Annotated in this window: 42 protein-coding genes and 13 pseudogenes; 29 read left to right on the top strand and 26 right to left on the bottom strand. The window is 67.8% G+C overall.

What is annotated here, in order from left to right; translation table 11 throughout:
• The first annotated feature begins 119 nt into the window (after positions 1 to 119).
• The 7 genes and pseudogenes from AMK22_RS34290 (at position 120) to AMK22_RS34320 (ending at position 5954) form a co-directional block, all read left to right on the top strand.
• Positions 120 to 632: a DinB family protein gene (locus tag AMK22_RS34290; RefSeq protein WP_107430706.1), complete on the top strand. Its 513-nt coding sequence runs from the start codon at positions 120 to 122 to the stop codon at positions 630 to 632.
• 85 nt (positions 633 to 717) lie between these two features.
• Positions 718 to 1308: pseudogene (locus AMK22_RS34295) on the top strand (helix-turn-helix domain-containing protein); the annotation flags it as partial.
• A 604-nt stretch (positions 1309 to 1912) separates the two neighbouring features.
• The gene (locus AMK22_RS34300) at positions 1913 to 2809 is read left to right on the top strand and encodes a reverse transcriptase domain-containing protein (protein WP_242434283.1); all 897 of its coding nucleotides are present in this window, start codon (positions 1913 to 1915) and stop codon (positions 2807 to 2809) included.
• 733 nt (positions 2810 to 3542) lie between these two features.
• Positions 3543 to 4019, top strand: a pseudogene (locus tag AMK22_RS34305) (reverse transcriptase domain-containing protein); the annotation flags it as partial.
• 58 nt (positions 4020 to 4077) lie between these two features.
• Complete coding sequence (locus AMK22_RS39785; protein ID WP_158072118.1) at positions 4078 to 4224, top strand: hypothetical protein; 147 nt, start codon at positions 4078 to 4080, stop codon at positions 4222 to 4224.
• A gap of 118 nt (positions 4225 to 4342) precedes the next feature.
• A pseudogene (locus AMK22_RS34310) lies at positions 4343 to 4705 on the top strand (transposase); the annotation flags it as partial.
• A 68-nt stretch (positions 4706 to 4773) separates the two neighbouring features.
• Positions 4774 to 5954, top strand: a protein-coding gene (locus AMK22_RS34320; protein WP_242434284.1) for an IS3 family transposase whose coding sequence is annotated in 2 segments (ribosomal slippage) — positions 4774 to 5058 and positions 5061 to 5954 — 1179 coding nt in all. Because the reading frame shifts where the segments join, the coding sequence is not laid out codon by codon here.
• 288 nt (positions 5955 to 6242) lie between these two features.
• Here AMK22_RS34320 and AMK22_RS34325 read toward each other — a convergent pair.
• Positions 6243 to 6776, bottom strand: coding sequence for a hypothetical protein (locus tag AMK22_RS34325; protein ID WP_143203639.1), 534 nt, complete (start codon positions 6774 to 6776; stop codon positions 6243 to 6245).
• 223 nt (positions 6777 to 6999) lie between these two features.
• Complete coding sequence (locus AMK22_RS34330) at positions 7000 to 7194, bottom strand: SDR family oxidoreductase (protein ID WP_073791388.1); 195 nt, start codon at positions 7192 to 7194, stop codon at positions 7000 to 7002.
• Positions 7195 to 7378: 184 nt separating this feature from the next.
• On the opposite strand from AMK22_RS34330, the gene AMK22_RS38910 reads away from it, so the two are divergent.
• Positions 7379 to 7534: a hypothetical protein gene (locus tag AMK22_RS38910; protein WP_242434285.1), complete on the top strand. Its 156-nt coding sequence runs from the start codon at positions 7379 to 7381 to the stop codon at positions 7532 to 7534.
• Between the two features lie 322 nt (positions 7535 to 7856).
• Here the strand turns inward: AMK22_RS38910 and AMK22_RS34335 are convergent, their stop codons facing one another.
• On the bottom strand, positions 7857 to 12239 hold the full coding sequence (locus AMK22_RS34335; RefSeq protein ID WP_143203640.1) for a DUF7927 domain-containing protein: 4383 nt from the start codon (positions 12237 to 12239) through the stop codon (positions 7857 to 7859).
• 495 nt (positions 12240 to 12734) lie between these two features.
• Complete coding sequence (locus AMK22_RS34345; protein ID WP_073791393.1) at positions 12735 to 13256, bottom strand: integrase catalytic domain-containing protein; 522 nt, start codon at positions 13254 to 13256, stop codon at positions 12735 to 12737.
• A 493-nt stretch (positions 13257 to 13749) separates the two neighbouring features.
• Between AMK22_RS34345 and AMK22_RS34350 the strand changes: the two are divergent.
• The 4 genes and pseudogenes from AMK22_RS34350 to AMK22_RS34375 all read left to right on the top strand — a co-directional run bounded on the left by AMK22_RS34350 (position 13750) and on the right by AMK22_RS34375 (position 16618).
• Positions 13750 to 14156 (top strand): annotated as a pseudogene (locus AMK22_RS34350) (RacP protein).
• Between the two features lie 68 nt (positions 14157 to 14224).
• Positions 14225 to 15071, top strand: a pseudogene (locus tag AMK22_RS38915) (IS5 family transposase).
• 76 nt (positions 15072 to 15147) lie between these two features.
• Positions 15148 to 15567, top strand: coding sequence for a transposase (locus AMK22_RS42535; protein ID WP_073791394.1), 420 nt, complete (start codon positions 15148 to 15150; stop codon positions 15565 to 15567).
• Positions 15568 to 15838: 271 nt separating this feature from the next.
• Entirely contained in the window at positions 15839 to 16618 is a 780-nt protein-coding gene (locus AMK22_RS34375) for a cytochrome P450 (protein ID WP_073791396.1), read from the top strand.
• On the opposite strand, the gene AMK22_RS34380 is transcribed toward AMK22_RS34375, so the two are convergent.
• The 3 genes and pseudogenes from AMK22_RS34380 to AMK22_RS34390 form a co-directional block, all read right to left on the bottom strand.
• Positions 16595 to 17731 (bottom strand): IS30 family transposase, encoded by a 1137-nt coding sequence (locus AMK22_RS34380; protein ID WP_079186565.1) that lies wholly within the window; start codon positions 17729 to 17731, stop codon positions 16595 to 16597. The genes AMK22_RS34375 and AMK22_RS34380 overlap by 24 nt on opposite strands.
• 86 nt (positions 17732 to 17817) lie before the next feature.
• Positions 17818 to 18096: pseudogene (locus AMK22_RS34385) on the bottom strand (transposase); the annotation flags it as partial.
• A 3-nt stretch (positions 18097 to 18099) separates the two neighbouring features.
• Positions 18100 to 19074 (bottom strand): transposase, encoded by a 975-nt coding sequence (locus tag AMK22_RS34390; RefSeq protein ID WP_158072119.1) that lies wholly within the window; start codon positions 19072 to 19074, stop codon positions 18100 to 18102.
• A 502-nt stretch (positions 19075 to 19576) separates the two neighbouring features.
• Between AMK22_RS34390 and AMK22_RS39290 the strand changes: the two genes are divergently transcribed.
• Positions 19577 to 19963, top strand: coding sequence for an AQJ64_40280 family protein (locus AMK22_RS39290; protein WP_073791438.1), 387 nt, complete (start codon positions 19577 to 19579; stop codon positions 19961 to 19963).
• On the opposite strand, the pseudogene AMK22_RS39295 reads toward AMK22_RS39290, so the two are convergent.
• Both AMK22_RS39295 and AMK22_RS34400 read right to left on the bottom strand, forming a co-directional pair.
• A pseudogene (locus tag AMK22_RS39295) lies at positions 19956 to 20125 on the bottom strand (Tn3 family transposase); the annotation flags it as partial. The gene AMK22_RS39290 and the pseudogene AMK22_RS39295 sit on opposite strands and share 8 nt — an antisense overlap.
• Positions 20104 to 20741 (bottom strand): annotated as a pseudogene (locus AMK22_RS34400) (helicase associated domain-containing protein); the annotation flags it as partial. The pseudogenes AMK22_RS34400 and AMK22_RS39295, both read right to left, overlap by 22 nt.
• Positions 20742 to 21192: 451 nt before the next feature.
• Between AMK22_RS34400 and AMK22_RS40310 the strand changes: the two are divergent.
• From AMK22_RS40310 to AMK22_RS34420, 5 genes and pseudogenes are all read left to right on the top strand, one after another.
• Positions 21193 to 21531 carry a hypothetical protein gene (locus AMK22_RS40310; RefSeq protein ID WP_199883400.1) on the top strand — a complete coding sequence of 113 codons (339 nt, stop codon included), beginning with the start codon at positions 21193 to 21195 and terminating at the stop codon, positions 21529 to 21531.
• Positions 21531 to 23723, top strand: a complete 2193-nt coding sequence (locus AMK22_RS34405; RefSeq protein ID WP_158072120.1) for an NACHT domain-containing protein — start codon at positions 21531 to 21533, stop codon at positions 23721 to 23723. The genes AMK22_RS40310 and AMK22_RS34405 overlap by 1 nt, the downstream gene beginning before the upstream one ends.
• Positions 23724 to 23916: 193 nt before the next feature.
• A complete protein-coding gene (locus AMK22_RS34410; protein ID WP_073791402.1) occupies positions 23917 to 25323 on the top strand; it encodes an IS1380 family transposase in 1407 nt (468 codons plus the stop codon).
• Between the two features lie 208 nt (positions 25324 to 25531).
• Positions 25532 to 26770 carry an IS630 family transposase gene (locus tag AMK22_RS41560; RefSeq protein WP_242434286.1) on the top strand — a complete coding sequence of 413 codons (1239 nt, stop codon included), beginning with the start codon at positions 25532 to 25534 and terminating at the stop codon, positions 26768 to 26770.
• Positions 26731 to 27129, top strand: a pseudogene (locus AMK22_RS34420) (transposase); the annotation flags it as partial. The gene AMK22_RS41560 and the pseudogene AMK22_RS34420, both read left to right, overlap by 40 nt.
• A gap of 36 nt (positions 27130 to 27165) precedes the next feature.
• Here the strand turns inward: AMK22_RS34420 and AMK22_RS34425 are convergent.
• A complete protein-coding gene (locus tag AMK22_RS34425; protein WP_073791440.1) occupies positions 27166 to 28392 on the bottom strand; it encodes a PP2C family protein-serine/threonine phosphatase in 1227 nt (408 codons plus the stop codon).
• A 315-nt stretch (positions 28393 to 28707) separates the two neighbouring features.
• On the opposite strand from AMK22_RS34425, the pseudogene AMK22_RS34430 reads away from it, so the two are divergent.
• Positions 28708 to 29343: pseudogene (locus AMK22_RS34430) on the top strand (IS30 family transposase); the annotation flags it as partial.
• 416 nt (positions 29344 to 29759) lie between these two features.
• Here AMK22_RS34430 and AMK22_RS34440 read toward each other — a convergent pair.
• A complete protein-coding gene (locus AMK22_RS34440; protein ID WP_073791407.1) occupies positions 29760 to 30638 on the bottom strand; it encodes an SDR family oxidoreductase in 879 nt (292 codons plus the stop codon).
• Between the two features lie 64 nt (positions 30639 to 30702).
• On the opposite strand from AMK22_RS34440, the pseudogene AMK22_RS34445 reads away from it, so the two are divergent.
• Positions 30703 to 31038, top strand: a pseudogene (locus tag AMK22_RS34445) (TetR/AcrR family transcriptional regulator); the annotation flags it as partial.
• A gap of 282 nt (positions 31039 to 31320) precedes the next feature.
• On the top strand, positions 31321 to 31851 hold the full coding sequence (locus tag AMK22_RS34455; protein WP_073791408.1) for a phosphoribosyltransferase family protein: 531 nt from the start codon (positions 31321 to 31323) through the stop codon (positions 31849 to 31851).
• A gap of 19 nt (positions 31852 to 31870) precedes the next feature.
• Here AMK22_RS34455 and AMK22_RS34460 read toward each other — a convergent pair whose 3' ends face one another.
• The 4 genes from AMK22_RS34460 to AMK22_RS34475 all read right to left on the bottom strand — a co-directional run bounded on the left by AMK22_RS34460 (position 31871) and on the right by AMK22_RS34475 (position 37017).
• Entirely contained in the window at positions 31871 to 34276 is a 2406-nt protein-coding gene (locus AMK22_RS34460) for a hypothetical protein (RefSeq protein WP_073791410.1), read from the bottom strand.
• A complete protein-coding gene (locus AMK22_RS34465; RefSeq protein ID WP_199883394.1) occupies positions 34273 to 34614 on the bottom strand; it encodes a helix-turn-helix domain-containing protein in 342 nt (113 codons plus the stop codon). The genes AMK22_RS34460 and AMK22_RS34465 overlap by 4 nt, the downstream gene beginning before the upstream one ends.
• Positions 34614 to 35735 (bottom strand): tyrosine-type recombinase/integrase, encoded by a 1122-nt coding sequence (locus tag AMK22_RS34470; RefSeq protein WP_073791413.1) that lies wholly within the window; start codon positions 35733 to 35735, stop codon positions 34614 to 34616. Before AMK22_RS34470 ends, AMK22_RS34465 begins: the two co-directional genes overlap by 1 nt.
• A gap of 436 nt (positions 35736 to 36171) precedes the next feature.
• A complete protein-coding gene (locus tag AMK22_RS34475; RefSeq protein WP_073791415.1) occupies positions 36172 to 37017 on the bottom strand; it encodes a DeoR/GlpR family DNA-binding transcription regulator in 846 nt (281 codons plus the stop codon).
• Between the two features lie 404 nt (positions 37018 to 37421).
• Here AMK22_RS34475 and AMK22_RS34480 point away from each other — a divergent pair, with 404 nt between their 5' ends.
• Together AMK22_RS34480 and AMK22_RS34485 are read left to right on the top strand one after the other, a co-directional pair.
• On the top strand, positions 37422 to 38900 hold the full coding sequence (locus AMK22_RS34480) for a sodium:solute symporter family protein (RefSeq protein ID WP_073791416.1): 1479 nt from the start codon (positions 37422 to 37424) through the stop codon (positions 38898 to 38900).
• Positions 38887 to 41160 carry a N,N-dimethylformamidase beta subunit family domain-containing protein gene (locus AMK22_RS34485; protein WP_073791418.1) on the top strand — a complete coding sequence of 758 codons (2274 nt, stop codon included), beginning with the start codon at positions 38887 to 38889 and terminating at the stop codon, positions 41158 to 41160. Before AMK22_RS34480 ends, AMK22_RS34485 begins: the two co-directional genes overlap by 14 nt.
• Before the next feature lie 48 nt (positions 41161 to 41208).
• On the opposite strand, the gene AMK22_RS39300 is transcribed toward AMK22_RS34485, so the two are convergent.
• Entirely contained in the window at positions 41209 to 41379 is a 171-nt protein-coding gene (locus AMK22_RS39300) for a hypothetical protein (RefSeq protein WP_199883395.1), read from the bottom strand.
• Between the two features lie 605 nt (positions 41380 to 41984).
• Here AMK22_RS39300 and AMK22_RS34495 point away from each other — a divergent pair.
• Positions 41985 to 42311 carry a hypothetical protein gene (locus AMK22_RS34495; protein ID WP_199883396.1) on the top strand — a complete coding sequence of 109 codons (327 nt, stop codon included), beginning with the start codon at positions 41985 to 41987 and terminating at the stop codon, positions 42309 to 42311.
• A 204-nt stretch (positions 42312 to 42515) separates the two neighbouring features.
• Here AMK22_RS34495 and AMK22_RS34500 read toward each other — a convergent pair whose 3' ends face one another.
• Complete coding sequence (locus AMK22_RS34500; protein ID WP_242434288.1) at positions 42516 to 42671, bottom strand: hypothetical protein; 156 nt, start codon at positions 42669 to 42671, stop codon at positions 42516 to 42518.
• Positions 42672 to 43258: 587 nt separating this feature from the next.
• On the opposite strand from AMK22_RS34500, the pseudogene AMK22_RS34505 reads away from it, so the two are divergent.
• Positions 43259 to 44790: pseudogene (locus tag AMK22_RS34505) on the top strand (ISL3 family transposase).
• Positions 44791 to 44803: 13 nt separating this feature from the next.
• Here the strand turns inward: AMK22_RS34505 and AMK22_RS39305 are convergent.
• From AMK22_RS39305 to AMK22_RS34530, 6 genes are all read right to left on the bottom strand, one after another.
• Positions 44804 to 44995, bottom strand: coding sequence for a hypothetical protein (locus AMK22_RS39305; protein ID WP_143203642.1), 192 nt, complete (start codon positions 44993 to 44995; stop codon positions 44804 to 44806).
• Between the two features lie 190 nt (positions 44996 to 45185).
• A complete protein-coding gene (locus AMK22_RS40320) occupies positions 45186 to 45338 on the bottom strand; it encodes a hypothetical protein (RefSeq protein WP_199883397.1) in 153 nt (50 codons plus the stop codon).
• A gap of 85 nt (positions 45339 to 45423) precedes the next feature.
• Positions 45424 to 46269: a helix-turn-helix domain-containing protein gene (locus AMK22_RS34515; RefSeq protein ID WP_073791421.1), complete on the bottom strand. Its 846-nt coding sequence runs from the start codon at positions 46267 to 46269 to the stop codon at positions 45424 to 45426.
• On the bottom strand, positions 46269 to 46796 hold the full coding sequence (locus AMK22_RS34520) for a DUF6879 family protein (RefSeq protein WP_073791422.1): 528 nt from the start codon (positions 46794 to 46796) through the stop codon (positions 46269 to 46271). Before AMK22_RS34520 ends, AMK22_RS34515 begins: the two co-directional genes overlap by 1 nt.
• The gene (locus tag AMK22_RS34525; RefSeq protein ID WP_073791424.1) at positions 46768 to 47010 is read right to left on the bottom strand and encodes a hypothetical protein; all 243 of its coding nucleotides are present in this window, start codon (positions 47008 to 47010) and stop codon (positions 46768 to 46770) included. Before AMK22_RS34525 ends, AMK22_RS34520 begins: the two co-directional genes overlap by 29 nt.
• A 604-nt stretch (positions 47011 to 47614) precedes the next feature.
• On the bottom strand, positions 47615 to 48232 hold the full coding sequence (locus tag AMK22_RS34530; protein ID WP_073791425.1) for a hypothetical protein: 618 nt from the start codon (positions 48230 to 48232) through the stop codon (positions 47615 to 47617).
• A gap of 634 nt (positions 48233 to 48866) precedes the next feature.
• Between AMK22_RS34530 and AMK22_RS34535 the strand changes: the two genes are divergently transcribed.
• The 4 genes from AMK22_RS34535 to AMK22_RS41925 all read left to right on the top strand — a co-directional run bounded on the left by AMK22_RS34535 (position 48867) and on the right by AMK22_RS41925 (position 51680).
• On the top strand, positions 48867 to 49481 hold the full coding sequence (locus tag AMK22_RS34535) for a DUF7691 family protein (RefSeq protein WP_073791427.1): 615 nt from the start codon (positions 48867 to 48869) through the stop codon (positions 49479 to 49481).
• Positions 49482 to 49706: 225 nt separating this feature from the next.
• Positions 49707 to 50312, top strand: a complete 606-nt coding sequence (locus AMK22_RS37940; protein WP_242434289.1) for an IS6 family transposase — start codon at positions 49707 to 49709, stop codon at positions 50310 to 50312.
• 67 nt (positions 50313 to 50379) lie between these two features.
• Entirely contained in the window at positions 50380 to 50862 is a 483-nt protein-coding gene (locus AMK22_RS34550; protein WP_073791428.1) for a transposase, read from the top strand.
• Positions 50863 to 51551: 689 nt separating this feature from the next.
• A complete protein-coding gene (locus tag AMK22_RS41925) occupies positions 51552 to 51680 on the top strand; it encodes a hypothetical protein (RefSeq protein WP_274535467.1) in 129 nt (42 codons plus the stop codon).
• 454 nt (positions 51681 to 52134) lie between these two features.
• Here the strand turns inward: AMK22_RS41925 and AMK22_RS34560 are convergent, their stop codons facing one another.
• The 3 genes and pseudogenes from AMK22_RS34560 to AMK22_RS41565 all read right to left on the bottom strand — a co-directional run.
• Positions 52135 to 52743, bottom strand: a complete 609-nt coding sequence (locus tag AMK22_RS34560) for a proteoglycan-4 (RefSeq protein ID WP_073791431.1) — start codon at positions 52741 to 52743, stop codon at positions 52135 to 52137.
• A 252-nt stretch (positions 52744 to 52995) separates the two neighbouring features.
• Positions 52996 to 53535 carry an adenylate kinase gene (locus AMK22_RS34565; protein WP_073791433.1) on the bottom strand — a complete coding sequence of 180 codons (540 nt, stop codon included), beginning with the start codon at positions 53533 to 53535 and terminating at the stop codon, positions 52996 to 52998.
• A gap of 97 nt (positions 53536 to 53632) precedes the next feature.
• Positions 53633 to 53785, bottom strand: a pseudogene (locus AMK22_RS41565) (HAD family phosphatase); the annotation flags it as partial.
• Between the last annotated feature and the right edge of the window lie 513 nt (positions 53786 to 54298).

The raw sequence follows: 54298 nt of genomic DNA on the forward strand, positions 1-54298 counted from the left end.
CCAAGCGAAACAGCGAGGCTAACGAAGTACTACTAGTGCCGCATCAGGCAACGTTCGCCCTTCGCTCTGTTGTGCAGCCCTGACTGTCGACGGCTTCGGCCGCTGGCGATAATCGACCGGTGAACGCCATCGAACGCCCTATGCCGCCCCTGAACGCCAACGAGCGCACCACGCTTGAGAGCTGGCTCGACTTTCACCGCACCACCCTCGCCATGAAGTGCGAGGGCCTGAACGATGAGCAGGCCGCCGCGGCGTCCGTGCCGCCGTCCGGCTTCACGCTGACCGGCCTCGTCCAGCACATGGCGGAGGTGGAGCGGAACTGGTTCCGCCGGGTGTTCGCCGGAGAACAGGCCCCGCCCATCTACGACCCGCAGGCCGACCCGAATGCTCCCGACGGCGGATTCGAACTGGCCGAGGGCGCCACCCTGCGCGACGCTCTCACCACCTGGCAAGCGGAGATCGCCCGCGCCCGCGAGCACTGCGCCGGCCGCGCTCTGACCGACACTGGCCGCTTCATGGAGCAGGACGTCAGCCTCCGCTGGATCTACGTCCACATGATCGAGGAGTACTCCCGTCATAACGGCCACGCCGACCTGGTCCGGGAGCGCATCGACGGCACCACTGGCGTATGACGCCAGATCAGGTCGCGCCCGCTCTACTGTGAGTGACGCGCCGCCGGGTTCCGTACCGGGCGGCGCGTCGTGCCAGGGTGCCCAGGTGGCTGAACGTGTGCGCGTGCGCGAGATCGATGACGACGAGGGACAGCGGCTGCTTCGGATCATCCGCCGGGGCACCGGGTCGGTGGTGACCTGGCGGCGGGCCCAGATGATCCTGCTGTCCGCGCAGGGCATGCCGGTCGCGAAGATCGCCGAAGTGACGTTCACCAGCGACGACCGGGTCCGCGATGTGCTGCGCAACTTCAACACCGACGGCTTCGACTCCCTGTATCCGAAGTACAAGGGCGGTCGGCCGAAGACCTTCACCCTGCCTGAGCGGCGCGAGATCAAGAAGATCGCGAAGTCCAAGCCCACCGAGCACGACCTGCCGTTCTCGGCCTGGAGTCTGACCAAGCTGGCGGACTTCCTGGTCGCCGAGGGGGTGGTCGACGACATCAGCCACGAGGGCCTGCGCATCCTGCTCCGCGAGGAAGGCGTCTCTTTTCAACGCCTGAAGACCTGGAAGACCTCCGGCGACCCCGACTACGCGGCCAAGAAGGCCCGCGTCGAACACCTCTACGCGATCGCCGACGGCGAGGTCATACCTGAGGAGGGTGAGCCCGAAGTCGTCTTCTGCATGGACGAGTTCGGGCGTGCGCCACGAGGCGCTGAGGAATCGTGCGGGAGGAGGAGCCCGCCGCTGGTCATCGCAGTGACCGGTTGAAGCTGGAGGCAGGCCGATCCCCAGGTCGGGGGTGGAGGCCGGAAGCAGCCTCGACAACGTAGGGGCGGACCGACACCACCAGGCGGTTCGTGCCCGCAAGCGAAGACGGAATGGGTGTAAGGAAACTGAACCAGTGGTTGAAGCCCCGTGAGTCGTCAGCGGCCTGCCGAATCTGGTGGATGGGTCGCTTTGCGGTACTGGAGAGTGCTCTGTCCGATGGCCTCTCCTCTTCGGTTGTTCGCAGGTTGGGCAGTCGGAGGCCCGGACCAAGACTGCGATGTGCGGTCTGTGGTGATGCCGCCGGGGTAGAGCTGGGCACCGACGCCGTCGAAGGATCCTCAGTGAACGTGGGAAGCGATCCAGTGTCGCCCTCCCCGCCCGGCAGCCAGCCGGGCGGCGGGCAGGTGCGACGCTCACTGATGGCCCCGGATCGTGGCGGAGTCGCCGTATTACTCCGAGGCCGGGAAAGCCGGCCGCATGGGGAAGGGCGACAGCGTGATAGCAGTGGTGTTGATGTCGGGGAGGAGCGTTGTTGAATAGCGACGCGCCGTCGACTACTTGGCCGAGCATTTTCGCGGCTGAGCGGCGGGTACTCGATCACCAGTTCAAACTGCACCGATGGGCAAGGGCCGATCCGGACCGCCGGTTCGGCGACGTGTTCAACTTGATCTGCGACCGGTCCACCTTGCTGGTGGCCTGGGAGCGGGTGTCAGGCAACCGGGGTGCCAGGACAGCGGGCGTGGATGCGGTGACGCGTCATCACGTCGAGGACCACGGAGTGATTCCGTTCCTGGAGGAACTGCGTTCTTCTCTCAAGGACGGGTCCTTCACCGCGCTGCCGGTCAAGCAGGCGGTGATCCCCAAGAAGGGCGGCAAGGTCCGTCATCTGGGGATCCCCACCCTGCGCGACTGTGTCGCGCAGATGGCCCTCAAGCTGGTCCTGGAGCCGATTTTCGAGGTCGACTTCTACCCGTCTTCGTACGGGTATCGGCCTGGGCGTCGGGCCCAGGATGCCATCGCCGAGATTCACCGGCTCACCAGCCTCTCCTACGAGTGGGTGGTGGAGGGGGATATCACCGCGTGCTTCGACAACGTCGACCACCACGTCCTGATGGACTTGGTGGGAGACCGCGTCAAGGACCGGAGGGTCCTGCGTCTGGTCCGCGCGTTTCTGCGGGCTGGGGTTATCGAACTGCACGGTGGCTTCGCGGACAGTCTGAACGGCACTCCGCAAGGCGGGGTCGCTTCCCCGCTGTTGGCCAACATCTATCTCTCCGTACTGGACCGGTACTTCGTCCGGATCTGGAACGAGGAGATGAGTCCGCGCTGGCGCAGGCAGCACCGGCGCAAGAAGGGGCTGTCGAACTTTCGGCTGGTGCGTTACGCCGACGACTGTGCGCCACGAACACAACAGGAGGTTTCAGTGTAGACGGAAGCTCTTGACGTGGTGCTGCACTGGTGATGGAGGTAGGCCCTCCGGGATCGCCCACGCAGGGGGAGGTCCCAAACCACCGCAGGTTGCTCCGGTGAATGAGCCGGGGTGATGAGCACTGTGGAAAAGGCGCACGAGATGCGTCAGGTGTGTGCCGAGAAGGCGAACGCGAGTGAACCACTGCTGAAGTGTCGTAAGCGTATGAGTGGTTGCCGAAACCGGGGTCCAGTTGTTGCCCCGGGACAAGTCTGACGGGGTCCTGTATTCCTGGTCAGGTGGCGGCCCGGCATGAAGGTGGCGCGAGCTCGGCGACAGGCACCAGTGCGGAACGTGGGAACCCCTCGCCGCGATGCTGCCAGCCGGTCCATGTTGAGGGCGGGCTGGTGTCAAGGGAGAACTCCAAGCAGCTGAAACTGCAAGGAACTGAGTACCGATGCGTGGCAGGGGGACGGACCGTCTCGTAGTAGTGATGAAGTCCTTGTAATGGGGGCGGAGCGAAGGGGGCGGGTCGTCCTGACTTGTTTGGTGGTCAACCGGTGTGTCCGGGAGGAACCAGGTGAACGGATCAAGGCCGCAGGCCGAGATCAAGTCGTTCTACATTTCCAAGTCGATGGTGTGGGAGGCGTATCTGAGGGTTAAAGCCAATCGGGGTGCACCCGGGGTGGACGGTGTGTCGATCGAGCAGTTCGAGCAGAACCTCAAGGGGAATCTGTACAAGCTGTGGAATCGCATGTCGTCCGGTTCGTACTTCCCTCCGGCGGTGAAGGCCGTGGAGATCCCCAAGGCGGGTGGGAAAGGTGTCCGTGTGCTTGGGGTGCCCACTGTGGCTGACCGGATCGCACAGACGGTGGCCGCGATGTATCTGGAGAGGCGGGTGGAGCCTGTGTTCCATCCGGACTCCTACGGCTACCGGCCGAGGCGGTCGGCGCTGGACGCGGTGGAGACGTGCCGGCGGCGTTGTTGGCGGAACGACTGGGTGGTCGATCTCGACATCCGGGCGTTCTTCGACAGCGTGGACCATGAGCTGATGCTCAAGGCCGTCGAGCGGCATGTCGACGCGGACGGGAAGTGGGTCCTGCTCTACGTCAAGCGGTGGCTTGTTGCACCGCTGGCGAAGGCGGACGGGTCGGTGCAGCAACGGGATCGCGGGACTCCCCAGGGGTCGGCGATTTCGCCCGTGCTGGCGAATCTGTATCTGCACTACGCCTTCGACGCGTGGCTGGGGCGGGAGTTCCCGCACCTCACGTTCGAGCGGTATTGCGACGATGCGGGTCGAGCGTTACCGCTACCGCGGAGCGCAGATCAGCACGCCATGGAACATGGACGAGGTCGATCCCGACGGAGCACGTTTCCGCCGGACCGACCACGACGACATGGCATTCGTCGGCCAGGTCAGCGAACACCTCACTTGACCCTCTCTCGGATCACGTGGAGAGCCGGATGCCCGGCCAACGGGCACGTCCGGTTCGGCGGGCGGGGACGGGAAGACCGACACCTGCAAGGGTGCACGGCGTCTCGTCCCCGACCCAACCGCTCAACCTCCAGCCCCACCCCGGCCGGCAATGGGCCGAACGCGGCGGCAGACACAAAGACGCCGAGCGGGAGCCCCGGCCCCGCCGGCGGGCGACCTACACCCGCCCGCACGGGGTACGGCATCTGTTCGCCGCCTACGACCTCGGCAAGGACAGGCTCTACGGCCACATCAAGCCGAGGAAGAACCGGACCAGGTTCCTGGAGTTCTGCCGCTACCTGCGCAGCCTCCACCCGCCCACGGTCCGTATCGCGATCGTGCTTGACAACTTCTCCCCGCATCTGACCACGAAGAAGGACTCCCGGGTCGGTGACTGGGCCGCAGCCAACAACGTCGAATTCGCTTACACGCCGACCAACAGCTGGGACTGCTGCAGGGTTGGGTGACACCTGACCTGGCTTGCTGAGAGGCGGCCTGGAAGGATGTCGCAGTGCCCAAGCCTTATCCGAAGGAGTTCCGCGAGGACGTCGTGCGGGTCGCGCGCAACCGCGAGCCCGGCGTCACGCTGGAACAGATCGCCGCCGACTTCGGCGTCCACCCGATCACGTTGTCGAAGTGGCTGCGCCGTGCCGAAACCGATGAGGGTTCCAGGCCCGCGCCGGCGTCGGGTGAGCCGGCCGAGCTGCGCGAGGCTCGCAAGCGCATCCGGTTGCTGGAGCAGGAGAACGAGGTGCTGCGGAGGGCTGCGGCGTATCTGTCGCAGGCGAACCTGCCGTCAAAATGATGTACCCGCTCGTCCGCGGGCTGGCCGCCGCCGCTGCCCCTCACAGGGTGCCGGTGGCGGTGACGTGCCGGGTGCTCAAGCTGGCCCGCCAGCCCTACTGCCGGTGGCTGGACCGGCCGGTCACCGAGGCCGAACTCGCCGAGGCCTACCGGGCTAACGCCCTGTTCCACGCTCACCGCGACGATCCCGAGTTCGGCCACCGGTTCCTCCTCGACGAGGCCCATGCGGCCGGTGAGCCGATGGCCGAGCGGACCGCGTGGCGGATCTGCCGGGACAACCGCTGGTGGAGCGCGTTCGGCAAGCGCAGAGGCCGGGGCAAGAACGCCAAGGTCGGCCCTCCGGTCCACGACGACCGGGTAAGGCGCGACTTCACCGCTGACGGTCCGAACCGGCTGTGGCTGACCGACATCACCGAGCACGCCACCGGCGAGGGCAAGCTGTATCTGTGCGCTGTCAAGGACGTGTACTCCGGCCGCATCGTGGGCTATTCCATCGACGCCCGGATGAAGTCCGGCCTCGCGGTGAGGGCTCTTGAATCCGCGGTGGCCCGTCGCGGCCAGGTCGCCGGATGCATCGTTCATTCCGATCGCGGGTCGCAGTTCCGCTCACGGAAGTTCGTCGCAGTCCTCGCACGTCACAGCCTGATCGGATCGATGGGCAGGGTCGGTGCCGCAGGCGACAACGCCGCCATGGAGAGCTTCTTCGCGCTGCTGCAGAAGAACGTCCTCGACCGCCGCACCTGGGGCACTCGCCAGGAACTGCGGATCGCGATCGTGACCTGGATCGAGCGCACCTACCACCGCCGTCGGCATCAGAGACGCCTGGCCAGATTGACCCCTGTCGAGCACGAAGCCATCATGACCCCACCAGCAGCTCTGGCTGCATAAACCCCGCTGTCACCCGAACATGCAGCAGTCCCTCGGGCTGTCGGCGGCCATGCCTAACTCCTCGTATCAGGGTCGCCGCACGATGGGCGAACTATGAGGCTATGCGGCCCAGTACTCGCGCAGCCCTTGATTTAGACGGTTCTCGTGCTGGCCAGCCACGCCCCGGCCAGATCCCGCCAGCTCGGTCGCGGTTCCGGCAGAGTTAACGCCGATGTCGTCGGTTCGGCGGGCTCGGACGAACCCGGCCCCGCTGCGGTACCGTTCCGGACGCACCACCCGCGGGTTCGGCTACGAGCCCCCTTCTGAAAACTCGAACCCACGGCCTTTAGTGCGGACGGCCGCGTACAGGTCGCCGCCGATCATGGCCTCCGACTGTGCCGCCAGGTACATGGACGCCACCCGCAGGGGGCCGATCCGCCGAGGCAGCGGACGTAGCACTGCCCGCTGTGTGGCCTCCGCTACCTTCCGCACCAGCGCCAGCTCACGGGCGTGCCGCTCGCACAGATGGCAGAAGACCGTCACGATGGCCGAGACCACCATCAGGGCGATGAACTGTGAATCGAAGTCCCGCGTGACGAGCAGGTTGGATGTCAGGCCGATGACGAGCATGCCCACCACCGTGACGGCGGCGGTCGCCGCGGTCATCAGGGTGGAGGCGAAGGAAGCGGCGAGCGTGGGAGCCACGATCAGCAGCGACGGACCCAGCGGCAGTCCCTCGGCCAGCACGTCGAGCAGCACAATGGCCGCGATCAGACCGAGCGGGAGCGCCAACAGGGCATGACGTGGTGGAAGGCGTTGCGTGAACCGATGCCACAGTCGCATACCTCCTGCCTACACCCGACCCGGCAGCCCCGCAGGTGGACGCACAACCACCCGCCCCCGGGAGCGGAGGCACGGGCCGCCGTCGGCGTGCGATGCCGAGGACGAGCCCCTGACCGGCGTCGATGCGGAGCGCCGTGAACGCCTCGTCCGACCGGCGGAAGGGCGGCGGGGCCGTGCCGGCGGCGGACCTCCGCCGCCCGCAGGGTCTGAGACCGGCACGGCCTCAGACCATCTCCATGCCGCCGTCGACCATGACGACCTGCCCGGTGATGTAGTCGGAATCGGGGGAGGCGAGGAAAACCGCGGTGGGCGCGACGTCCGCGGGCCCGGCGACCCGGCCCACCGGGATGCGCGCCGCGTACTGGTCGAACAACTCGGCCCGCCGGGCCGTTGAGCCCCCGGTCGCCTCGATCTGCATGCCCCCACCAACGGCCCGACCGCGCCTGCGGTTCGCCGACGGGAAAGGCATCAGCCGTACGAGGGAGCCCGGTCACCGACCCGACCAGTACCGCTCGCACGACCCGCCCCCGGCCCATAGACATGAAGGGCAGTCGCGCCCGCCGACAGGACCGGGCCGGCTGCACCACTGCCACCGGGACTGGGTGCGGCGCACCGCAGACTGCTGGGACGAGGTCCGCCGGGTGCTCCTGACCCGCGAGCAGACCATCGAGTACGAGCTGCCCTCGGCCGAGGGCAAGCACGCGCCCGTCAGATCACCCGCGAAGAAGAACAACGCCGCGCCCTGGCCGCCTTCCTGAACAGCTGGGACGCGGCGGGCGGGGGAGGACCGTCGTAGCGCTGTACGGGGGGGCCGCAGGCTCAGGCGGATGTCGGCGCCGGGCGCGGCGACGCGAGCCGGGAGCGCTGGTCTTTCTCCACCGCGCGCAGTTGCCTCCGGTCGACCTCGGGGTGGGCGGGGATGGCCGCGTCGCTTGGCAATGCTGGTCAAGGCGCGCGTACGAGCTGTGTGCAAGGTGGGCCGGGCTCTGGGTGTACCGGGCCGTGCTACGTAGCGTGGGGAAACCTTGAAGGGGCGTCCGTGACTGGCTGTCACGAACACCCCTCTCAGGTCCGGTTACCTCAGTTGTTGTGGCGTTGGCGCCTCCTGATGGCGACGGCGAGGGAGAGGCCGCCGAGGATGAGCAGCGTGCCGAGCGCGGCCGCGGAGATCACGGTGGTGCCGGTGCGGGCGAGGATCCCGGACGATTGCGGGGCGGGCTGGGGGTTGTTGGGGGGCGGGACGTTGCCGGACGGCGGGGTGTTGCCGGACGGGGGAACGTTGGTGGACGGCGGAGGAGTCTTCCCCGGCGGCACCGTGTGGTCGGTTTCGCAGCCCTTTTCGGTGTCGCAGGTGCCGGGCTTGTCGTCGGGGGTGGTGACGACGTTGTGCAGCTGGCCGTCGCCGCTACCGGTGACGGTCACGGAGTAGGTGATGGTGGCCTTGGCGCCGACGGGGAGGTTGCCCTTCCAGACGAGCTTGCCGTCCTTGACCTCAGCTGATCCGGTCGAGGCCTTGACGTCGTCGTTGTAGGTGGCGTCGTCGAGGACCTTGGACAGGTCGTCGGTGATGGTGGCGTCCTTGATGCCGGCCTTGCCGTGCTGGTTCACCGTGACGGTGTAGGTGACCTTGTCGCCGATCTGGACGGTGGAGCCGGTCTTCGGGTCGGAGGACTTGGAGAAGGTGTAGGCGCCGTAGGTGTGGTCGGTTTCGCAGCCCTTTTCGGTGTCGCAGTGGCCGCGCTTGTCGTCGGTGGTGACGACGTTGTGCAGCTTGGTGTCGCCGCTACCGGTGACGGTCACGGAGTAGGTGATGGTGGCCTTGCCGTCGACGGGGAGGTCGCCCTTCCAGACGAGCTTGCCGTCCTTGACCTCAGCCGAACCAGCCGACGCCTTGACGTCGTCGTTGTAGGTGGCGTCGTCGAGGACCTTGGACAGGTCGTCGGTGATGGTGGCGTCCTTGATGGCGGCCTTGCCGTGCTGGTTCACCGTGACGGTGTAGGTGATCTCGTCGCCGGCCTGGACGGTGGAGCCGGTCTTCGGGTCGGAGGACTTGGAGAAGGTGTAGGCGCCGTAGGTGTGGTCGGTTTCGCAGCCCTTCTCGGTGTCGCAGTGGCCGCGCTTGTCGTCAGTGGTGACGACGTTGTGCAGCTTGGTGTCACCACCGCCGGTCACAGTCACGGAGTACGTGATCGTGGCCTTGCCGCCGACGGGGAGGTCGCCCTTCCAGACGAGCTTGCCGTCCTTGACCTCCGCGGTACCCGACGAGGCCTTGATGTCACTGTTGTAGGTGGCGTCGTCGAGGACGTCGCTCAGGTTGTCGGTCAACGCGATGTCGTGGACCGGGTACTTCGAGTTGTTGGCAACGGTCAGGGTGTAGGTGATCTCGTCCCCGGCTCTCACGGTGGTGCCGGACGGCGGGTCGGAGGTCTTCGACAGGGTCCACTCGCCCTGACGCGGATCGTTCTTGATCTTCCCCAGGTCGAGCAGGTAGGTGCCGCGGTCGACGCCAGCGGGATCGACGCTCACCCCGATCGGGTCCTTGAGGGGGAGATATCCGGATGGTGTCGTGGTTTCGGTGAGCGTGTACTTGCCCCATGGGACACCGGCCAGGCGGAACTTCCCAGGCGCCGGGTCCTGATCGGCATCCGAACACCCCGCGTCGGTGCAGTCCGTGATCGTCCGGGGCCACCCGTCGGGTGTCTTCTCGCCGTCCTCGAGCACCGGGGTGAGGGTCCACTCGGAGCCCGCGAGGAGGTCTCCGGTGCGGCTGTCAGTCTTCTGCCAGGCGATGTCGGGCAGGAGCTTCAGCCCGACGGCCGATGCCTCGGTCGGCAGGATCGGCCTTCCCGACGATGCTTCGACTCCGGCGACGGCGGTGTTGTTCCATGCGATGCCGTCGAGGCCGGCACTTGTGGTCGTGTTCGGGCCTGCGGCCTTGACGGCGAGCACGGTGTTCTCGGCGTCCCCAGGTGCGAAGACTCGGGACCCGAAGTCGATGCGCAGGGCAGTGACCGCTTCGTAGTCGCCGCCGGGCGGCGTGGCCGCCCAGTCGTTCTCGCAGCCGGCGGGTGCGCTGTCCACGGCGCCGCCGCCGGTGCCGGCGAGGTCGCCGCGGCAGGGGTTGGCGCTGGTGGAGTACTGCAAGGTAGCGCCTGCGGGCGCCTTGACCGGTTTGGTCAGGTGCACCGGGAACGCCGAACCCCGGGTGCCTTCGGCGCCGGGCAGGATCAGAGAGTCACCGACCCGCGGCAGCATGTCGTAGGCGACCACGTCGCGGATGTCCACCGACCCCGAGTTCGCGACACGGACGGTGTACTCGGCCTTGCCGGACAGGTCGGTGCTTCCAACACCGGGGGCGCCGATCGCGTCAGCGTCGTAGACACCCTGCACCGTCTTGCTCGTGTTCACGCCGGGAACAGGGAGGACGTTGAAACTCGCGGAGGCCAGACACCCGATGGCGGCGGTGCGGTCGGTGGTCGGCCGCAGGTCGGCATCGACCAGTTTCCCGAGCCCGCACTGCAGGTAGGTGTCCTGTACGCCCGGCCCGCCTTCGGCGCCGGTGAGAAGGTAGTCGTTCGTGTAGGCACCCGCGGGGACACCCTGCTTGACGCGAACCTGGAACCGCACGTAAGCGGTGCGGCCCAAGGTCGCGTTCGAGGTGATCTCCGCCTCCGGGAACGTCACGGTGACCCGTTGACGCCGTTCACCCAGGTAATCCACCGTCTTGACGGCGACGTCCGGTTTGCCGAGCGCGGCCGCGAACGTCGCGTCTCCCGCGATCTGGAGCGAGTCCTCGACCATGGTGAGCGCGGCCGGGAGGTACTCGGTCACGGTCGGGGTGAAGGCCGACGCGTCGAGGACCGCTCGGTCCGCGTTCCATTGTGCCCGGTTCATCGCGAGATCGACGGTGAGCAGATCACCGGTCTGCGCCGAGGGGGTCGCGGGGCGGGAGCCTTCGGGGATCGCGGGATCGTACATCGACTTGACCGGTCGCAGCGAGAACGGGTTGGTCATGACCTGCCGGTAGCCGCAGATACCGGCGGCGCTGTCCGCCGTCTGTGGTTGGTACGGAAGGTACTTGCGTCCGCCTTCGAAGGTGATCACGTTCTTGACCGGGCAGTTCTCCACCGTGACATACCAGGGGTGGACGTCGGAGCGGTCCACGTCGAGGTTCGGGTTGTTGTACACCGTGTCGACGTTGCTGAACGGCACATGCTGGGAGGCACGGCCGTGGATGAAGAAGCTGCCGCCACCGAACAGAGGGATCTCGGTGTCCACCTCGATCTTCGTGATCCACTCACCTGCGGGCACCGGGGTGGGTGTGCTGCCGTCAGTGCCGTCGCAGTAGCGGTTGGCGGTGTCGCTCATCGACGTGCCCGCGGCGATCGTGCACGATCCGGTGCTGCCGGCGTTCGTCGTCCAGTTCACCCGCAACTCGGGAAGATACCGGTCCGCGGAGAACTGCAGATCCACGAACGCGGGGGTGGCGCAGTCGATGTCGTTGTCATTGGTCGGCGAGGTCAGCGCGCACGGCATCATGTCGGTGAACGTCCACCGGCCCGTGGTCGGCTCGTTCGAGGTGCCGCTCAGGGAGTAGATGCTGTTGTTCTGGGTGTGCACGGTGCGGTAGAGGGGCGATCCGATCGCCCAGTCGTAGCCGGGCCTCTTCTCGACACTCGCACCGGCAGCGCCCTCGCGCAGGGCGTGCGAGGCGGAGCTGTCCGAAGAGAGCGTTTCGGAGGACTGGCCCCACGCGTTCGCGGTGGCCACGACCGAGTTCGTGACCGCGCTCGGGTCCGGGTCGGCGCTGAACTCTCCATCGGGGTAGACGACGGTCGCCTTCAGCGGCAGACCCGTCCAGCTCGTGTTGCCGGAGTACGGCACGCAGGCGTAGGGCGCGGTGTCTTTGACCGAGGAGCCGAGACTCCAGGTGATGGTGTTCGTCGCCGCTTCGTACACGCCGCCGTGCGTGGCGCTCACGAACCGCGCCCCGGTGGGAAGAGTGTCGACCACGGTCAGGTTCTCAAGCGCCTGCGTTCCGGGCTCGGAGCAGACATCCGCCATCGTGCGGGCATACTGGATGGGAGCGCCCGTGGTGGGGAACTGGGAGTCGTAGCCCACCAGGATCGAATAGGTCACCTGCTGATTGACGTACGGGACGCTGGTGGGATCGAACTTGACCTTGGAGACGTTCAGGGAGACGTCTGAGGTCACGGTCGTGGTCGCCGAATCCGTGACCGGCGCCGTGCCGGTGGCCGCGAAGGTCACCTCCGGGGTGATCTTCGCCCCATCAGGCGTGACCGAGTTCGGCGGGGTGAGCGTGAAGGACACAGCGTCGGAGGTGCCGGTCGCCACGGTCGCCGGGAAGGTCCACACAAGCTTCCGGTCCGGGCCGGTACCGACGATCGTGGCCGCCCCGGGCACAACAACCCCGTTGATCTGGAGCGAACTCTGGCTCGTCACCGTCAGAGGAACACCATCGGGGAACGCATCCGACGACGCCAGCGCCGTCGGTACCGGAACCGAGATTGTCGCGGCATCACATGTACCACTGCCGCTGCACGTCCACTGCACCCGGAAAGACGCGCCCTGACCGGACTTCACCGTCTCCTGGACTGCCTCCACCGACACGTTCAGCGTGCCGCCGGCGGCCTGGGCAGGCGTATGGACCAAGAGAACCGGCACAGCCAGTAGCAACGCGAGCACCGGCCTCAGCACCATACGCAGACAACCCCACCCCCTTTCACGCGACATCGTCCAAAGACGTCGCCCGGAGGTACGCGTGGCTATTCGCATCAAGGACCTCTCTCCCCTTTGTCCACCCCTGACCCGCGACCAGAGCACAACCACAGGAGTGGACCCTGCCTCCAAAGCGAGGGCCCGCCCAGAGTGATCTGGCGTGCACTCCGGGCAAGCTAGAGCACGCTCGTAGCGTTTATGTAGGAAAATATAGAAATATCACCCGTATGGACCCACGATCCTGCTCGTGACGACGCGTTCACCAGCGGGTCCCAGCCTCGGCCCGTCGCGCTCCGGCGACGGGCGCCCGGGGCCCGCCGTCTGCGGACCTTCGCTGAACGGGTTCTCGTCGCTCACACTGGGGCGGGAACGGCTCCTGGAACACCGAGGCCGGCCAGCAGCCTGGGAGACCTTCTTACAGGTCATGGAGGTGCCGCGGCCCACGTGGACGGTGTGGGGCACGACGCCGTCGAGTTCGATGGTCTCGCGGATCAACTCCTCGGCCTGCTCGGCGGTTTCGGCGCGTTCGACCGTGTGGCCAACGATGCAGCGGCTGAAGACGTCGATGATCACGTAGGCGTGGACCCAGATGCCCTTGGCCGGACCGGGCAGCCGGGTGATGTCCCAGGTGAACACCTGAGCGGGCCCGTGCGCGACCAGTTCGAGGATCGTTCTGGGCGGGTGGGTGACCTGTCGGCGGTGTTCGCCGTTCTGCCCAGCAGCGGACAGGATCCGGTACATGGTCCGCTGCGAACACCAGTAGTTTCCCGCGTCCAGGCGGTGCGTCGTGCGGATCGACTGGGCTACGGTCCGGCACCCAGCACACACCGGGCCGGACCGCAGGAGGAGTTGCGTGAGCACCCTGGAAGAACAGCCCAGCCCTGACGACGTCCTCGCCCGCGCAGCCGCCGAGAAGATGTCCGCCGCGCTCAATGAGGACCAGGAGCTCGAGCCCGATGAGCTCCTGGAGCGGCAGCTGGTCTGGAAGCAGCCCCGGATGCCGAAGCCGAAGGCGGCGAAGAAGGAGGAACTGCGTAAGCAGCGGCGGCGGTTCCAGGACGCCGGACGGCGCCGCTTCGCTGCCGCGCAGTCGCGCCGGCCTCGGTCCCGGCAGCACCGGATCGGGAACGCGGCCGCACGCCGCGAACCCGCGCCCTGTCCCGGGTGCGGCACTCAGGCGCCTGGCTGTGGTGGGCATCGACGAGCTCGCCCGCATGCTGCGGGGCGAGTAGCCGTGCCCCGCGCCTCACGGTGCCGGGGCGAGGCCGCCCGCCGGCATGCGGACACCCTGCGGTTCGTGTTGTTCGAGGCCAGACCCGCCGGGCTGCTGTTCCCTCAGCTGACCCGCGCGAGCGGGCTGTCCCCCAGCCAGGTCAGGTCGGGGCTGGCCGCCCTGCGCGACATCATCGCCGAAAACGGCTGGCCACCGCCTGATCTGGACCAGGGGCCGACGGCTACCAGCTGGGCGCCGAACGGGCCGCGCTGGAGGCATACGAACGGGCCGTACTCACCGAGAAGCTGACCGAGTTCCGCCGGTTCATCACCGGCACCGTCGCCCACCCGGGCGACAAGTGGGTCAAGCACATCATCGCCCAGCTCAGCTCCATCGAATCCACCCTCGACTTCGTCGTCTCAGCCTGACCACCACCGAGGGGCGCCCGACTTGAAGGCCGGGCGCCCCGCCCGCCTTGGAGGGAAGCGAAGCCGTCATGCGCCAGCGTCGCTATCCCTCCGACACCACGAACGCAGAATGGGCCCTGCTCGAACCGCTGTTGCCGGAGCCCGCCTGCGAGACCAGCCGTGGTGGCCGACCGGAGAAACATCCCCGGCGAGAGATCGTCGACGCGATCCGATATGTTGTGGACACCGGCTGCAAATGGCGGGCCCTACCTGCGGACTTTCCTCCCTGGCGCACGGTCTGGGGGTTCATGGCCCGCTGGGCGGCGGCCGGGATCGTCGGCCAGATTCGCGATCATCTCGCCAGCCGGATCCGCCGTGACATGGGCAAAGGCCCCCGAGCGGTGGCCACCGTGATCGACTCCCAGAGCGTGAAAGCGGCCGAGACCGTCTCCAGAGCCACCCGTGCCAACTGCCGCCCATTAGATCAACGGTCGCAAGCGGCACCTCGTCGTGGACGCCCGCGGCCTGCCCCTCATGGTCATGGTCACACCCGCCGACCTTCACGACGCCGCAGCCGCGAAGGAGGTCCTCTTCCGTCTCTGCCTGATGCGCCCCGAGAGCACGATCGTGTGGGCCGACACCGCCTACGCCGGAAAGCTCGTCGACTGGGCGAGACAGCACCTCAACCTCACGATCAAGCCTGTCAGCCGCCCCAAAGACGCATCCGGTTTCGTCGTGCTGCCCCGCCGCTGGGTCGTCGAACGCAGTCTTGCGTGGATGATGCACGCACGCCGCCACGCAAGGGACTACGAACGGATCGTCCAGCACTCCGAGGCCCTGATCACCTGGGCGGCCATCACCCTCATGACCAGGCGCCTCGCACGGAAAGGGGCCACTCCCAGCTGGCCGAGGAAATCCGCGTCGGCCGGCACCTGACGGCACCTGAGGTTCCCTCGAGATGCGGGGAGAGGTGACATCAGGTCAGATGGGACTCACGAGAGGAACTCTGACGATGCCTGCGCCGAGGAAGTACCCGCTGGAGTTGCGTGAGCGTGCGGTACGGATGTACCGCGCTTCCGAGCCGAAGCCCGTGATCCGCCGTATGGCCGAGGAACTCGGCGTGCACCATGAGGCTCTGCGCAACTGGATCCGTCAGGCCGAGGCCGATACCGGCGAGCGAGTCGACATCCTCACCACCGCCGAGCGTGAGGAGCTGGCCGCTCTGCGGAAGGAGAATGCCCAGCTCAAGCGTGCGAATGAGGTCCTGCGGACGGCCTCGGCTCTTTCGCGGCCCAGCTCGACCCGACCCGGCCCAGGTGACCGCGCTCGTCGATGTGCACCCGCACCTGGGGGTCGAGCCCGTACTCCGGGAACTGAACATCCCCTCCTCCACCTACTACCGGTGGCGCCAGGCCGAGACCTCGCCGTGTGAACGGCGCCGCCGGGACGCCGAGCTGACGGGCAGGATCCGGCAGGTCCACGACGAGTCCGGCGGAATCTACGGCTCACCCCGGCTTCTGCAACCCCCGCCGCAGGCTCGGCCACCTCAGCCCGATCGAGTACGAGGAGAAGCACTACGCCGACCAGGCAAGTGAACCTGAAACCACGTCAACCCACCCTGACCAGCTAGTCACCCACTCCCGCCCAGCGGGGGAACCCCAGGAGTACCCAGCCCACCCCTTCACTGAAAGGAACGCCACCCCATGGACGCCATCGCTCAGGCCCCCGGCTCCCTTCCGATTTTCGGTCACGGCATCCAAATCCTGCGGGACCCCCTGGGCTTCCTGCGCTCACTCCCCGCCCACGGCGACGTCGTGCGCATCCGCATCGGCCCCCATGCGGCCGTCATGGTGTGCACCCCCGAGCTGACCCGCCAGGTCATCTTCGACAGCCGACTCTTCGACAAAGGCGGAATCTTCTTCGAACGGATCAACGACGTCGCGGACAACAACCTGCTCACGTGCCCATACAGCCACCACAAAAGGCAGCGGCGCCTGGTCCAGCCGGCCTTCCACCCGGCCCGCCTAACGGACTACGCCACGGACATGACAGCCCGAATCCTCGCTGTCAGCGACTCCTGGCGGGACGGCCAAGCCATCGACGTGAGCGCCGAGATGGCCAAGCTCACCTCCGGCGTACTGATCAGCGCGGTCCTCGGAAGCTCGCTCGACGAGGCGAGCCTCACCCGGGCCACCGCCGACCTGGACGCCATCCTCAACGGAGTGTTCCGGCGGTCGATATCGCCACCCGCATTCAACCAGCTCCCCCTTCCCGGCAACCGCCGCTACCACACAGCCACAAAAAGCCTTCACCGCACCCTGCACACACTCATCCAGGACAAGCACGCCGAAGCCACCCCAGGCAGCGACATGCTGTCCATGCTCCTTGCCGCCCGCGACCAAGAAACCGACGGGCAAGGACTGTCCGACACCGAAGTCGCAAACCAGGTCATGGTGAACTCAAGGGGTCAGTGCAACAGCTGACGCGAGTTTATCAGCGGGGGTTTCGTAGCGGAGGGTCTTACGAGGCCGGGCATTGAGTTTCAGGGCGACGGCGTCCAGGTCGGTCTGGGTGTATCCAGACAGGTCAGTGCCCTTCGGGAAGTACTGCCGCAGCAGCCCGTTCGTGTTCTCGTTTGATCCGCGCTGCCAGGGGCTCTTGGGATCGGCGAAGTAGACCTGGACGTCCGTGGCGAGACTGAAGCGCTTGTGCTCGGCAAGTTCCATGCCACGGTCCCAAGTCAGTGATGTCATCAACCCCTTTGGCAGGGAGCCGACTTGGTATGTCAGTGCGGACACGACACTGGTAGTGTCCTTCCCTGCGACGCGGACCAGCATCACATAGCGGGAGTGACGCTCGACGAGGGTCGCGATGTGGCTGTTCTTCGCGCCGGTGATCAGATCTCCCTCCCAGTGGCCCGGCACGGCCCGGTCCTCGGCCTCGGCAGGGCGTTCGCGGATGGAGACTGCGTCGCGGATCTGGCCCCGGGCCTGGCCGGCGGTGGTGGCGTTCTTCGACTTCCGCATGGTGTGGCGCCTGCGCAGGCGGGCGGTGAGTTCCTTCTTCAGCACGCCGCGGGCCTGGATGAACAAGCTGCGGTAGATGGTCTCGTGCGACACGTACATACCGTCCTCGCGTCCGTAGCGGCGCGCAAGCCATCCCGATATCTGCTGTGGCGACCAGTCGGCGGCCAGCTTGGCTGCAACCAGGTCGCGCAGCCGGTAATTGCCGTGCAGCAGACAGGGTTTGGGGCGGCGGGCGTTGTCCCAAGCTCGCTCGTCGGCGTCCGCCGCCCGGTACTTCTCCCGGCCGCCATGACGGCTCACTTCACGGCTGACGGTCGACGATGCCCGGCCCAGCCGTCCCGCGATCGTGCGCAAGGACTCGTCACGGGCCAGCCCCCGGGAGATCTCTTCCCGCTCGGCCAACGTCAGAGCGCCGTCCGCCCGTTTCCGTTCGGCGGGGACGAAGCCACCGTTCGACTTCACCACGCCGTGGATCGATCCGGGCACCTTCCCCAGCGCACGGCCGATCTCGCTGAGCGACTGCCCCTCCTTCCATCGACGCCAGACCTCCTGCTTCTGGGCGTCCGACATCCCCGGACGTCCGATCCTTGCCACCTGCAACACCTCCGGCACCTCTTCTACCAGGGATGTTGCACCGACCGGTTGAACTCACCGCCCGCGGCCTTCAGGATCTCGTTCGCCCGCTTCAGCTCGGCGTTCTCCTTCTTCAACGCTTTGAGCTGGGCGGACTCCTCCGTCGTCGTCCCCGGACGCTGCCCCGCATCGACCTCGTGCTGCTTCACCCAGTTCCGCAGCGTCTCGCGGGAACCAATGCCCAGCTTGTCCGCGACCGCCTGCAAGGCGGCTGTCTCGTTCGTGTATTCGTCGCGCACCTCGGCGACCATGCGCACCGCGCGACGGCGCAGCCCAAGCGGGTAACGGGAGGGTCGTGCCATGCCTCAATCCTTACATGAAATCGAGCCTCCACCTGACCCGGGGCGGTTCAAGTTCCGATCACCCAGGTTGGCCAGGATGCCGGGGAGAGCCTTGGTGTCGTGGACGGGGGCCTTGGTGGTGGTGACGTCGGTGATCACGCTGGGTGTGTCCGGGGCGCAGGTCTCGGTGACGTGCGCGAGGAAGCCTTTCCAACGGGTCTCGCCGCGGCGTGCGTAGCGGGCGCTCACGTCGTAGGGCGAGACGATGGCGAGGGCTGAGGGTGGCAGGCCGGCGTCCTCTGGCTCCCGCCACTTCGGCCGGTCCTTGGCGTCGAGGCAGTAGTTCTGCACGAAGATCTGTCGCAGGGCCTGGACCTGTTCGCCGTCGCGGAGGGCGGGCAGATAGCGGTGGACGTAGCGCAGGAGCAGGCGGACATCCTCTCCGGTGTCCTTGATCCGGGTTTTCGGCTTGGAGGGGTTCTTGCCGAGCCGGGCCGCGCGGCCGTAACGCTTGCCCCACTCCTCGTTCACCAGGCCGACCAGCTCGTGCGGTGCCCGTCGGGCCAGTTCTTCGAGGGCGGCGCGCATGGCCTCGGTGACCAGTTCCAGGCGGGTCAGGTCGCGGACCGCGGCCAGGACGTGGGTGGAGTCGGTGCGCTGCCGGCCGCGCTCGCGGACGAGGCCGACGGCCCGGATCTTCTCCAGCGCGAGGTCGAGCAGCCTGTCGGCCCGGCCTTCCTGGGCCAGGCGTTCGCGGAAGTCGGTAAGAACGCTGTGGTGGAAACCGGGGTCCTCCAGTTCCATGCCCAGGGCGTACTTGAAGTCGATGCGGTTGCGGACGGACTCGGCGGCCTGCCGGTCGGACATCTCCAGCAGGAACTGCAAGACCGACACCGTGGCCAGTTGGGCAGGCGACAGTCCCGGCTTGCCATCGCGCGGATACCACTCCTCGAAGTCCTCGTCACTCCACAGACCGTTGAGGTGGTCACGGATGGCCATGGCGGTGGTGCCTTGAGGGTTGCACGCCCGAGCCACGCGCACCGTCAGTTCGGGAACGACACAGCCGGTACGGGAGCGAACGCACATCTCGGGCCTCCGAAGTCGCGGGCCCCAACCGTGCCACCCGCACAGGCCACCAGATCCGTCATTCTCGGGGCGCTCACCACGAACGGGTGAACCCTCATCGCCACACCCGCCACCACAGTCACACCAGCATCACCGGGCACGAACGTTCCGTTCGCCCAACGGTCACCAGGACCGCAGGAGACACCCAGACCGCCGACCAACCCGCCGAGCTGCCATCTGACCAGTAGAAACGCATCGCGCACATGACTCGTCCACCGTGATCAGACACGCTGAATTTCAAGATCCCCGACAGCGTCAGGCACTGAGCAACCTTCGCGAGCGCCGGGCGGTTTCACCGGATGCCGAGGCAGTGCCTTGCCGACGCGCCGACGTATGGGTGAAAGACGACGTGTCGAGTGCCTGAGTGAGGGTGGAGATGACGAATTTGAACACCGTCGTGACGTGGGTGGACGCACGCGAGAGGCTGCCTCGGGACGGTGCACCGGTGGCAGCGGCGATCACGGGCCGGTACCCGGCTGACAGTGCCAATGAGTCCGGTCGCGTGTTGGGTGAGGAGTTCTGGCTGGTGAGGCCGATGTACTTCACGACTCGGCACTGGAGCGAGGAGGACGGGGCGGAACACTGGGACTGCTTCGTCGACTCCGATGGAGTCGTCCGCCTGCCCTACGGCCAGGACAGTGACGAAACCGTGACTCACTGGGCCGAGCTGCCCACCCTGCCAGGCGGGACCACACACCTGGTTCTTGGAGAAGGCGTGCCGTCGGCTCTCCAGAACGCATGGGGCGCTCCTTCAGCCAGGTGATGCCGCGCTTGAACCCGAAGTACTTCGGCGACGGCACCGCGCTGATCGTGCGGAGCGGGACGACGAACCGCAGTCCGTCCACCGACGCCAGCAGACCGTCCTCCAGTACCTGACGATCGGCACCTTGGCGTCGGCGGTGATCAGCGCGGTATTCGCCGCCGCGACACCCACACGCCTAGCTTGACGACCACCGGCGCAGTCTCGCCGTCAACCGCGATCTCCTCAGCGTGACTGCGGGGTACCGGCCGGTGGGCACCCTCCCGCTCTACCCACTGCGTGAGGGCTGCCAGGCCCCGCTGGAATGCTGCTTGTGCCTTGCTTGGGCCGGGTTCTTCTGCCGCTGGAGCCATTTGCCGATGTCGTCGCCCTCGAACAGCACGCCCCGCTGGATGTCGGGTAGGGCGCCGTCGGCGTCGACCAGGTCGGCGAGGACGCGGTAGTGGCGTTGCCAGTCGAGCGGCCAGGGGCAGTTCCAGTCCGGGGCGATCGCCGCGAGCTGCGCTGCGCGTTCCGCTGCTCGCTCCTGGTCCTTGCCCAGGCCGTTCTTCTGGCCCTTGCGGCGGAGGTTGGCCATGTGCTGCCCCACCAGCACAGGGTCCCCGCCAGCAGGGTCATCCCAGACGGCGTCCTGGCGGGGTGCGAGGTGCCCGTTGGCCCGGTGGTAGGACCCGAGCGTGGCGAGTTTGTTCTCCCATGCTTCCTCGCCGGGTTCCCAGACCATCCCGGCCTCGTCGAGCAGCGTCTTGCGGTGGGGGTCGAGTTCACCAGCGCGCAGCGCTCCGCCGCTCCCGCGGGCGGCGACCGCGTGGTTCCGTCCTGCCATCACCGTCAGGAGCTATCCCGGTTGCCGGGCATCGGCGATCCCGGTGCGCGAGACGCTCAGGGTCACGCTGACGGAACGACGGCGTCTGTTGCCCGGCTGTGCAGCCGCGCCCTGTAGTCCCGGCCGCGCCCGGTCCGGCCCCTGTTTTCGGTTCCTGCAGGCGCCTGTTTTGGTCCCTGCTCAGGCCCGTGAGCCCGCTCAGTCGACCGTGCGGGAGCGACTCGGGGGTCGGCGGCTGGCCAGTCCCTCTCGTGCGTCGGTGGGGCCGCGCGCGGGCCGGGTCTGGTGCCCGGCTGTTCCTGAAGCGGAGTCGGAGCGCCAGGGCCGGGGGTGGCGCGTACGGCGGTTTCAGGGCGCCAGGTGCCTGTGTCGTCGGCCCGGACCGACGCCACCCGGAGCGCTCCGGGTGGCCGGGCAGCTTGATCAATCTGGGGCCCGGATCCGCGACATCACCCGGGCCCGTATCGAGCATGATGTGGTTGGCGGTTACGGCAAGGTTGCTGTCGGCGTTGATGGCGGTCTCAACTCCGCCGGACAGGAAGCCTCGTGGCCGGTTCCAGTCGTGCAGTTGCCTCTCGTCGGCGAGGCCGTTGTCCGTGCTGAAGCCGATGGTGCTCACGGGCTGCCGGAAATTTTCTGCCGTGAGGAGCGCCAATCCTTGCCGCTCACCGGTGCGTTGATAGGCGGGTGGGGCAGGATTGGCCCATGCGAAATCGGGGTCGTGCCGGGGGGATCCTGGCGGTGATGTCCAGTGTGGTCGTGTGTCTGTTCGGGTTGTGGTGGTCTATGCGTGAAGTCGGCCAGACGGACGATGCCAACAATATTGCGGGGCTATGGTCTTTCCTGACCGGTCTGGTCAGTGCTGTGGTGGGTGGCTGGGCCTTATGGCTTGCTGTGGTTGCTCTGCGGGGCCAGCGGACACCGTCGGTGATCGCGGAGGAACTCGCGCAGGCTGTGGTGCGGGCCGAGGGGGTGGAGTACCGGCAGCTTCTGGGGAGCGGAGCCGCTGTTCCGGACGGCCGAATCGATCTCGCGTTCACCGCGACTGTCACCAATGTGGACGGTGCCCGGCCGCAGGGAACTCTGGAAGAGATCACCGCCTACTACAAGGCTCTACGGCCGGGACGAATGGTTATCACCGGCACACCCGCGCTCCGGCCGGACGGGCAGGTCAGTGGTGACGCGGGTACGGGTAAAACCGTTCTCGCTCTCGCTCTTCTCCTGGGTCTGGCCAAAGACCGCACCGCACAGGCGCCCGTGCCGGTGCGTCTGATCGCCGCGTCCTGGCCGGGGAACGAAATTCGCGAGTGGGTCCGTACCCACCTCACCGACACCTACCGCCTCCCTGCCCGTGAGGCGTCTTCCATCGTTGCCGCCAACCTCGTCCTCCCAGTTATCGACGGACTGGACGAGATGGAATCCGATCCGGCTCCCGGCTACACCTCACGCGCCTCCCAGCTCTTGCGTGCCATCGAGCGCTTCGAGCACGGCGACACCCACTGCCCCGTCATCCTGACCTGCCGCCAGGCCCCCTACCAAGCACTGGTCGACGCGGGGGCCGAGCCCGGCGTTGTCGCCCAGGTGGCCCTGGCGCGGGTTGATGCGGCCCACGCCGGCCAGTACCTTCGCCAGCGCGTCGGCACCACTGAACGGGGACGGGCCCGCTGGCAGCCCGTCCTCAACGCCCTCACCGCGGTAGCCGCAGCCAGTCCCACCAACCCCGCATCACCCGCCGATGTCGTGCTGGCCGGCACACTGGACACACCCTGGCGCCTGACCCTGGCCGCCACCGTCTTCGAAGAACGCACCCCCAACGGCCAGTACCGGCGCGACCCCGCAGACCTGCTCGCCCTGGCCGCCAACGGGTACCTCTACGAATACCTCCTCGACCGCTACATCGGAGCCGCGGTAACTGCGCCCCGCCACGAGGCTGACAACACCGGCGGATCCGCGCCCCGCAACAGACGTAAGCAGCTTGTCGCCGACACCACCTGGCGCCGCCTGGCGGTCCTGGCCCGCTACCTAGACAGCAACACTGGAACCGGCGGCGAACCTCCGCGCACGGTGGCGGGCCGCACCCTGAGCAGCACCGACCTCATCCTCCACGAACTCTGGCCTCTTGTCGGCCGGTACCGTGTGCGGTGGACCGAACAGATGCTGGTCATCCTGTCCGTCGCGGGCTCCTTGTACTTGATGGTGGGTCTAAAATATAGCCTCGGCGACCTATTCCCTATAGCTCTCTTTATGACCTCCGCACTGATATACCGTCGGGCATGGCCAAATCCACAGCGGATCGACTTCCGCCGTCTGCGGACCCGGGCCGGATGGGGTGCTGCTGCACTCGGCTCCGCGCTTGGCATCATGCTCGGTTTTCTGATTACTTTCGTGATCCTATATGCAGACAGTTCCGGTACCGAGCAATTCGATCCGACCGACCTAGTCGCTACTGCTACCCTCTTCGCAATCCCGTTGGGAGCTGGTTTAGGCTTCGCACTCGGGCTTGTAAGCAAGAAACAGACGACTTCCGCGGGTCCGCTCATCTTGGTTCGCAAAGACTTCACCACAGGAGCCACACTCGCGTCCGTAATCGCACTCTTACTATTCCTAAATGCGAGGTACGGCACACCCGTAGCCAATTTTTTCGCACCGGAAGGAGTTTCGTACACCGCTAGCGATTCGGCTCTAGATGCACTCACTCCCGGGCTTCTCTTAGGCCTCCTCGCTTTTGTTCTCCCGTTCAAAGGCAGTTCGGTGGCCCTGCGGCATCTTGCGTTCCTTCTGAACACCCGCCGGTCCCTGCCCTGGCGGTTGGGACGTTTCCTCAACAGCTGTTATCAGGTAGGCATTTTGCGTGTGGCAGGTACCGCATGGCAGTTCCGCCACCGTGAACTCCAAGACCACCTCGCCACCCGGCCAACCCCTCCACCCCACCCCTGAACTGCCCACATCCCGGGATGTCCTCAAGGGAGGAGAAGGCGTCGACATCACCGGCAAGCGGGGGAGTGTCTACCCTCGCCGTTTCGGTTGAGATGAGGCCGGAAGCGGGGAGGAAATACGAAAGTGCCTTCTGAGCTGGGACGATGAACCTTGTCGAGGGGTTCTGTCGGTCCAAGCGGAAGGCACTTTCTGCGTGCAGGGTATCGGTTCTCGTCCCAAGCTCCACGTCTCCACCGACGGTTCGGGGGTCGTCGGGCACGCGGGCGCACGTCTGCTGGCGGATCTTGCCGATGCCACCGGTCTGACCACCGCCTACTCCACTGCGCTCAGGCCGCTGCGGCCGCGTGGCACCGGGCACGATCCAGGTCGGACCGCCACCGATCTCGCGGTGATGCTCGCCGACGGCGGTGAGGCGATAGCGGATCTGGCCGTTCTGCGGGACCAGCGCGAGGTGTTCGGCCCGGTGGCCTCCACGCCGACGGCTTGGCGGCTGCTGGCCGCCGTCGACGAACGCATACTGGACCGCCTGCGGTCGGCCCGCGCCGCAGCCCGGGAGGTGGCCTGGCTGCAGGCCGCCGAGACCCGCACCGCGATACCCGCAGTGAAGGCCGGCGGACGCGAACTGCCCGGCCTGGTCCTGGACCTCGACGCCACGCTGGTCACCTGCCACTCCGAGAAAGACCAGGCCGCACCCACCTACAAAGGCGGCTTCGGGTTCCACCCGTTGCTGTGTTTCCTGGCCAACACCGGCGAGGCGATGTCCGGCCGGCTGCGGCCCGGCAACTCCGGAGCCAACACCGCCGCCGACCACATCGCGGTGCTGGACGACGCCCTCGCACAGATCCCCGACGCTCACCGGTACGGCACCCAGATCCTGGTCCGCGCTGACAGCGCCGGATCCGCGAAAGCCTTCCTCACCCACATCCGGACCTTGCGCGAGCACGGGTTGAACCTGCGGTTCTCGGTCGGATACGCCATCACCGAGCCAGTCCGTCGCGCAATCCGCTCACTGCCCGAAGCTCTCTGGCATCCCGCCCTGGACGCCGACGGGACCCTGCGTGAGTCCGCCGAGGTCGCCGAGCTGACCGGCATGGTCGACCTGAACGACTACCCGGCCGGCACCCGCATCATCGTGCGCCGCGAACGCCCGCACCCCGGCGCCCAGCTCTCCTTGTTCGACAGTGACGAGGGCCTGCGGCACCAGGTCTTCCTCACCGATACCCCGTACTCCGGCGGCGGCTCGGCCCAGTTCCTGGAGGTCCGCCACCGTGGACACGCCACCGTCGAGGACCACATCCGGTGCGGCAAGACCACCGGCTTCGGACGCTTCCCATCCCGCCTGTTCTCTGTCAACGCCGCCTGGCTCGAGCTCAGCCTCGCGGCCATCGACCTTCTGGCCTGGACCCGCGTCCTGCTGCTGGACGGCGAGCTGGCTACCGCCGAACCCAAGAAGCTCCGCTACCGGATCCTGCACGTCGCTGCCCGTCTCACCCGCGGCGGCCGTCGCCTCCACCTGCGGATCTCCGCGACCTGGCCCTGGAGACACGAACTGGCCACGGCATTCCACCGCCTTGCCGCACTGCCCCGACCAGTTGACTGACCTGCGGCCCCCCGCCCGCCCACGATCCGAAGGACCCGGAGAACCCGACCATTGCGCCGGGACTCCACCATGCCCAGGCAACAGAATCGCCTCGACCACCCAACAGTTGGTGATCAACGCAGCCGCCTCAGCCCAACCGAAACGGCGAGGTCAGTGCTCGTTGGTATGTGGTGATTCCCAGCGGGCGTGGGAGCCTTCCCTGCCGGCGATGCCGGCGCGGCCCGGCGCCGCCGGTGCGGTGATCCGGTCGCCGGGGCGGAGGTGCGGTCCTGTCGGTGCGGAACGGCCGCAGCACAGCACGCGACCGCGTAGAACTCCTCGAGGTCGCCAGACTCCGGAGGCTCCCGCGGAGTTCCGTGCGGGCGTCGTGTCAGTCGCTGGGCGGCGGGCGGGAGGAGTTCGAATCTCCCGGCGGGCCGTCGCTCCCGCCGTTGCCGCTCGTCCCGCTGATCACTACACACAGAACTGCGAAGATGGCGGCTCCCGCGGCGGCCTTCCGGCCCTGGCCGACTGCAGACGCTCCGGGCGCCCCGCCCGCTTCACCCCGGTGCAGGTCGCCGAGGCCAAGGCCCTGGCCTGCCAGTTACCAGCCGAGACCGGCGCCCCGCTGTCGCGCTGGTCGTGTCCCGAACTGGCCGCTGAACTCACGGCGCGCGGCGTCACCGGCCCGGTCTCGGCATCGACCGTGGGCCGCTGGTTGCGCCAGGAAATGATCAAGCCCTGGCAGCACCAGTCCTGGATTTTCATCCGCGACCCGGACTTCCGCGCCAAGGCCCAGCGCGTCCTGGACCTGTACGCCCGCACCTTCGAGGATGTTCCGCTGGGCGCGGACGAGTACGTCGTCAGCGCCGACGAGAAGACCTCCATCCAGGCCCGGTGCCGCTGCCACCCCACGCTGGCCCCCGGAGCAGCCCGCGCCATGCGGGTGAACCACACCTACGGGCGCGGCGGCGCGCTTGCCTACCTGGCTGCCTACGACGTCCACCACGCGAAGGTGTTCGGCCACACCGAGGCACGCACCGGCATCGACCCGTTCATGGCCCTTGTCACCCAGGTCATGACCCAGGAGCCCTATGCCAGCGCGAAACGGGTGTTCTGGATCGTCGACAATGGCTCCTCCCACCGCGGCAAGAAGGCCGCCGACCGGCTGGCCGTGGCATTCCCCACCGTAGTCCTGGTGCACACCCCGGTCCACGCCTCCTGGCTGAACCAGGTGGAGATCTACTTCTCTGTGGTGCAGCGCAAGGTCGTCTCGCCCAACGACTTCACCAACCTGACCCAGGTCAGGGACCGGCTTCGAGGCTTCGAAGACCGCTACAACGCCACAGCACAGCCGTTCCAGTGGAGATTCAGGAGTCCGTGGAGAAGTCGGCGGTCACGCCGGTGCCGCCCGCGTCGGATGTCGCGATGCTCGTGGACCGGGCCCGATCCGAGGGGCTGCAGCTGACCGGCGAGGGCGGCCTGTTGCAGATGCTGACCAAGCGGGTGCTGGAGTCCGCCCTGGAGGGCGAGATCACCGATCACCTCGGGTACGAGAAGCACGACACCGAGGGCCGTAACAGCGGCAACAGCAGGAACGGAACCCGGGCGAAGACCGTGTTGACCGATGTCGGCCCGGTCGAGGTGAAGGTCCCCCGGGACGTGGCCGGCACGTTCGAGCCGCAGATCGTCAAGAAGCGGCAGCGGCGCCTGACCGGCGTGGACGAGATGGTGCTGTCGCTGTCCGTGAAGGGGCTCACGCACGGGGAGATCTCCGCGCACCTGGCCGAGGTGTACGGCGCGGAGATCTCCAAACAGACCATCTCGACGACCTGACAGTGAGCGCCGTGGCGGCCGCCTCCGTCACAGGCGAAGGACGACCAGGGCGGTGTCGTCGGAGCCGCCGACAGGTGGGGACAGGTCGGCCAGGAGTGTGTCGGCGAGCGTGTCGGGGTCGGTGCCCTGGTGGCGGACGAGAGAGGCGGCAAGCCGGGTCAGGCCGACATCGATGTCCTCATGGCGGCGTTCGATCAGCCCGTCGGTATACAGCACAAGGGTGGCCCCCTCGGTGAACACGGCCTCCGCCTGGGGGCGGCGGGGGGTGTGCTCGGGGCGGGCGCCGAGCGGGGGGTCGGTGGCCTGGTCGAGGAAGTCCACGGTGCCATCGGAGTACAGCAGGGCCGGTGGAGGATGGCCGGCGTTGCTGTAGGCGATGGTGCGGTTGGTGGCGTCGACGACACACAGAACCGCGGTGGCCGACTCCGCACCGTCGACCGATCGGGCGTACAGACCGAGAGTGTCCAGGGCCTGGGCCGGGCCGTCGGTGACGAGGGAAGCCGCGGTGAGGGCGCTGCGCAGCTGGCCCATGACGCCGGCGGCGGCCAGCCCCTGGCCGACGACGTCGCCGACGGCCACCGCGATACGGCCGTCAGGCAGCTCGACGAGTTCGTACCAGTCCCCGCACACGTTCAGCACCCCAGCCCCGGGGCGGTAGCGCACCGCGGCGCGGTGATGCCTCAAAGGCCCAGGGGCGGGCAGCATCGCCCCCTGCAGGCTCAGGGCGACCTCGCGTTCGCGGGCGTGCGCCTCACGCAGCCGCTCGTTGACCTCCTGCAGCTCCCGGGCCCGGGTGTACAGCTCGGCTTCCAGCACGGTCGCCCGGTCTTTGCCGCCTCGGCTACGGACGAGCTCGGTGATGTCCTCCTCCCGGTGCAGCAGCAGCGCCACCCGCCCGTCCGGGCCGAAGACGGGGACGTTGACCGGACTCCAGTACCGCTCCTCCCACACCCCGGGCCGGTCCGGGTACTCCACGTCATAGCGGTGAAGCGTCATGGCATCGCGCTGCCCGGTGGCAGCCACCCACCGCAGCGATGCCTGCAGCTTGCGCATACCGGTCACCGCGGGGTCCCTGGGGTCGTCGGGAAAGGCGTCAGACAGATAGCGGCCCACCACCTGATCACGGCTACGTCCCATGCCGCTCAGGAACGCCTCGTTGACGTCGACGTACACCAGGTCCGTGGTGAACAGGGCCACCGCGCTCGGCAGCGCCTGGAAGACCGCCTCGTAGTCGATCCTGTGCGTGTTCACGATGCCACCTGTCAGCGACGCTGTACCGATCACGTGCCCTGTCACGATATGTACCAGCGTGCCTCCAGAGAGGGCGGCACACCTGTGTCACAGACATCTACGACCCGTCCGGACACGGACCAGCCGACCTCGCCAAACCCCTCCGTTCGAATTCTGAGCTGGGCAAACACCGAAACACCACGAGTCGCCATGTCATGAACGACTCAGAAACAGCTGAAAGCCCTGCCCGCCCACCGCCGCGTCGCCGGTGGGGGCTGACCAGCGTGGATTCCTGGGGGTGGACGACCGACCCGCTCCAGCGGGCCAGGTCGTCCACCCCAGGCGCTCTACGTGCAAGGACGCGGCCAGCTACGGCGGGAACTGGCGGGCGCCCTGCGCAGCGGACGCGCCCGGCGCAGGCCACACCGCCAGGCCAACTGCCGCCAGCCCCGTTTCACCGATCCCATGGTCGTGATCAGTGAACGGCCCGCCGAAGCGGACAACCGGGCCGTGCCCGGCCACTGGGAGGGCGACCTGATCATCGGTAAGGACGGCGGCTCGGCGATCGGCACCCTCGTCGAACGCAGCACCCGCTACGTGATGCTTCTACACCTGCCTGACGACCACACCGCAGCCAGCGTCCGCGATGCCCTGACGGAGACCGCGCAGAGGCTCCCGCAGCACCTGAAACGGTCCCTGACCTGGGACCAGGGCGCAGAGATGGCCGCCCACCGCAGCTTCACCCTCGCCACGGACATCCCTGTCTACTTCTGCGACCCGGCCAGCCCCTGGCAGCGCGGCTCGAACGAAAACACCAACGGCCTGCTCCGCCAGTACTTCCCCAAGGGCACAGACCTGTCCGTCCACACCCGCCAGCACCTCGACGCCGTCGCCGCCCAGCTCAACAGCCGACCATGCAAAACGCTCGACTGGGAAACCCCAGCCGAGCGCCTGCATAAACTACTCACGGCCTGATCAACACGACCACGTGTTGCGACGATCCCTAGAATCCGCCGGCCGGGGAGCGGGGCTTCATGGTGAGCAGGTGTCAGGGTGCCGAGGTCGCGGGTGTTCCTGTGTCAGGGTTGGGGATGCCAGCGGCGGTCACCGCGGCGGCCGGGTGCCGCAGGACGGTGACCGGGACGGCGCCGGGATCGGTGCTGGGACTGGTGAAGAGGTGGTGTTCTAACCCTGCACTATTCAGTCGGGCCAGCAGGCGCCGCTCGATGTCGCGCACTTGGACCGGAGGCGCGCGCGTCCTGTCGGTACGCACGATGCCTCGGGCTGCATGAGCCTCACGCGCCCACGCGCTCGGCACGTTCCGGGGGGCGAGGGCCGGGCGACGGCGGACTGAGGGCTGCGGCCTGGGGCTCAGGTCGCGGTCGACGAGGTTACGAACCCTCCGTGAACGCGATGGCGTGGTCAACGGCCCACTGGCGAAACGTTCGCGGCGCCGTCCCGAGAATGTCGGCCACCGCAGTGGTGATGTACGCGGGCTGTCCGATGGCCGCACGCCACGCGGCGAGCAGCATGTCGACGGCCGAGCTGGGCACCGTACCCTCCCACAGGCTTCGGAACTCGTCTGGCGTTATCTCCTCGAATGCGATCCGGCGCCCCAGGACGTCACCGATGGCGTCCAGCTGCGCGGCTTGGGTCAGTGATTCGGGGCCGGTAAGGACGTAGTCGCCTCCGACGTATCCGTCCTGATAGAGCGTCCGCGCCGCGACGGCTGCGATGGCGCGGTCGTCGACCGGTGCCGACTCGGCAGCGCTGTAAGGCCACCGGACGACTTCGCCGGCCCGGATCGCGGGCGCCCACCAGGCCAGCGAGTTCGACGCGAACATCCCCGGCCGGATGATCGTCGACTCGAGTCCGGTGGCCGCGATGAGCCGCTCGATGTCGGCGTGCAGCACCGCCATGGGATTGGGCTGCTGGAAGAGGGGGTGCGGCGTCTGATGCGGGGAGGAGAGGAAGACGACCCGCCGCACGTGGGCTGCCAGCCGCTCGACGACTGCCGCGGCGGTCTGAGGTGGGGCGGTCCAGACGAGGAAGACCGCACCGGCGCCACTCAACGCCGGATCGAGCGACTCGGGCACAGTGAGGTCACCGGCGAAGACCTCGACCTTCGCCGGCAGCAACGCCGCCGCCTCAGAGCGACGGGTGAGGGCACGGACCGGCACGCCCGCGTCGAGGAGTTGGTCGATGACGACGCGGCCGACCCGGCCCGTCGCCCCAGTGACGAGCACGGGGGGAATGTCTATCTGATTCATGCCGCCATGAAAACGTTACCTGGTTAAAAAAGCAACTCAGTCATAAATGTCTTACGGTGATCAGATGAGCGAGTTGACGGGACTGCGAGCCCGCAAGAAGGAGCGGACGCGCGACGCCATTGGAGACGCAGCCGTCTCGCTGTTCTTGGAGCGCGGCTTCGACCGCATCTCGGTCAACGACATCGCCGCGGCAGCCGAGATCTCCAAGCCGACTCTCTTCCGGTACTTCCCCACCAAGGAAGACCTGGTGCTGCACCGGTTTGCGGACCACCAGGGCGAGGCAGCACGCGTCGTACGTGACCGTAAGTCCGGCATCAAGCCGGTGACGGCGCTGCACCGGCACTTCCGGGCCGGCCTCGATCGGCACGACCCCGTCACCGGCCTCAGTAATCATCCCGAAAGGGCGCGTTGCAGCAGGGGGCGGTGCGCGGGGTAAAGGGTGCGTCCGGCTGCGGTGATCGCGGCATCGAGCTGGTCGAGGGAGCCGGCCGGCCACCAGGTGGCGTCCAGGGCGTCGTCGGCGGCGATGGCGGTCACGGTGGCGGGCAGTAATGGTGACGTCGGGTATTGGAACTGTCCGAATGGGTGTTGTTCGCTGCCCATGTGGTGAGAGGGCTGGGTCCCCTCGTGGCGGCGGAAAGTCGGTCGCTTCTTGCCTACGAGTGCGTGAGAATCCGACGTCATGACGATCTTGGCGTGTGATCTTCTGCTGGAGCGGTTCCGGTGGGTCGGTGGCCACGCGGATATGTGGCCGCTCTTTCGGGATGGCGATGCTTTCCGCGTGGTTGTGCGGGCGCTGGTGGCTCCGTTCCGTGACGCGGGGGTGACGGGGGTGTGCGGGATCGAGTCGCGAGGGTTCCTGCTCGGAGGGGCAGCGGCGCTGGAGCTCGGCGTGGGTTTCATCGCCGTGCGGAAGGCAGCTGGGATGTTTCCCGGCGAGAAGCTCGTCCGGGAAACAGAGCCGGACTATCGGGGGATCCGGCACTCGCTGCGGATCCAGCGGGCGTCACTGGGGCCAGTCGACCGGGTTCTGTTCGTGGATGACTGGATCGAGACTGGAAACCAGGCTCTGGCCGTTCGGGATCTGGTGAGCAGTGCGGGTGCGGAGTTGGCTGGATGCGCCGTGGTGGTCGACCAGATGCAGTCGAACTCCAAGGAGACGCTGGGACGTTTTCATGCGCTCGTGACCAGCGAAGAGCTTCCGGAGGCTTGATCGCGTTGTGCTTTGGCTCTCATCGACTGCGTCGGCTGACTTCGGCGGCGTAGGTGGCCCAGTCGCCGGCGGAGAGCCGTTGCCAGGCGACAGCGACATCGGTGTGGATGCCCAGGGTGCGGGCGAGGATCGCGGCGGGGATCTCGGTGGCGAGCTGGAAGAGCGCGGTGCTGCGGGCCTGGTTGGGCCGGATCCCGAGCTGGTTGAGGCGTTGTGTCAGCTGAGTGGTGCTGATCGGCCGTCCGGGCTGGCCACCGGGGAAGAGCCATGGAGACGGCGCCAGAGCGCCGATGGTCGCGTGGTCCTTGCGGTTCGCGGCAACCGCGCGGGCCAGCGCGGCGACGGGCTCGGGCAGCCGGACCGGGGCATCGCCGAGGTGGAGATGTACTTCCCGAGCGCCGACCTCAATGTCCTCGATGGTCAACCGGTGGATTGCCGACGGCCCTTGGGCATAGAGGAGGAGAAGCAGCCCGGCGAGGCGGTCTTCGGGCTTGAGAGTGTCGTCGTGCAGGAGTCGGCGTGCGACGTCCCAGCGCTGCTCGGCGTCGAGTGGCTGGGTGGGGCCGTTCCAGCGGACGGCGGGGACGTGGACGGTGGTGAGCTTGTTGGTGCGGGCCCACCGGATGAAGTGCCCGGCCGTGTGGCGGTAGGTGGCGGAGTCGTCGGTGAGCCAGCGGTCGAGGTCGGCTTGCCGGCAGGTCTCCAGGGTGAGGTCGTGGGTCGCCAGCCAGTTCAGGAAGGCGACGGCCGCGTGGGTGCGTTGCCGTGCGGAGCTGAACTGCTGCGGGGTGACGGGGCTGCCGTTGTTGCGTCGGCGGAGTCGCCGGAGCAGGTGCCAGATCGCGTACCGGTGCAGAACTTTGCGCTGTTCGGTGTCCTGCTGGAATGCGAGGAGGCCGGTGAGAAAGCGTTCGAGGCGGACCATGTACTCGTCCCGCTCGGGCAGGGCCCCGACGCCGACGAGGACTTGGCGGAGGTGGGCGAGGGGCGGGCTGTCGGGCAGCTCGTCGAGGGCCTCGTGAGTCAGCGCTCTTCTGCCGGCCGCGAGGTCGGCCAGGACCGGAGACACGGACGGCTTGTTCAGCCACCGCTTGGCGGTGAGGGGGTGCTCGGTGGTGGCGATGTCGTTCCGCAGGGCTTCGAGACCGGGGTGGAGGGCATCGGACGGAGGGCCCAGGAGCTCGTTGAGGCGCCGGTTGATGAGACAACGAGCGCACTGGCCGGGGTGCGGGTAGTCGGGATCGCTGCAGGTGGGGCAGGTGTGCCAGACCTCAGGGACGGTGCAATCCAGGCAAAGGGGCTGGTCGAGAGTGCCGGAGACGACCGCTGCGACGCCGCCGCAGGCCGAGCACGGCGCCGAGCGGCGCTGACAGTCCAGGCACCACGGCCGACCCGTGGTGCGGGAGATCCCGCAGGGTTTCTTCTCGCCGCAGATACTGCAAGTCGCGGTGGGCAAGGCGGGGCAGCTTTGGCAGAGCGGGCCGACCGGCGTGCGGGTGTCCACAACCTTGCGCCGGCCGCAGTTGATGCAGGTCTCCAGGTTCGCCGGGTCGCTGACCAGGCAGTTCGGACACACTGGCCGACCTTGCTCGTCGCGGGTGGCGGGCTCTCGGCGGGCTCCGCATCCCGAGCACTCCTCGATGCGGGAGTGGGAGATACACATGCGGCAGACCCGCTGTCCGTTCAGAGGCTTGTCGATGCGTACGACTCTGTGGCAGACGGGGCAGGACGGCCGGACGATCCCGGCGATGCCGGACTCGTGCAGCAGGTCGATCAGCTTGAGGATCGCGGGGTGGGGTGCGAGATGACCGTCCCCGGTCAGCAGAGCTGGGTGGGATTCCAGGGCCCAGGCGAGTTTCCGCTGGTAGGAGGGACCAGGTGCCGATCGACGGACCGCGTCGGAGACCGTCTCCCGTTCGGCCTGCGGGTCCAGTTCAGCGATCAGAGCGCCGACCACTGCGACGGGGTCACGCCCGTCAGTGTCCGGGCACTTGCCGCATCGTGGCCGCCCGGCCCGGTCGCGTGTAGCGACCTGGCGGGTGTTTCCGCAGGCAGCACACGGCTGGGGCTGCGGCCGCCCGCAGTTCCAGCAGTACCAGTCCTGGCCGCGGCGCTGGAGGGTTCGCATCGGCCTGCCGCATGCGGTGCAACACGGCGGCGAGACCGTCTGGGCCCCAGCCGCACGCAGGGCGATGAGCAGGTCGCCGACGGCTCTGGGCGCCGGCGAGCGGCCGTCGGTCAGCACCCGGGGATGCTCAGCGAGATGTGCCGCGAGGCGACGTGACTTCGAGCGGCCGCCCGCGACGCCGGCGACCACGGCGCGGATCCGGCCAGGCTCCAGCTGCCGTTCGACGGCCACGACCAGGTCCACGATGAGTCCGATCGGGTCGGTGACGGCCCGATCGGGGTGCCCGGGTATGGTCATGGCCGCTCGAGACCGCGGATGCGAGCTCGTTTGGGTCGCAGGTCACCGACGCCTGCCTCAGCGCCAACGGCCTTCTTTGTCCGGGTAGTTGATCCGGCACCCGCTGCGACGGCGGGCTCGATGAGGTCGTCCATGGTGCAGTCGAGGATGTCGAGGAGGGCCATGAGGATTTTCAGGCTGAGCCGCTCGGGGCGCTCGACGACGAGCCGGTAGACCTGGCTGGAGGACAGGGTGATGCCGCGTTCGTCCAGCAGCGGGATGAGGTCGGTGGTGGAGAACAGGCCGCGGTCGGCCATGACCTTGCGCAGGTGCCAGTGGTAGTCGAGCTTGGCGGCCATCAGCGGTCCTTGTCTGCGGAGGTCGGGGCGAGCGCGGGAGCGAGTGCCTTGTGGAGCATGGTGTTCATGAAGTCGTCGCTGACGTGGGTGTAGATGGCGGTGGAGCTGTCATTCTCGTGACCGACTTGCTGCTGCAGAAACCGCCGGTCGACCCCGTCCTCCGTGAGATGGGTGACGTAGGAGTGGCGAGCGGAATGGACGGTCAGCTCCTTCGGGAGCTTCAGGGCGTCACGGTAGGCAACGAACCGGGCGTTGATCTCCGCCGGCTTGACCCGGCCTCCCCGCTCGGTCACCCACAACGCCGGGTGGTCCCCGCAGCCGAACCGCGGCCGGACGTTCTCCACGTAATCGGCGACCGCCTCCACCGCCCAGTCCATCACCGACAGCACGTTCCTCCGCCGCGGCGGCTGGCCCTTCTTCGCCTTGCCGTAACGGACGTTGAGCGTGCCGTACCGGCCGAACTGCGGCGCCTTCGCATTCCGCCCGAAGTCGACCACATCCAGCTTCGACGTCTCCGTGCGGCGCAGCCCCCACCCGTAGATGACCTTGAAGAGGGTGGCGTCGCGGTAGGCGGCGAGGGCTCCCTTGCGCTTGGCCCGGACCGCCCGTTCGACCTGGTCATCGGCGTAGTCGAGGAAGCGCTGAATCTCCTCGCGGATGAACGGCCTCGCCTCGGGACGACCCTCGTAGTCGTTGAGGTGGGCGATGGTGTTCCACTCGTGGCAGATGGCCACCGGGTGAGTGCCGAAGGCGTCCTCGCAGGCCACCACCCAGCCGTAACGGCCGTCGATCAGGAACTCGCTGAACAGGCGCAGGCTGCCCTGGTAGCTGCGGATCGTGGACGGCGCGAGGTGCTTCTCGCTGGTCAACCACAGTGACCATTCGTCCACGTGGCCGGGTGTCCAGGCCCACGGGTATTCGTTGGTGTGCTCCAGAAACCGGCGTATGAGCCGTTCCCGGCCGGTGACCGTGTCGTCGCGGAGCCCGCGGGCGGCCTGCTGAGCCCGCCAGCCCCGCAGCATCGCCTCGACCATCGCGTCCTGCGGACGCAACTGGACCACACCGGAGACCAGCTCCAGATGAGCCGCCCCAGCCAGGTCGGCACGTCGCTGAAGACCCACTTCCGCCCTCCCCTCCAGAGGGCAAATCCTGCATCAGATGGGATCTGATCGCCAAACTCCCAGCTCAGGCCGCCAGGTTGTAAGAGGATGAAGCCCTCGCCGGACGCTGTCCTGACCTCGTGACCTGCGGTTTCTCGCCCGTCTGATGCAATTCCTGAGGGTTCTGGTAGAGCGCGCTGGTGGACGCGACCCAGGCGTGATCGGAGTTGCTGTTCAACAGGGCTTGACGTACAGCTCAGGGGCCAAACGCAACGGTGTTGACCGCCTGTCTCATTCGTGATCAACGACAGCCTCCGCGTACGCGGCGCATGAGGACCGGAAGCGCGACGGTGCATCCACGCACGACCGACCAGGTAGACGGGGCGCACTGGGAGTTCGACGACACTGCGGACGGTGCCCTCCGCTTCGACCACCATGTCGATGGCCATGAGGACCGTTATGACCCGTCTCCGTCCGAGGGACCGGGCATCGCGCTCTCGTGGCGTCGGCCGGTCCGCGGGTACGCATCGTCGCGCACGTGTCCCGGCCGGATGACCCGGCTGCCCGCGGCGGCGAGGGTGCGGGCCAGTTCCTCGGGCGGCCGTTGATCGGTGATCAGTCCGTCGATGTGCTCCAGGGGTGCCACCCGGTAGGGAGCGATGCGCTGGAACTTGGAGCCGTCGGCGAGTACGTAGTTGACCGCGGAGTTCTGCATGATGACGCGCCGGACGTGACATTCGTCGAGGTGGAAGTCGGTCAGACCGGCCTCGTCGTGGACGCCGCCGGAGCCGAGGAACGCCACATCAGCGTAGACGTCCTCGAAGAAGCGCTGGGTCACGGGTCCGGAGAGGGCGAGGTCGCCCCGGCGCATGCGTCCGGCGCTGAGGTGGACCTCGATGCCGGTGGCCTCGGCCAGTTCGTTGACCACCGGCACCGAACAGGTCAGCACCACACCGGTGAAGTTCTTCGCGAGGGCGCGCGCGACGTGCATCGCCGTGGTGCCGACGTCGATCACGACCGTCTGCCCCGGCCGGACCAGTTCGGCAGCGAGGGCGCTGATGACCGCTTTCGCCTCCCCGGCGGCGGAGTTGCGTTCTCTGAACGGGGGCTCGTCACTGAGGTGATCGGTGCGCGTGGCGCCGCCGCGGACCCGCACCAACAGGCCCTTGGACTCCAGCTCGGCGAAGTCGCGGCGGATGGTTTCGGTGGAGACGTCCAACGTGTCCGCCAATTCGGCGGTCGACACTACGCGACCTTCCTGGATCGCCTGCGAGATCAGGGCATGCCGTTCGGCTGCAAGCATATTCAGACCGCCCCTATGGCCAGATGTGGTTTTCTGTGGAGAAGTATGTTCTCGGCCTCCGGGTCGGTCAAGGTGGTTCACTTCGACCGCACCCCAGGGGCTCCGTCGCACGTCGTCCGATCTTCGGGTAACAGCCGCTGGGCTGGCCTTTCTTCGTGGAATCCAGAGGTGGCGGAGAGAGTAGACGTGGAAGGTCCGGCGGGCAAGCTCTTGTCAAGTGCCACAGGGGCGGTCACTATGACTTCACCCAACCCACAGAAAACCACGATTGCAGTCAGAAGCGGTCTTCTTCTGGCTCGCGGCACGCGCACTCCGAACGACCTGGGCTGTCCGGGCACGAGACGCTTCCACCTTCACGGCTGTGGCGCCCTCGTCGAGGAGGCAGACATGAACTAGGGAGAGTAATGACGGAGAAGTACGCGATGACCATCGCCTTCACCGCTCTGCTGTTTTTCCTCGCCTACCGGTCCTACCGACGCATCAACAGCTACCAGGACTACAACCTGGCGGGACGCAAGACCGGTTTCGCCGCCCTCGTGGCCACCTTGGGCGCGGCCGAGTTCAACACCGCCACGCTGATCGGAGGCGCCTCGGTTGCCTACCTCTACGGCACCGTGGGGGTCTGGTACACGTCGTTCATCTTCGTCTTCGTCTTCAGCATCTACGCCTGGACCGTCGCCAAGCCCTACCGACGCCTCCAGATATCGACGATCGCGGAGTTCTTCGAACGAAGATTCCCCGGCAGACGGGCGGAGACCACCAGGGCACTCGCCAGCGTGGTGACCCTGACCTTCACCTGGATCGCGCCCGCGACCTACCTCGCCGGACTCTCGGTGGTCGTGTCCGTGCTACTCGGTGTGGAACCGCTGGTCACGGTCTGCGTCATCACGACCCTGTGTCTGGTGCTGTCCCTGGCCGGCGGCTTCATGACAGCCATCTCCTTCGACATCGTCGCCTACGTCATGATTCTCGTCTTCATCCCGGTGATGTTCTGGATCGGCTACACCAACGCGGGCGGCTTCGACCAACTCAGCAAGGTCTTCGACTCGCAGTACCTGTCGTTCGAACCGATCTGGGACCTGGAGAACTACGGGTTCGCCGCGATCCTCACCTGGTGCTTCCAGAACATAATGCTGTACGTGGCAGCACCCTGGTACGGGCAGCGCATCTTCTCCGCACGCAACGAACGCGTCGCCTACCGGGCCATGTTGGTCAACACGGTGCTGATCGTGGTGCTGTATGCCCTCGTCGCGCTCGCCACCATGTTCAGCCGGGTCCTCATGCCTGGCCTCGACAAGCCTGAGGAAGCGCTCCCGAGACTGGTCCTGGAGTACACACCGCCCCTCATCCAGGGGCTGATGCTGGTGACCCTGCTGTTGGTCGGAATCAGCACCATGGTGGCTATCTGGAACTCCGCGGTCTCGATCGTGGTCAACGACCTGCTCAAGAGGTACGCGTTCCGCGAGCGCAGCGACCAGTTCTACGTGCGCGCCAGCCGGATCGTGTTCCTGGCACTCGGCCTCTCGACCCTCGTGTTCGCACTCTCTTTCGTCGGCAACATCCTCCTCATCCTGACCTACGTCTCCGTGTTCACCGCGCTGCTCGCCTTCCCGATCCTGGCAGGCCTGTACTGGAAGCGCTTCACCACGGACGCGGCACTCGGTTCCCTGGTGGTCGGCGTCGTATACGTCGTCATCGCCCTGCTCGCGGACTTCCCCTACCACCTCGTCAGCCCCGTCGGCATCGCGTTGAGCGCCGTCGTCGGCACGAGTATGACGCTGGCGGGGGGCCGCAAGGCCATCGATCCACAGGTGGAACGGTTCTTCGCAACCGCCCACGGCACCCACGACACGAAGGGAGCACCGGAGCATGTCGACATCTGACGGTGCATATCTCCGGCTGAACGAAAACGGCGACGTCCTCGACATCACCGGCTACGCGGACCGGTGGAGCGTACGCCCCGGTGAGCTGATCACTTTCCACATCAGCACCAACCGCGCCGAGTACCGCGCCGAGGTCGTGGAACTGCTCGGCGGGATGACCGACCCCCGCTCAACGGAGCTCCCCGTACGGGAGGTCGGAGCGGAGTGCGACGGCACCCATCCAGGAGAGATCCAGCGCACCGACACCGGCTCGTACGCCGAACTGCCGCTGCCGGCACAGTGGCTCGCGGAGAATACGTTCAACGTGCAGCTGCGCTTCCTGCCCACCGTGCCGCAGGCCGGACGCCAACAGGTCCTCTTCCACTCCGGCGACCACGACACCGGGCGGCACCTCGTCGAACTGGCCATCGACCCGGAGGGCAGGCTCGGCCTCACCCTCGCCGACACCTCCGGGCAGGTCCGGCTGATCTCGGGCACCGAACTGCACTCCGACTGCTGGTACTTCGTCAACCTCACCTACGACGGAGCAGCGGGCCGGGCACGACTCTACGTCGCCCAGACCACGGGCTGGCGGGCCGGAAACGTGCGGGACACCGTCGAAGCCCCCGCAGCACTGGACTTCAGCGATTCCCTGCTGTCCGGGACGTACATAGCCGGAGCCCCGACACTGATCGATGGCGCCCTCTACCTGGACCGCCACTTCAACGGCAAGATCGAGGACCCGCGCTGTCACGGCCGCGCCTTGGACCCCTCTGAGGTGGAAATCGCCCACCGCGGCGGAAGCGTCCAACCGACCGCCCTCGTGGCCGACTACGACTTCGCGACGGACTTCTCCACCAACCGCCTGCACGACCGCTCGGGCAACCACCACCACGGAACCCTGCACCAAGCCCCCCAACGGGGTGTGACCGGCAGCCGGTGGGACGGGCGCCACACGGACTTCCGCACCGCGCCCGACCACTACGCGGCGGCCCACTTCCACGAGGACGACCTGGAGGACTCCGGGTGGCTGCCCTCGCTCACCTGGACCGTTCCGACCGACACGCCCCCCGGCGCCTACGCACTGCGGCTGCGCGCCGGCGACGAGGTGGACTACATCCCGTTCTTCGTCCGCCGCCCGGCGGGCAGCCGCGCCAAGGTGCTGTTCCTGGTCCCCACCCTTACCTACCAGGCGTACGCGAACGAGCGGCTCTTCGAGTCCGGGCTGCAAGAGGACTTCATGGTCCACGACATGACGCTCGCTCCCCAGGACGAGTTCATCGTGCGCCACGACGAGGTCGGCAGATCCCTCTACGACACGCACACCGACGGCAGCGGCGTCGCCTACTCGTCCCGACTGCGCCCCGTGCTGAACCTCCGTCCGCACTACCACAACTGGTTGTCCGGGCACGTGCGGCACCTCGCAGCGGATCTCTTCATTCTGGGCTGGCTCCGTTCCCTGGGGGAGGAGTACGACTTCGACGTGGCCCTCGACGAGGACCTGCACCGTGAGGGGCCGGCCCTGCTCGCGCGGTACAACACCCTGGTGACGGGCTCCCACCCCGAGTACTGGACGCGGGACATGATGGACTCGCTGACCACCTACCTGGCGGATGGCGGGCGGCTGATGTACCTGGGCGGCAACGGCTTCTACTGGGTCACCAGCGTCTTCGAGGACCGGCCGCACCTCATCGAGGTGCGACGGGGCAACTCCGGCACCAGGTGCTGGGACTCGCCGCCCGGGGAACTGGTGCACAGCGCGAGCGGTGACCACGGCGGCCTGTGGCGGTTCAACGGCTACGTCCCGCAGCAAGTCGTAGGCGTCGGCATGGCGGCACAGGGCTGGGGCAAGGCCGCCGGATACCGGCGGTTGGACGACAGCCACGACGAATCGGTCGCCTTCATCTTCGAGGGCATCGCACCGGACGAGGTGATCGGGGACTTCGGCTACGTCCTGGGCGGCGCCGCGGGCGACGAGGTCGATCGATTCGGCCTCGATCTGGGCACCCCCGCACACGCGCTGCGGCTGGCCACGTCGACCAGGCTCGACGACCGCTACCAGATCACCCAGGAAGAGCTGCTGATGACCGCGCCGCGTCAGGGCGGTACCGAGAACGAGCGGGTGCGCTCCGACCTGACGTACTTCGAGATCGACGGAGGCGGCGCCGTCTTCTCCGTGGGCTCCATCTGCTGGGCGGGCAGCCTCGCCTACCACGGTTTCGACAACAACGTGGCCCGGATCACCGGCAATGTGCTGGCGAGGTTCGCTCAGGACCGATGACGACCTGTCGTGACGGTGCCCACCGCGGGCACCGTCACGACTCGCCGCTCAGGCCAGGCTGCTCTCCCGCAGCGACAGGAAAGCTGACCGAGACGGGCTCGCCATGTGGCGGGAGGTCAGCGCGGCCAGCACCGCTCTCGCCTCGGCGAAACTGCGGCAGTGGATGACCGCGTCGTCGGCATACCGTTCGAAGCGGACGTCCGGGAAGGCCCGGTGCAACCATATATCGAACGCGTAGTGCATATGCCCTGCGGCCCGGCGAGCGCCTCGCGCAGGAGGCGAACCCGCTCGCGCATGAACTCTGCGGCGCTTGCGCGTCAGCAGCCCGTACGGCGCACCGCCGACCGCGAGGGCGGAGACCGCCCCGATCCCGCCGGTCTCGAGCGAGGCAAGGGCTTGGTCGCGGTTCTCCCAGAGGGACTGAAGGGACCGAGCTGTGGCATCGGGGGCCTGACCGAGGAGGTAACCGGCCTCGGCGGCCGCGCCCTCAGCGTCGTCCGGGCGGTGAGGCGCTGCCACCCGGCCCGGTACGACCGGCGCCGAACACGGCCTTCCCCCCGGCAGGATGCGTGTGCCCGAACGCCAGAACGTCGCATCGGTGCGCCGGACGCCGTCGAGGTCGCGGCCGGCCAGGACGTGGCCGATGCCACCGACCAGGCTGCCAGATAAGCGGAGTCGGCCGGCAGGGCGGCAGAGGAGGCCAGGGCAGCCGCTGCAGAGACGTGCCGCGTTGCGCGCGGCGACGTCAGGGGCAACAAGTCGGCACCGCTGTAACAGTCGCTCCAGCTGAAGCGATGTCCCGTCGGTGGGCAGCAAATGTCGGCGTGGGCAGCGTTGAAGATCTGATGGGCCTCCTCGCCGAAGAGTTCGAGCGGCGCCTTCGTACTCTGCAGGAGGCCGGAGAGTTCGTCGACCCGAGGGTCGCGCAGATCGAACGACTCAAGACCAAGGTCGCCGAGCTCAAGGAACGCCTGGCTCAGCGGGACGAGACCATTGCCGAGCTCGCAACGTTCAAGGAACTCGCCGTCTCGCGCTTGGCCGCACAGCACGATGAGATCGTGCGTCTACGGGAACAGGCCGCAGCCCTCGGCAACGTCCGCCGCCTGCTGGCCGCCCGCCCAGGAACAGCCCCGTACGGATCGTGCAGCTGATCCTGACATCTACAGACGTGTCCGAACACGGCGAGGGAGCCCGCCGACGTGGCCTGCCGCGTTCCCTCGCCGTCTGCACCATTGATCTCTCTCACCCGCCCCCCAGGTTGAGCGTTGTCACCGAAGGTTGGTGACCGCCATAGCCACCTGGCGCCCGCCAGGATCCAGCCGCACGGCGGCTGGACGCGGACGCCACCACCGCGATCACACCCCGGAGGTTCCGCCGGCTTGGACCCGGGCCAGCACGCGATCGGCCAACTCCTGCGGCGACAACTCGCCATCCAGGAACACGGTGTCACTGGGCAAGGTGTCGGCAGCGGCCATGCACGGCGCGATCTTCTCTTTGCCGTGATCGTTCACTGAAGGCTGCGGCGGGAGGCGCCCGCGATGGTCCGGCCCGGGTTTCGTCCGCCCGAGCCAGGATTTTCGCGGGTGCGGGTGCGGGTGCGGGTGCGGGTGCGGCGGGCTGGCCCGGAGCGCCTGAAGGGTGATGAACCGGTTCAGGCGCCTCTGCCCGGCCCCTGTGCGAAGCCGGCAGGCAGAGGGCTCTGGCAAGGGCCGTTCGGGAAACCGGGCGCCCCGTCCTGATCGCCGGGTCGGGGACGGGTGCCGCTGCTGGCTCCGTAGGCCAGGACGTCGGCGCAGGGCCTGCCCGGCTCGCGGCAGGCCGCCCTTGAGCCACAGGGACCAGTCCGCGCGATCCGCAGTCCGGGGGCGCTTTGACACCCCTGCGACCGGCGTCGACTGCTTCTCATGCATGGGGTCCCGGCGGGTGCCGCGTCAGGGAGACGGTGGCCCAGACCGTCCGGCACCCGTCGCGTCCCACGTGTGTGCCAAGTGCCTGGGTGCAGTTGGCGACGATCCCCAGGCCAGAGACTGTCAAACGAGCGGCTCTGGCTCGTAGTCGGTGGTGACGCCGAGTAGCCATCCTTGATCATGATCTTGTGATGGATGTCAACTCCCTTGTGGGAATGGTGTTTTCCGGGCTGTCGGCTTTGGTCGTCGAGGATGTGGCGAACGGTGGTGACGCGGTGGTGGTCGCGGCCCGCACTCGGGACGTGGCGGTGCCGTGTCCGATGTGCGGGACACCGACGGCGAAGGTGCACGGGTATCACCGTCGGACGGTGACGGACGTTCCGGTCGACGGTCGCCAGGTCGTGGTCCACCTTCGCGTTCGGCGGCTGGTCTGTCCGGCCCTTACCTGTTGGCGGCAGACCTTCCGCGAGCAGATTCCCGGGCTGTTGGAGCGCCATCAGCGCCGCACGGTGCGGCTTGCCTGGCAGATATCCCAGGTGGCACGGGAGTTATGCGGCAGGGCGGCTGCACGCCTCGCCGGCCTACTGGCCGTGCCCGTCTCCCGCAGCACGGCGCTACGCCATCTGTGGCGCCTGCCACTGCCGCAGCAGGCGGTCCCGCGCGTGATCGGCGTGGACGACTTCGCCCTGCGCCGCCGCCACCGCTACGCCACCATCATCACGGACGCGAAACCGGCCAACGCGTCGCGGTCCTGCCCGACCGCGAGGCGGCCACCCTGGAGTCCTGGCTGCGCGAACATCCCGGTATCGAGATCGTGTGCCGTGACGGATCAGCCACCTACGCCGAGGCCGTCCGCCGCGCCCTGCCCGACGCGGTGCAGGTCAGCGACCGCTGGCACCTCTGGCGCAATCTCTGCGACAAAGTCCTCCTCGAAGTCCGTGCCCACGCCGGCTGCTGGGCCACCATCAACCCGCCCCGCCCCGGCGGAGTACGCGAGCAGACCACCCGCGAACGCTGGAACAAGATCCACGATCTCCTCGGCCAGGGCATCGGCCTGCTCGACTGCTCCCGCCGCCTCTGCCTGGCCCTGAACACCGTCAAACGCTACGCCCGCATGCCCGAACCGCAGGCCCTGCGCATCGCCCCCGCCTACCGACCCACCCTCGTTGACCCCTACCGCGACCATCTGCGCGCCCGCCGCGCGGCCGATCCGGCAGTCGCTGTCACCCAACTACTACGGGAGATCAGGGAGATGGGCTACACCGGCAGCGCCAACCTGCTGGTCCGCTACCTCAACCAGGGCCGCGCTGAAGGCGACCGCCCCGTCACCACCCCGCGCCACGCCAGCCGCCTCCTGCTCACCGCCCCCGAAAACCTGCGCCCGAAGGAAACAGCCCTGCTGGAGAAGATCACCGGGGCCTGCCCGGAGATGACCGCACTCGCCGATCTCGTACGCGGCTTCGCCGCCTTACTGAAACCGGCCGTGGGCAACGACGTCAAACTCACCGAGTGGATCATCGCCGCCCGCGCCGTCGACCTGCCCCACCTGCGCAGTCTCACCAACGGCCTCGAAATCGACCGGCCCGCCGTGAACGCCGCCCTCACCCTGCCCTACCACAACGGCCGCACCGAAGGCGTCAACACCCGCACCAAGAGGATCATGAGACAGATGCACGGACGCGCCGGATTCGACCTCCTCCGCCACCGCATCCTCCTGCCATGACAGACACCCAGCGTCACCACCGACTACGGGCCAGAGCCCATACTTCGGTGTCGAGGATGTGGGCGCCGAGCCGGTAGTGGATGATGCCGACCCGGATCGTGCTGGTGGTCAGGAGCTGTCCGCACCAGATGCAGGCGCGGCCGTTGGCCTGGTCCCATGTCAGTGTTCTCGGGTCGGGGAGCGGTTGCCCGGTTGGCGTGGTCATGGCTGTTTGTTGTAGGGGTGGAGGCCGCGTTGTTCGCGGCACGGGGCGCAGGCGTACAGTTCCCGGCCTGGTCCCGAGCCTTGCTCGGCGATGTCGACGAGGACCGCGGTGCCGGATGGACCGCGGTGCCAGTGGCACCACCCGGTCTCGATGGCAGCCGGATCTGGTGCTGGGCGGGGGATTCGGGTGGTCATCGTTGTCCGCCCTTGCACTGGTGGCACTGGCAGGTGGGGAACTCGTCCGTCGCGGGCGGTTCCTCGGCCGGGGTCACTTCGGCTTTCGGGCGGATGACCTGCGTCCGGCCGTGCCGGTCGACTTGGTACACCTTGAGCGTCATCGTCACGGGTAGCCCCCCGTCGTGGTCGGTGAGGAACGCCACTGAGGGTAGGGGCGTGTGCGTGGCGGGCAGCCTGAGTTTCTACGCGTTTCTACGCGAGTGCGGAGACGGTCTTCGTGATCAGGCGCATAGCTCCGTGTCCGTGTACTGCTGCCGCGCTCATCTCCTCGTGCGCGGCCGCGTACTGGGCTACCTCGGACGGAGTGGTGATCGTGATCGCCGCCGTCAGGAGTTCCACTGTCACCTGTTCGGCGTCGAAGATGGTGTATGTCTCCAGCGGCCACATCGCCCCGGTTGCCGCGGGGATGATGCCGAGCGTCACCGAGGGCAGCTGCGCGACCTGGAGCAGGTATCCGAGCTGTTCGGCCATTACGTCCGGCCCGCCGATCTGGCGGCGCAGCACTGACTCTTCGATCAGGATCGGAAAGCGGCGGCCCGCGCGGTGGATTACTTGCGACCGTTCCATTCGCGCTTCGGCTGCGGCGGGGGAGTCGTCGGGTGTGTGGTTGAAGCGGGCGATTTGCGAAAGCAGCGCAGTCGCGTACGCGCGGGTCTGGAGCATGCCTGGGATGACGCTGGAGCTGTACACCCGCATCACCTTGGTCCGGTCGTACAGCGGCTTCCGCGCCTGCTGGACGCCACGGAGACCGGCACGCTGGACTCGCCGCCACTCCGTGTACATCTGCTGCGCCTGGCGGGACGCCGCGATCAGGTCAGCGGCCTTGTCCTCCGCGCCGCAGGCCCGGCACCAGGCTCTGATGTCGTCATCGGACGGCTGCGACCGCCCGCTCTGGAGACGGGAGACCTTCGAGCCCTGCCACCCGGTGCGTTCTGCCAGCTGCTGCCCTGTCAGGCCCGCGTCGGCTCGGAGGTTGCGCAGGCGAACCGCCACACGGTCGCGCGCCTCCTGGACGCGGGCTGACGGAGAGGGAGCCATCAGGTGATCGTGAACTCCTGATGCGGGACGGCCCGCTCCCACACTGCGCGGAACGCTGCTGCGGTCTGCTCAGCAATGCCCGGGCGGTTGTCGAGCTGGTCGTGGAGGTGGGTGCCGTCACCGGCGAAGTGGTGCCACCGGATCAGCCGGCCGTCGAACAGCCAGAAGTCGTGGGCGGGCAGGAGCAGGTCGAGCGCCTGTTCCCGGGGAAGCCACCGGACCTCCTCGCCTGCCGCGAGGTTGCGCGGGGTGCACGCGTGCTCGAACCGGATGTACTCCGTGGCTGGAGTGGAGATGACCCGCGTCCGCTGGACGGCAACGCCACGAGCCACTGCGTCGGCGACCGCGTCATGGAACGGTGCCCACCACGCCGTCCGGTCGGCTACGTCCGCCAGCTCGCCGGCGCGCCATGCCTTGAGGTCCTGGTCCTCCTCGTCGACCACGTACGCGTCCCGGGCTTCCAGGTGCACGGCCGAGGTGGTGCACTGTGCCAGAAGCTCAGCGAACGGCGGTACCGGCTGCGACATCGAGTACCTCCCTCAGCGCCTCGGCCATGCGGACCGGTAGGCGGACGACTGCCTCGGTGTCGGGAATCGGCCCGCTCTCCAGACACTTCGCTTCCAGCTCGGCGCCGGCCTTCCACCCCTGGACAACGAACTCCTGTGTGGTGTCGTCGAACCAGACGCTGGGGCAGTGGTCACCGTTCGTCTCCGGGTCCTTTGCGATGAAATGTAACGTCATGGTCGCCTCCGCCGGGTTGGGATTGCATGAGTTCCTACGCGTGCACCGCCATCATGACGTGGCCGTGCCGCACAGGAGATGGAAAACGAGTGAAGCAGCGCGAGGGTGCGGCACCCGGCCGAGGGTGACGACGGCTGACCCTGCACGCACAAAGCGGCTTCCTGCCCGGCGTGCGGACCCGTGCCGTCGTCGAGCACGCGCAGCGCGGCCTCGCGGACCGCTCCTTCCGGCGCCGCCACTGGCCGACGGTCGAACTTTCCCAGGACTGGGGCAACAATTCCCAGTGGCGCACCGGCTTTCGCCTCGACTACCAGACGCCGGCCAGCGATCGGATCAACGTGGCGGGGGGACCCGGAGCGGGATCTGATGCCCTTCGATTGGCGGCTTCCAAACTCCGAGGTCTGACGCCGGGGCGGGCGGTAGTCAGGGGTGTCCCCTATCTCATGCGGCCCGTCAGGTCGGCGTGCCAGACCTCGCTCATGTCGACGGTGAGCGCGTAACCGACCAGCGGGTCGTCGCGAGACGAGGGTCTCCGGGCCCGCCCAGGCCCTCATCAGCCGGGCGGGTCGCTGCCAAAGCGAAGTCACGGCATGCCCAGCACGGGTTATCCGATGGGCGTTCGCCGCTTCCGCCAGCGAGCCTGGTGGAAGATCGGCTCGACGGCGATGACGCAGAACGCGTGCATGGGCTGGTCCGTGCCCCTGGGGTCGAAGAAGCCGACCATGTCGCCGAGGAAGCTTTCGCCGTGCTGATGCACGTGGCGGTCTTGAGCGACGTGGTCGCCGACGGCGGTGAGCCAGTCGCCGATCCAGAACAGAAGTTCGGCACGGGCAATGATGACGATCGTCGCCGCGTGCTCCGCGAAACGGGCGGGGGAGCGATCGGCTCGGCGGTGGACGTCGTCGGGGCGGTCGGGAGGTCGTGCCGCTGGGGCGGTCACCCTCAAAGGGGCCGAGGCGCGGCGCATTCTGTGCCGCAGATTCGGCCAGTCGGAAGGCCTCAGTCCCGTGTCCTCACGGGCCAGCAGCATAGGCAGCGGATGGGTGTCGCTGTCGACGCAGGTCATCGGCTGGGCGCCCGGCGGGACCGGGATGTGAATCGCGCTGTGCGAGCTCGTCGCGGCGACGCGGAATAGAGCGCCGAGCCGAAGGAGATCCGCGCGACTTGCATTCAGATATCCGACTTGGTGGTTGGGCGGGTAAACGAAAGTGTTGCGGAGCATGGGACCGGCGCTCAGGATCCGACTGAGCCCGGGTCCGGGATCAGTAACAGGATGGTTCGTCACCCTCAACCGCATCCGACTGCCGCCAACCCCCATGTGCCAAGTACAACACGTGCGCCAGTGGCCTCAAACTCCTTTTGCGAAGCCCCGCACCCAGCCCCAACAAAGCCGATCCGAAGCTCCTCCGCTCAAGGCGACCGGGAACCGGGATCTGTCGCCACGACAGTCCAGGCCGAGGACCTGATCGCGCAGTCTCTGCACGCCGAGTTGAACTGCCTCGAGTTTCGTAGAGCCCGTTCTTGGTGGTTCAGGCGGACTGCGGGACTCGCTCCTGGCTCTGCCAGAAATCCCGTTCGTGTGTGGGCGACGGCGTCGGGGCTGAGGGTGGCGGCGAGTTCGGTGAGGTCGGGGTGGGTGGCGGCGACGGTGCGAACGACCGGAGACCCCGGTCGGCCGGCCCCGCCATCGGCGGCCTGCCGGTCGGATGCCGAGGTGTCCGTATTCACCCGGGATGACTGCGCGCCCGCAGTGCTGTTCGTCTTCCGCTTTGCCGAGCTGCTATGCCGTGGCTGCCGAGGCCCTGCACCCCACCCGTCAGCGGCCGCGTGTCAGAGGCTTCCCATAGGTTCATTCCATGAGTTCTTCACTGAGCGTCTACCTGCTCGATGTGGCCGCTACGCGCGCCTTGGTCGGATCCCGCGATGACCAGTTGCTGGAGGCGATCCGCAACGGCTTTGGGGACGACCTGGCACGTGACGATGACTATTTCAGCGACGCGATCGAGGAAGGCGCCCCCTCGGCGTTCGAGGCACTGCGCGCGGTCATCAACGGCGGGCCCTTCAGCGAGGATCACGCTTTCCAGTATGGCTATGCCTACAAGCGGTTGTGCTCGCTGACCGGCTCGTTCCTGGACAACCACTGTTTTACGCCGCACCGGGGTGACTGGCTGTCGGTGGTCGACGAGGGCCTGAAGGCTCTGGGCATCACAGCCATTTCTGTCGAGGACTTCAGCTACAGCGGCCTCCCTGATCCTCTGCCGTACACATACATACCGGGCTGCGGCGAGTGGACGCCCGATCACATTGCGCAGGCGCTGGAGCAGTTTGAGGCCACCAAGCGGGCGGTCAACGAGTCGGGCCAGGCACCACCGCTGGAGCCTGAGGTCGTGGAGGCTGTCATGCAGTGTCTCGGCTGGATGCGGCACGCGGTGGGACGGCCGGGCTTTGGCGTTATCGGCTTCCGGTCCTGACATCGCGACGGCGAGGCCCCCGGAGGCGGCAGGCATGCCTCTGGGGGGCGTTGTCACGTTGGCTGACCGGCGTGGATGATCTTGTGGTTGATCGTGCCGGGAGGGGTTCGCTCGTGTCGTCCGCGCCGCCGTCGTACAAGGGGCACCGGTACCCGGTGGAGGTCATCTCCCACTGTGTGGCTGTACTTCCGCTTCCCGCTCAGCTTCCGAGAGGTCGAGGAGCTGATGCTCGAGCGCAGTGTGCTCGTCTCGTACGAGACGATCCGGCGTTGGTGCGCGAAGTTCGGGCAGGTCTACGCCAACGCGCTGCGCCGACGCCGGCCCCGGCCCGGCGACAAGTGGCACCTGGACGAGGTCTTCATCAAGGTCAACGGCGAGCTGAAGTATCTGTGGCGGGCCGTCGACGCCGACGGCAACGCCCCTCGACATCCTCGTCCAGAACCGGCGGGACACGGTCGCGGCCAGGCGCTTCTTCCGTCGGCTCCTCAAAGGAATCGGGGCCGTGCCGAGGTGATCGTCACGGACAAGCTCCGTTCCTACCGCGCGGCGCACCGCGAGGTCATGCCCTCGGTGGAACACCGCTCGCACAAGGGCCTGAACAACCGGGCGGAGAACTCCCACCAGCCCACGCGGCAGCGGGAACGCGCCATGAAGGGCTTCCGCTCCGTCGGCGCCGCACAAAGATTCCTGGCCGCGTTCAGTGGCATCTCACCCCACTTCCGGCCCCGCCGACACCTGATGACCGTCCCCGACCACCGCGCCGAGATGACCATCCGCTTCGCCATCTGGGACCAGGCCACCGGCGCCACCGGCCGGCCCGCCGAGGCTTGAACACCGGCCCGAAACTCGACCCCCGCCACGCCCCGACGCGCCGTCAGAGACCCACGCACCCAACAACGTGACAGCGCCGACCGCGCGGCTGATCGTGCGCCGGGTCCGTGACCTGGCCAAACCCGCCACCGTCTGCGAGCAGGGCGAGTTGTTCCCGGTCTGGCGCCACCACCCGTTCTTCACCGACAACCCAGCCGAGACCCTCCAGGCCGAACGGGACCACCGCCACCACGCCGTCGTCGAGCAGGTCATCGCCGACAGCAAAGCCTCCGCCCTGGCCCACCTGCCCTCGGGACACTTCCACGCCAATGCCGCCTGGCTGATCCAGTGGGCGATGGCCTACAACCTGCTGCGGGCCGCCGGAGTACTGGCCTCCGCCTTCCACGCCAAGGCCACCACCGCCACCCTCCGCGCCCACCTGGTCCACGTTCCCGCCCGGATCGCCCGCTCAGCCCGGCGCCTCACCCTGCACCTACCGCGCAACTGGCGCTGGCAAAAGGCCTGGACACACCTGTTCGACACGGTCCACCACCCACCCGCACTCGCCTGACAGTCTCTGCCCACCCCGCCCGCCAGAGCCCGACCGGAACCGAATCGTGGAAAAGCTGGGCAGACCAGCGGACACACCCTGTCCACACTCAGCTGACAGCCCATGAACCCGCCCCGAAAACCCTCGCAGATCATTTCGAAACCGCGTCGGTGGATCGAGGCTAAGTATGGACCCCGCCCCGCGTGTTGCGACCCCGAACAGGCAGCGCGCCCTCCTCATCACCGGTCCCCCCGTCGCCTGAACATGCCGGCGGGGCCAGGGACGCGAGGCCTGCGGACACCGAAGGGGCATCGCCCCGGCCTGCCGGCGTCACTGGCGGCGGCGAGGGCGCCGCCGTTCCGGCTTCCGGGATCCGCTCGGCCCGTGCGGGCCGGGGTTGCACCAACCGTTGCCTGAACCGTTGTCTGGACAGGTGAGCCCGGCGTTGCCCCGCAGGTACTGCCGGAGGTGTGAACCCCTCTTTCGCGATCCTGAGGGTTTCCGCAGGTCAGGCCCCCTGGGCAAGCCAACTCTGCCCGCCGTTCTCCGCGATAGCCGGAGGAAGAGGCTGTTTGCTCCGGTGGCCGGCGTGGCCTGCTCGCCCTGCGTCTCCCCGCCCCTGGCCCCTGCCTCACGCCGGTGCTCCTGGCCGCCCCCGCGCCCGGGCCGTCCGGTCCGCCGCGACGTCGGCGGCCCGCGCCGGACTGACCATGCAGCAGGTCCGTCAGGACCGGGTCCTCTTCGAAGCCCGACAGCACTCTGACCCGCTCCACCTGATGCGGCTCTTCGGTCTCGGCGACGGCGGGGCCATGCCGGGGCGCGGGCGGGCCCGTGCGTGACGGCTGGACTGCGGGAGTCGCTGGAGGACGTCCGGCGGGCCGTGGGCGCTCTCGCGGCCCGGGTCCTGGCCGCGCAGGGAGTCCCGTCGAGGCCCGGCGGGTTCGGTGTTGATGCCCACCAGCAGTCGGGGTCCGGGTCCGCAGGGGCGGGCCGGGCATCGGGGGCGCCGGGGCCGTCGAGTTCGGCGGGCGCGGGAGTCGGCGGGTCGACGCGCGGCGCTGGTACCTCGGGCGGGAGGGGCTGGCTGACGTAGCGTGGCTCCTCGTCCTGGTCCTGTTCGCCGTGCCCGGTGCTGTCGTGCGTCATGGTGACCCCGGCCTCCATCGATCTCCGTCGCTACGTGCTGGGCCAGGCCGCCGCACCGCCACGCACGCGGACCTCTGAGAGGACGGCTGATGTCCACGATCTACGTGACGAAGTGCGACTGCTTTGGTTCGGGCTGGTGTTTCGGGTTCAGGGCTCGGTGGTGGTCTGGCGGGCTTGGGTCAGGAGGCGTTCCCAGGTGCGGGCGGAGCCGCCGTGCTGTTGGGCGAGGCTGGCGGCGATGCGGCTGATGACGGGGGTGTCGCCGCCGGCGGCGAGGGCGTGGGCTGCTGTTTGCAGGCGGGGGTCGTTTTCGTAGGGGTGGGCTTTGCGTGGTCCTTGGGGGATGCCGGCGGGGCGGCCGCCGTCTTTCCCGCGGCTGGGCGGGTTGTCCCGTCGTTGTTCGATCTCGTGCCGGGGCCATACGCGTGTGCCGTAGACGGTCTCCCCGCGGGAGAGGTAGCCCTGGACGGCGTAGGCGTGCACGGTACTGGACTCGATGCCGAGGATGTCGGCGGCCTCGGTGGCGTTGAGCCGGTCCTTGGGGTGTGGCTCGGTCTTGAGGGCGGGAACCGGCTTGCCGGCGAGGTAGGCCTCTGCCTGGGCCAGGTCGTAGAGCACGAGCCGTCCGCCGGACAAAAGGTTGGGGACATGCTGGCGGAAGGCGGGGGCATCGCGCCGCCGCCAGGCGGCCACCGGTACGCCGGCGCGGGCGGCGATGTCCGCTTCATTGATCACAGGCCGGTTGCGAGGGATCAAGGCCTCTCCTCCTTCTCTGCAGGCCCCTGCCGCGAGGACGTGCTCCTGTAGGCTGGCTGTACGCGTCCGCGCTGCCCTCATCGGCAGGGATGTTGGTGAAAGGCCGGCGGTGTGCCGGGTCACTCACGTCAGTGACTCTCCGCCGGCTTTTTCATGTCCGGTCTCCGGGACAAGTCCGGGCTACCTAGAACAACGTTGCAGCATTTCGACTCATCCGGGCCTGTCACGGCACATCAAGCCCGCACGGCGCGCTCACGGCCGTTGAACGCTCTCGCACGCCACGGCCGTCCAGCGCTCGACATCACGGGCGGAGCGCAGCCGCACGACCTGGACGCCCAGCGCCGCCGTCTCGGCCACCTGCCGGGCATAGCGCGGGCGGTTGTGACGGTACTTCCGGACGGCAGTGCGCAGCAGGGAGCGGCGAGCGAAGAACGCCTTGCGCCACGTCAGCCGCCTGGCCTGCGCACTGTCTTCACGGCCGGTCAGTTGGCGCAGGCTGCGTCGCACGATCCTGTAGACAACCAGTGGCAGCGGGAAGTCGAGCCAGACCAGGACGTCGGCCCTGTGCCACACTACATCCGCCAGCTTGGAGAAGTTTCCCTCAACGAACCAGGCCGCTCCGGAGGTGACATCTGCCGCCTGGAGGCGGAACTCGTCGGGATTCAGCGTGCCGTCGGACGTGAACAACAGGTCATCAAGGTCCGTGTGCGGCAAGCCAGTACGCGACGACAGCTCCTTGGCGAGAGTGGATTTCCCGGTAGCGGGCGAACCAAAAAGCGCGACCTTACGCATAAATTTCTCCCTCTTGCCCCCACCCCACACGACCACCCCACGGCACCCTGCCCGACCCGCGGCCCGTCGCCCACCTCACTCTGCGCCCTGGGACCAAGGGTCCGGCGTCCAAGTGAGCTGCGATGCGCGTGATGGTCCGGGCGTTGTCCTCGAACAGATGCGCCTGCATGCCCACCGTCTGGGCGGCCTCAACGTTGACTGCGACATCGTCGATGAACAGACAGTTCTCCGGCCGCACGTCCAAGCTGGCAACCTCCAAGCCGACACCGACCCCGGCCCCGACACGGCGCCATGGGACGAAGCCGCGGAAACCACCCTCGACGCGCCCACCGGAGGCCTCCGCTACAACGCCCTCATGGGCAACACCGGCGAAGACCCCCAAGCACCGTATGAGACCAACCTCGCCCACGCCGGGCCCGGCACATACCGGCTACGACTACACGCCCGAGGCCGGAGCACCAACCCCGACGGCGTACAGGACCAAAACGAGCCGATCGCGGAGCACTACCTGCTCCAGATCTGGCCGAACCACACCGCACAGAACGTGGCACACCAGACGCCCCTCATCCGGGCATCACTGCAGTGACCTGCATGTACCCGATACGTGCCCGGTGGCGCCCTGCCTGACACCGGTACCAAATAGCTGGTCGCCGTCACCAACCACCACCACCACGAGCCAGCCCGGCCATAGACCGACCCGCGGCTGCTGGGTCGAGTTCGCCGAGTCCGCCCAGAGGCGGTGGCTAGTGCCGCATCAGGCAAC

Source organism: Streptomyces sp. CB01580 (genome assembly GCF_001905795.1).
Classification (GTDB): Bacteria; Actinomycetota; Actinomycetes; order Streptomycetales; family Streptomycetaceae; genus Streptomyces.

Bases quoted from the DNA above. Each gene is read 5' to 3' on its own strand.
- AMK22_RS34530 (WP_073791425.1), bottom strand. From the start codon at position 48,232: ATGCTCCGCAACACTTTCGTTTACCCGCCCAACCACCAAGTCGGATAT.
- AMK22_RS42535 (WP_073791394.1), top strand. From the start codon at position 15,148: ATGCCTGCGCCGAGGAAGTACCCGCTGGAGTTGCGTGAGCGTGCGGTA.
- AMK22_RS34535 (WP_073791427.1), top strand. From the start codon at position 48,867: ATGAGTTCTTCACTGAGCGTCTACCTGCTCGATGTGGCCGCTACGCGC.
- AMK22_RS34525 (WP_073791424.1), bottom strand. From the start codon at position 47,010: ATGACGTTACATTTCATCGCAAAGGACCCGGAGACGAACGGTGACCAC.
- AMK22_RS34485 (WP_073791418.1), top strand. From the start codon at position 38,887: ATGTCGACATCTGACGGTGCATATCTCCGGCTGAACGAAAACGGCGAC.
- AMK22_RS39785 (WP_158072118.1), top strand. From the start codon at position 4,078: ATGCGGGTCGAGCGTTACCGCTACCGCGGAGCGCAGATCAGCACGCCA.
- AMK22_RS41560 (WP_242434286.1), top strand. From the start codon at position 25,532: ATGCCGGCGCGGCCCGGCGCCGCCGGTGCGGTGATCCGGTCGCCGGGG.
- AMK22_RS34480 (WP_073791416.1), top strand. From the start codon at position 37,422: ATGACGGAGAAGTACGCGATGACCATCGCCTTCACCGCTCTGCTGTTT.
- AMK22_RS34520 (WP_073791422.1), bottom strand. From the start codon at position 46,796: ATGTCGCAGCCGGTACCGCCGTTCGCTGAGCTTCTGGCACAGTGCACC.
- AMK22_RS34345 (WP_073791393.1), bottom strand. From the start codon at position 13,256: ATGTACCGGATCCTGTCCGCTGCTGGGCAGAACGGCGAACACCGCCGA.
- AMK22_RS41925 (WP_274535467.1), top strand. From the start codon at position 51,552: ATGCAGCAGGTCCGTCAGGACCGGGTCCTCTTCGAAGCCCGACAGCAC.
- AMK22_RS34390 (WP_158072119.1), bottom strand. From the start codon at position 19,074: ATGGCCATCCGTGACCACCTCAACGGTCTGTGGAGTGACGAGGACTTC.
- AMK22_RS34375 (WP_073791396.1), top strand. From the start codon at position 15,839: ATGGACGCCATCGCTCAGGCCCCCGGCTCCCTTCCGATTTTCGGTCAC.
- AMK22_RS34475 (WP_073791415.1), bottom strand. From the start codon at position 37,017: ATGCTTGCAGCCGAACGGCATGCCCTGATCTCGCAGGCGATCCAGGAA.
- AMK22_RS37940 (WP_242434289.1), top strand. From the start codon at position 49,707: ATGCTCGAGCGCAGTGTGCTCGTCTCGTACGAGACGATCCGGCGTTGG.
- AMK22_RS39290 (WP_073791438.1), top strand. From the start codon at position 19,577: ATGACGAATTTGAACACCGTCGTGACGTGGGTGGACGCACGCGAGAGG.
- AMK22_RS34465 (WP_199883394.1), bottom strand. From the start codon at position 34,614: ATGGCCGCCAAGCTCGACTACCACTGGCACCTGCGCAAGGTCATGGCC.
- AMK22_RS34440 (WP_073791407.1), bottom strand. From the start codon at position 30,638: ATGAATCAGATAGACATTCCCCCCGTGCTCGTCACTGGGGCGACGGGC.
- AMK22_RS34460 (WP_073791410.1), bottom strand. From the start codon at position 34,276: ATGACCATACCCGGGCACCCCGATCGGGCCGTCACCGACCCGATCGGA.
- AMK22_RS34515 (WP_073791421.1), bottom strand. From the start codon at position 46,269: ATGGCTCCCTCTCCGTCAGCCCGCGTCCAGGAGGCGCGCGACCGTGTG.
- AMK22_RS39305 (WP_143203642.1), bottom strand. From the start codon at position 44,995: ATGACCACGCCAACCGGGCAACCGCTCCCCGACCCGAGAACACTGACA.
- AMK22_RS34380 (WP_079186565.1), bottom strand. From the start codon at position 17,731: ATGTCGGACGCCCAGAAGCAGGAGGTCTGGCGTCGATGGAAGGAGGGG.
- AMK22_RS34565 (WP_073791433.1), bottom strand. From the start codon at position 53,535: ATGCGTAAGGTCGCGCTTTTTGGTTCGCCCGCTACCGGGAAATCCACT.
- AMK22_RS34455 (WP_073791408.1), top strand. From the start codon at position 31,321: ATGACGATCTTGGCGTGTGATCTTCTGCTGGAGCGGTTCCGGTGGGTC.
- AMK22_RS34330 (WP_073791388.1), bottom strand. From the start codon at position 7,194: ATGCAGATCGAGGCGACCGGGGGCTCAACGGCCCGGCGGGCCGAGTTG.
- AMK22_RS34405 (WP_158072120.1), top strand. From the start codon at position 21,531: ATGTCCAGTGTGGTCGTGTGTCTGTTCGGGTTGTGGTGGTCTATGCGT.
- AMK22_RS34325 (WP_143203639.1), bottom strand. From the start codon at position 6,776: ATGCGACTGTGGCATCGGTTCACGCAACGCCTTCCACCACGTCATGCC.